Origin of the sequence: Staphylococcus sp. HMSC057A08 (genome assembly GCF_001812925.1) — a bacterium.
Classification (GTDB): Bacteria; Bacillota; Bacilli; order Staphylococcales; family Staphylococcaceae; genus Staphylococcus; species Staphylococcus hominis.
This window is the reverse complement of record NZ_KV810872.1, coordinates 65,753-123,423: the sequence shown is the minus strand read 5'-3', so window position 1 is coordinate 123,423 and position 57,671 is coordinate 65,753. Positions and strand designations below refer to the sequence as shown.

Here is a 57,671-nt window from a genome sequence, read left to right as displayed (position 1 = left end):
TATTACCAAACGTATGCGATGATTTCTCCACCAACGTTACGTTTTCTAGCTTCTTTATCAGTGATGACACCTTCAGAAGTTGAAACTAATGCGATACCTAAACCATTTAATACTTTAGGCACTTCGTTCGCTTTAGCATATACACGTAAACCTGGTTTTGAGATACGTTTTAATCCTGTGATAACACGTTCATTGTTTTGACCATATTTTAAGAATAAACGAATAACACCTTGTTTATCATCTTCAACGTATTCTACGTTTTTAATGAAACCTTCATTTTTTAAGATTTCAGCAATTTGTTTTTTAATATTTGATGCAGGTAATTCTAATTTCTCGTGACGCACCATGTTTGCGTTTCTTACACGAGTAAGCATATCTGCGATTGGATCTGTCATAGTCATTTATTGTTGCCTCCTTTCAAACTCTTTGATTTTACCAGCTAGCTTTACGTACGCCAGGAATTTGGCCTTTATAAGCTAATTCACGGAAACAAATACGGCATAATTTAAATTTACGATATACAGAATGTGGACGACCACAGCGTTCACAACGAGTATATTCACGTACTGCATATTTTTGTTTTTTCTGTTGCTTAGCAACCATAGAAGTTTTAGCCACTTAATTAGCCTCCTTTTAGAGATTATTTACGAAATGGCATACCGAAGTTTGTTAACAATTCACGAGCTTCCTCGTCAGTGTTAGCAGTTGTTACGATAACAATATCCATTCCTCTTACTTTACTTACTTTATCATAATCGATTTCTGGGAAAATTAATTGTTCTTTAATTCCTAAAGTGTAGTTACCACGACCATCGAAAGCTGTTTTAGAAACACCTTGGAAGTCACGTACACGAGGTAATGAAACTGCGATTAATTTATCTAAGAATTCATACATTCTTTCTCCGCGAAGTGTTACTTTTGCACCGATTGGCATACCTTCACGTAAACGGAATGTTGCAACTGATTTTTTAGCTTTAGTGATTAATGGTTTTTGTCCAGTGATTAATTCTAACTCTTCAACAGCATTATCTAACACTTTAGAGTTTTGAACTGCATCACCAACACCCATATTTACAACGATTTTTTCGATTTTTGGTACTTCCATTACTGAACTATAGTTGAATTTTTTAACTAAGTTTTGAGTAACTTCAGTATTGTATCTTTCTTTTAAACGGTTCAAAGTGGATCCTCCTTTCAACTAGTTATTAATTATTAGATTTGATTTCTTCGCCAGATTTTTTAGCGATACGAACTTTTTTACCATCTACAAATTTGTAACCAACACGAGTAGGTTCATTTGTTTTAGGATCTAATAATTGTACGTTAGAAACATGGATTGCTGCCTCTGTTTCTAAGATTCCACCTTCAGGATTTAATTGAGTTGGTTTTTGGTGTTTTTTAATAACGTTAACACCTTCCACAACGACGCGGTCTTTTTTAGGTTCAGTAGCGATTACTTTACCTTCTTTACCTTTATCTTTACCTGCGATAACTTTAACGTTGTCACCTTTTTTGATATGCATGTGGGCACCTCCTTAAATATTATGGTTTTAATAAATTATAGTACTTCTGGTGCTAATGATACGATTTTCATGAAGTTACCTTCACGTAATTCACGAGCAACAGGACCAAAGATACGAGTACCACGTGGGCCTTTGTCATCACGAATAATGACACATGCATTTTCATCAAATTTGATATAAGAACCATCGTTACGACGTACGCCTGATTTAGTTCTAACAACAACAGCTTTCACAACGTCGCCTTTTTTAACAACGCCACCTGGTGTTGCATTTTTAACAGTACATACGATGATATCGCCAATGTTCGCTGTTTTGCGACCAGATCCACCTAATACTTTGATTGTAAGTACTTCACGAGCACCAGAGTTGTCTGCTACTTTTAAACGCGTTTCTTGTTGGATCATTAGTTAAACCTCCCTTATCTCTAATCTTGTATTAAATAATTACTGATTCTTCAACAATTTCTACTAAACGGAAACGTTTCGATGCTGATAAAGGACGAGTTTCTTGAATTCTAACAATATCTCCTAATTTAGCTGAATTGTTTTCATCATGAGTTTTATATTTTTTAGAGTATTTTACTCGTTTACCGTATAATTTGTGTGTTTTGTAAGTTTCAACAAGTACAGTAATTGTTTTGTCCATTTTATCAGAAACAACTTTACCTACATAAACTTTACGATCGTTTCTTTCACTCACTTTTGTAACCTCCTCTTTCTTATACTTTATTGATTAGCTTTACTTTGTTCAATTTCTCTTTCACGAGCAACAGTTTTTAGACGTGCAATTGTTTTTCTAACTGTACGAATACGTGCAGTTTCTTCTAATTGACCTGTAGCTAACTGAAAGCGTAGGTTAAAAAGCTCTTCTTTTGAAGATTTGATTTGTTCTTCGATTTCTGAAGTGGTTAAGTCTCTAATTTCCTTAGCTTTCATTTGTTTCACCACCCAATTCTTCACGTTTTACAAACTTAGTTTTCACTGGAAGTTTGTGACTTGCTAAACGTAATGCTTCACGAGCTACATCTTCAGATACACCAGCGATTTCGAATAAAATACGACCTGGTTTTACAACTGCGATCCAGCCTTCAACAGCACCTTTACCAGCACCCATACGTACTTCTAAAGGTTTTTTAGTGTAAGGCGTATGTGGGAAGATTTTAATCCAAACTTTCCCGCCACGTTTCATGTAACGTGTCATAGCGATACGAGCAGATTCGATTTGACGAGATGTGATCCAAGAAGTTGTTGTAGCTTGTAAACCATACTCACCAAATGTTACAAAGTTACCGCCTTTAGAACGACCAGTTGTTTTTGGACGATGTTGACGACGATATTTAACACGTTTTGGTAGTAACATTATTATTTTCCTCCTTCACTAGTATTCTTAGTAGGAAGAACTTCACCACGATAAATCCATACTTTAACACCTAATTTACCATAAGTAGTGTCTGCTTCAGCATGTGCATAATCAATGTCAGCACGTAAAGTATGAAGTGGAACAGTTCCTTCTGAATATTGTTCAGCACGAGCGATGTCAGCTCCGCCTAAACGACCTGATACTTGAGTTTTGATACCTTTTGCACCAAGTTTCATAGCTCTAGTTATAGCTTGTTTTTGTACACGACGGAATGAAGCACGATTTTCTAATTGACGTGCGATATTTTCTGCTACTAAACGAGCATCTATATCAACTTTTTTAATTTCCACAACGTTGATGTGTACTTTTTTATCAGTTAAGTTATTTAATTTATTACGAAGTTTTTCAATTTCTGAACCGCCTTTACCAATTACCATACCAGGTTTACCAGTGTGGATTGCGATGTTAATACGGTTAGCAGCACGTTCAATGTCAACGTGAGAAACTGACGCTTCTTTTAATTCGTTATCAATGAATTTACGGATTCTTAAATCTTCGTGTAATAAAGAAGCGAAATCTTTTTCAGCGTACCATTTAGCTTCCCAATCACGGATAACTCCAACACGAAGTCCGATAGGATTAATTTTTTGACCCACAGTATTCCCTCCTTAAATAGTTATTAAGCTTCTTTAGCTTCTTCTTTACCGTCACTTACGACGATTGTAATGTGGCTTGTACGTTTGTTGATTGCACTTGCACGACCTTGTGCACGTGGACGGAAACGTTTTAAAGTTGGTCCTTCATTTGCATATGCTTCTTTAACAACTAATTCATCTGTATTCATGTCATAGTTATGTTCAGCATTTGCTAAAGCGGACATTAATACTTTTTCAATTACTGGTGATGAAGCTTTATTAGTTAATTTTAAAATAGCAATAGCTTCTCCAGCATTTTTACCTCTAATTAAGTCAAGAACTAATCTTACTTTACGAGGTGCGATTCTGATTGTTCTAGCAACCGCTTTTGCTTCCATTAGGATATCCTCCTCTACTTATATATATTATTATCTACTAGTTTTCTTATCGTCAGCTGCATGTCCTTTAAATGTACGAGTTGGAGCAAATTCACCTAATTTGTGACCAACCATATCTTCAGTTACATAAACAGGTACATGTTTACGACCATCATATACTGCAAAAGTATGACCGATGAAATTTGGGAAAATTGTAGAACGACGTGACCATGTTTTAATTACTTGTTTCTTTTCACTTCCGTCTTGAGCTTCTACTTTTTTCATTAAATGATCATCAACGAAAGGTCCTTTTTTAATACTACGAGCCATTTGGGCGCCTCCCTTCTTATTGTGTGCGTGCAGCTGTTAAGCCGCACACTCAAATAAGTTGTTATTATTTTCTCTTACGTCCACGAACGATAAGTTTATCAGATGATTTTTTACCGCGACGTGTTTTCTTACCAAGCGTTGGTTTACCCCATGGTGACATTGGAGATGGTCTACCGATAGGAGCACGACCTTCACCACCACCGTGTGGGTGATCGTTAGGGTTCATTACAGAACCACGAACTGTTGGACGGATACCTTTCCATCTTGAACGACCAGCTTTACCAGCGTTAACAAGTTCATGTTGTAAGTTACCAACTTGACCGATTGTAGCACGGCAAGTAGATAAAATCATACGTACCTCACCAGAACGTAATCTGATTAATACATATTTACCTTCTTTACCAAGTACTTGTGAACTTGCACCTGCTGAACGAGCAATTTGTCCGCCTTTACCAGGTTTTAATTCGATATTATGAATTACAGTACCAACTGGAATATTTTGTAATGGTAAAGCATTACCAACTTTGATATCTGCTTCAGCACCACTTTCAACTGTTTGGCCTACTTGTAATCCTTTTGGTGCGATAATGTAACGTTTTTCACCATCAGCATATACTAATAAAGCAATGTTAGCTGAACGGTTTGGATCATATTGAATTGAATCAACTTTAGCAGTGATTCCGTCTTTATTACGTTTGAAGTCAATTACACGATATTGACGTTTATGTCCTCCACCATGGTGACGAACTGTTAATTTACCTTGATTGTTACGACCCGCTTTTTTCGGTAGCGGTTGTAATAATGACTTTTCAGGTGTAGTCTTCGTGATTTCAGCGAAGTCTAACGTAGTCATATTACGACGACCATTTGTAATTGGCTTATATTTTTTAAGAGCCATTGTCGCTTACCTCCTTAATGGTAATATTATTTTATTTTAGTTGAATAAGTCGATTGAACCTTCTTTAAGTTTTACAATCGCTTTTCTTCTTTTATTTGTATAGCCTTGATAACGGCCCATACGTTTTTTCTTTGGTTTGTAGTTGATAATATTTACACTTTCAACTTTAACGTCGAAGATTTCTTCAACTGCAATTTTAACTTGAGTTTTGTTAGCACGAGTATCTACGTCAAAAGTATATTTATCTTCAGCCATTGCTTCAGAAGATTTTTCAGTGATTACGGGGCGCTTAAGAACATCTCTAGCTTCCATTATCCGAGCACCTCCTCAACTTTTTTCGCAGCTGATTCAGTAATGATTACACTGTCAGCGCTAGTGATATCTAATACGTTTAATCCTTGAGCTGTACTTACTTGTACGCCAGGAATATTACGTGCAGATAATTCAACGTTTACATCTTCGTTTTCTGTTACTACTAACACTTTTTTAGGTTGTTCAAGTGTAGTTAAAACATTTTTGAATTCTTTTGTTTTTGGTGCATCAAAGCCAAAAGTATCAACGATTATAAAGTTGTTTTCTTGAACTTTGAAAGATAATGCAGAACGTAATGCTAAACGACGCATTTTCTTAGGCATTTTGTATGAATAGCTTCTTGGAGTTGGTCCGAAAACGATACCACCACCACGCCATTGTGGAGCACGAATTGTACCTTGACGTGCACGTCCTGTACCTTTTTGTCTCCATGGTTTACGTCCACCACCACGAACAGCTGAACGATTTTTCACTGCATGTGTACCTTGGCGTAAAGAAGCACGTTGTAAATTGATTGCTTCGAAAAGAACACTGTTGTTTGGTTCGATTGCGAAAACTGAATCGCTTAATTCAACTGAACCAGATTTTGATCCGTCTACTTTTAATACATCATAATTAGCCATTATGCTTTTTCCTCCTTTCGCTACTTATTATTTATTACCTTTTTTAATTGAAGATTTAATTTCTACAAAACCTTTTTTAGGTCCAGGTACATTACCTTTTACTAAAATAACATTGTTATCAGTATCAACTTGAACAACTTCTAAGTTTTGAACTGTAACTGTGTTACCGCCCATACGTCCAGGCATTTTTTGACCTTTAAATACTCTTGAAGCATCTGAAGCCATACCTACTGAACCTGGAGCTCTATGGAAATGAGAACCGTGAGCCATTGGTCCACGACCTTGACCATGACGTTTAATTGCACCTTGGAAACCTTTACCTTTTGAAGTTCCTGTAACATCAATAATGTCTCCAGCTTCAAAAGTATCTACTGTGACTTCTTGACCTACTTCGTATTCATCAACATTAACGTTTCTGAATTCACGAATGAAGCGCTTAGGTGCTGCGCCAGCTTTTTTAGCGTGACCTTCAGCTGGTTTATTTGCATATTTATTTGATTTAGCATCTTTTTTATATGCTTGTTTGTCTGCAAAACCTACTTGGATAGCATTGTAGCCATCAACTTCTTCAGTTTTCTTTTGTAATACTACGTTTTGATTTGCTTCTACTACTGTAACAGGGATTAATTCACCATTTTCTCCGAATACTTGTGTCATCCCAATTTTTCTTCCTAAGATTCCTTTGGTCATCGAAAGTCCACCTCCTAAATTGATCTATTATAATTTAATTTCGATGTCTACACCAGATGGTAAGTTTAAGCCCATTAAAGCATCAACTGTTTTTGGTGTTGGGTTAACAATGTCGATTAAACGTTTATGTGTACGTTGTTCGAATTGTTCACGAGAATCTTTATACTTGTGCACCGCACGAATAATTGTGTAAACAGATTTTTCTGTTGGTAACGGAATTGGTCCAGATACATCTGCACCAGAACGTTTAGCAGTTTCAACAATCTTTTCTGCTGATTGATCAATTACACGGTGATCATAAGCTTTTAATCTGATTCTGATTTTTTGTTTTGCCATAATTTTCCCTCCTTGTTCGTCTACATTGAAGTGATAGACTTCTCCACGAAAACTATCTCACACAACGCCATGGCAAAGCGGCCGGGTGTGTCAGTAACCTTTCGCTTCATCGCTTTCTTCAAGTCCAACATTAAATATGTTACAAGAAAAACACTAATAAATCAAGGTTTTTCTTTAACTTTTTTATTTACGTCTAACACATACTTAATTATTTTACTGAAAATTTTTATGTAGTTCAACCATTTTGAGTAAATTTTTTCCCTTTTTTCTATAAACCTTTATAATAGATATAGAGAGTAATGAATTTTGAAATTGCAACTATATATTTTTAATGTTAATTATTTTAAAATTCATGAACTTTATCGGAGGTGAATATTATATAAATGAAAAGAAATGTGAAACTTACTTTATCAATCATTAGTATTTTCTTAATAGCTAGCGAATTGTTCTATGGTATTCCTTTTTTAGGAGGCACAGTTATTCTTAGCTTTGGTTGGCAACCTTTGTTATTAAATGCTTTACTTTATCTTATTTTAGGCATCATTCTATTAGTAGATTCTCAAAATACAATTAAGCCTATGGCAATGATCCCATTTATTGGATTAATTGGATCATTTGTTGCTTTTCTACCTATTATTGGTATGTTTACGCATTGGGTACTCTTTTTCTTAATGGTATTCTTTATATTTGTTGTGCTCAACGCACCAACTTACATTCCAAATAAAGATTCTAAAGTTATTTATACTCAATACAAAGATGATAAAAACAATTAATAATTTCAATATTAAAAAGACACATTTAATTTTTGAATTAAATGTGTCTTTTTATGTTTAACCGTGTACAAACACGAAGTATAAAATAAATAATACCATTAATACATACATGATAGGATGAACTTCTTTATGTTTTTTAGTAATTAACATTGTTATTGGATAGAAGATAAACCCACATGCAATACCTGTAGCAATTGAATATGATAAAGGCATCATAATGATTGTAATAAATGCTGGTACTGCTACTTCAAATTTTTTCCAATTAATTTCAGCAAAGTTTGCCGCCATTAAAATACCAACTACAACTAACGCTGGTGTTGTTACTGCACTTGTAACGACTTCAATTAGCGGACTAAAGAATAATGCTAATAAGAAACAAAAACCAGTTATGATACTTGCAAAACCTGTACGTGCTCCTACTGCAACACCAGAAGTAGATTCAATATAAGAGGTTGTTGTAGTTGTACCAAAAATAGCCCCAACAATTGTAGCAAGTGAGTCTGCAAATAATGCTCTTCCAGCTCTTGGTAACTTATTGTCTTTCATTATACCTGCTTGGGTTGCTACTGCTACTAAAGTACCTGCAGTATCAAAGAAATCAATAAAGAAGAACGTTAAAATAACAATAAGAAATTGGATGGTAAATAATTGGCCTGGATCTTTAAATGCTTCAAAAGCTGCTCCAAATGTAGGTGTAATACTTGGAATTTTACCTACAATACCTGATGGTGTATGAATTTGACCTGTAATCATCCCTACAATTGCAGTTATAATCATACCAATAAAGATTGAACCTGGAACCTTTCTAGCATATAAAATGATTGTTATAGCAATCCCAAATATAGCTAAAAGTACTGATGGTTTAGTTAGATGACCTAATGTTACAAGCGTTGAATCATTTTTTACAATAATACCTGCACTTTGTAAACCTACAAAAGTAATAAATAGCCCTATACCTGCCGAAACTGCCATTTTCATTTCATAGGGTATTGCATTAATAATTATTTCCCTCAATCCAGTTGCTGTTAATATCGCAAAGAATATACCAGAAAACAGCACACCTGTTAAACCGATTTGCCAAGGAATTCCCATTGTTAAAACAACTGTAAATGCAAAGAACGCATTTAATCCCATCCCTGGGGCAAGCGCAATCGGATATCTTGCAATTAGTCCCATGAATAAAGATCCTACAAAGGCTGCTAATGCTGTCGCTACAAAAATGGCACCTTGATCCATTTTCATATCCCCAGATATACCTTTAACACCTGCTAAACTTAAGACTTGAGGATTCACGGCTAATATATAAGCCATTGATAAGAAAGTTGTGATACCACCGATGATTTCTCTTTTGTAGTTAGTACCATACTCGTCGAATTGGAAGTATTTTTTCACAGCTTTAAACTCCTTTTTTTAAAATACTTTAATAGTTTAATATTACTTACTTAAAAAAACAATACTAAAAACGAACTTTTATCGATTTATTTCATTATAAGTTCGATTTTATTTAAAGTTTCAAGTTCTTTAATGCATCTTTAAAAGGATTATTATCCAATTCATCGTGATTATTCATATATTTTTTCATATCTTTTTTAGAAACTTTACCATTATTTTTATTTTTCAATCGTTGATCCATTTGTGCTTGTGTTTCAGTATGACCGCATACACATCGGTAGACCGCTTCTTTTCCTCTTCCAAACAATGTCATTTTCTTTTTACAGTTAGGACAACGTGCATTCGTTTTACGTTGAATATTCTTTTTAGTATGACAGGTAGGATCTTGACACACTAGCATTTGTCCGTTTTTAGTTTTTACTTTTATCATAAATTTACCGCAATTTGGACATTCAGTAGAAGTTAAATTATCATGTTTATATTTTTGATCACTATGTTTGATTTCCCCAACAATTTTTTTAGTAAAATCTTTCATCTCATTAATAAATTGTTTAGCATTATATTTACCTTTCTCAATAGAAAGTAATTTTTCTTCCCATTCCGCAGTCATTAAAGGAGAAGTTAGTGCTTTAGGAGAAAGCTCTAATATTTGTTTTCCTTTAGATGTCACTTTTAATTTCCCATCTTTTGATTCTATTGCATTAAGCTTGAATAGTTTTTCAATAATATCTGCACGCGTCGCTACTGTTCCAATTCCTCCCGTCTTATGAAGGGTATTAGCATACTTTTTGTCATTCAATTGAATATAATTTTGTGGATTTTCCATCGCCTTAAGTAAGCTACCTTCATTGAAATATTCAGGTGGTGTGGTTTCATGTTCGCTTACTTTGACTTGTTGTACACGATAGGTTTCATTCTTGCTAAAAGTGATAGTCTTATTAGAAGTAGAATCATTGTTACTAAGTGTTTTAAATCCTAATTTACGTGTGACGTTTTCGGCATGTTTAAATTGATATTCTCCCACTTTTAAAATAACCTGTGTCGCTTCATACTGATAAGGATCCATTAATGTTTCTAAAAATCGTTGTACAACCATTAAATATATTTTTGTTTCTCTGTTAGTTAATGTATCAAAGTTGGGTCTAATTTCAGTTGGAATAATCGCATGATGGTCTGACACTTTTTGATTATTAAAAATATGCATCTTAGTTGTAAATGACTTAGTCATTAACTGACGAGCATGTGATTTATAATCAGTCGCTAATAAGGCTTGGAGACGTTCTTGTATGGTATCTGTCATATCGTTAGATAAGTAGTTAGAATCTGTTCTTGGATATGTTAATAATTTATGACGTTCATAAAGACTCTGTAAAATATTCAAAGTTTCTTTGGGTCCTATTTTAAATCGTTGGTAAGATGCTTGTTGTAAATCAGTTAAATTATATAAAGGTTTTGCGTAAGATTTTTTTTGCTTAATTGAAACATCTTCAATCTGACCTGATTGTCCTTCTATTTTTTCAGATAATTTTTGTATTTCTTCTTTATTAGTAAATCTTTTATTAGTTTGAATATCAAATGTAGCGTCATTTACATTTAAAGAAAGTGTGTAATACTTTTGAGGTTTAAAATGATTAATTTCTTGTTGTCGATGATAAACCAGTTGAATCGTTGGTGTTTGTACCCTTCCTAATGAAAGTTGAGCATCATATTTAGTTGTCAGTGCTCTAGTAGCATTAATACCCACTATCCAGTCCGCTTCACTTCGTGCAAGAGCTGCTTGATACAAGTGATTATATTCATGTCCATCTTTTAAATGTTTAAAGCCTTGTTGTATTGCTTTTTTAGTCACCGAACTAATCCATAAACGTTTAATTGGCTTTTTATTTTTTACTTTATCTAAGATGAGACGTGCTACCAGTTCTCCTTCACGCCCAGCATCTGTAGCAATAATAATGTTTTTCACATCTTTATTTAATATTAAAGATTTTACAATTTTAAATTGTTTACTTGTCTTCCCTATGACCACAGTATGCATTTGCTTAGGTAGTATAGGTAAATCTTCTAATTTCCATTCTTTATATGTTTTGTCATAATGTTCTGGTTGAGCATTTGTTACTAAATGACCTAAAGCCCATGTCACTATATAGCGCTGATTTGCAATATATCCATGATGTTTTTCTTTAATATTTAGTGCTTCTGCAATATCTCTCGCTACCGAGGGTTTTTCCGCTAGAATTAATGATTTCATTCAAATTTCCTTTCACATTCTTACTTTTTATTTTCATACGTTTAATATTGTAACATGTATAGCAATAGTGTTACTTTCCATCTCATCTTATTAATTTAAAGTAAAACCCCTATATTAAATTCAGCTTACTAAAATACTTAGGCTATACATTTTTATAATATTAGTCTTTTATATTTTATAAAAAAATGAGCAATTGCGTTTTATATCAATCACAAATAATATAAAATATTCACCAAGTGTTATGGAAAGGAAAGCACTTATTTTTGAAAAGGAGAGTGAGTAATAAATGCAGATTATTAACATATTAATCGCCTTATTACCTGCATTATTTTGGGGAAGTCTCGTATTAATCAATGTATTTGTAGGAGGAGGTCCATACAATCAAATTAGAGGTACAACGTTAGGTACATTGGTTATTGGTCTAATCTTACTTCTTACAGGTCATGCACAATTTGATAACCCTACTGTCATCATTGTAGGGTTAATTTCTGGTGCAATGTGGGCATTCGGTCAAGGAACTCAATTACAATCTGTTAACCTTGTCGGCGTATCTAAAACAATGCCTATTTCTACTGGTTTACAATTAGTAGGTACAACTTTATTTAGTGCTATCTTTTTAGGTGAATGGAGTACTGGATTACAAGTTACGTTAGGACTTATTGCAATGGTTTTATTAGTAACAGGGATTGCACTTACATCACTAAAAGGAAAAAATGAGCGTTCTACAAAAGATCCTAATTTTAGTAAAGCAATGGTTATTCTAGTGGTAGGTACATTAGGTTATGTAGGTTATGTAGTAATCGGCAATATATTTGGCGTAAATGGTACTGATGCCTTATTCTTCCAATCAGTTGGTATGGCTATTGGTGGATTTTTACTTTCAATGAGACATGAAACAAATATTAAATCTACCGCACTTAATATTATTCCAGGGATTGTTTGGGGAATAGGTAACTTATTTATGTTCTATTCTCAACCTAAAGTTGGTGTAGCAACAAGTTTCTCATTATCACAATTATTAGTTATAGTTTCTACTCTTGGTGGTATATTCTTATTAGGTGAGAAAAAAGATCGACGCCAAATGATTGGGATTTGGTCAGGTATTGCGTTGATTATCATCGCAGCAATTATATTAGGAAACTTAAAATAGGTATATTGAGGAGGTCATACAATGTTTTCTGAATTAGAAAATAAAGTTGTGGTTATTACTGGCTCTGGCAGTGGCATAGGAAAAGCAATGGCGGAAGTTTTTGGTAAAGAAAAAGCGAAAGTAGTCTTAAATTATAGATCAGAAAATCATATGGAAGAACTTGATGCCCTTCAAGAAACAATCAAAAAATCTGGCGGTGACTCAATTACGGTGCAAGCCGATGTTTCAGTCGAAGAAGATGTGAAACGATTAGTAGAAACGGCTGTTAAAGAATTTGGAACAGTTGATATCATGATTAATAATGCTGGTTTTGAAAAAGCCACTCCAAGTCATGAAATGTCTATGGCTGAATGGCAAAAAGTCCTTGATATTAACTTAACAGGTGCATTTATTGGTTCACGTGAAGCGGTAAAACAATTTTTAAAAGAAGATAAGAAAGGTATTATTATTAATACTTCAAGCGTGCATGATACAATTCCTTGGCCAAATTACGTTAACTATGCTGCAAGTAAAGGCGGTCTTAAGTTAATGATGGAAACAATGTCAATGGAATATGCCCAACATGGCATTCGTATTAATAATATCTCTCCAGGTGCCGTTGTGACTGAGCATACAAAAGAAAAATTCTCTGATCCAAAAACACGTGTCGAAACATTAGAAATGATTCCGGCTAGAGAAATCGGTGATGCAAAAGATGTAGCAAACGGTGCATTGTTTTTAGCTTCTAATTTAGCTAGCTATGTTCATGGAACAACATTATATGTTGATGGTGGTATGATGAACTATCCTGCATTTATGGGTGGAAAAGGGTAATCATACTATAAAGTAAAAGAGCAAGCGATGATTAAAAATCGCTTGCTTTTTTCATGTGTATATGTAGTTTTTATACAAAGATAGCTTGATAAATATATATAATAATAATACTTATCACAATAGAAATATTAGTAACCATTCCCACTAACGGTAATGTTTTATATTTAAATTGAATTGAATATGGAATAATTGCCACACCCACAGGAAGTAACCATGTAATTAATAACGTTGTTTTAATCATATCATCTGATGTTGGTAAGAAAAAGTGGACTAATAAACCAGCAATACATCCAAGTCCGTAATGGACAATTAAATATTTCACTGCAATTGGTAAAAATTGTTTTTCAATTCTGAAGCTCAACATAATTCCAAGTAAAATCATTGATAATGGCATGTTCGCTTTAGAAATTATTGTAAAAAAGTCAATTGAAGCTTTTGGTAAATGAATATTAGCCATATTAAGTATAAACATTACAATATAAGTAACGAGTGGTACTGAAGAAATTAACTTTTTCCCTAAAAATTTGAAATTAAATTGATCGCTTCCTTCACTGTAATAACTACCTACAAAGTAAGTGACTCCAAACATAATAATTGCCCCACCGATATCAGCCATACCAAAATAAATCATACCATTTTTAGGCCAAATTGTTTCTACAAGTGGATAAGCAAATAAACCAATGTTTAATGACGCTGCCATCATACCTACTGAACCCTTGACATGATTATCATATTTTCTAAATAATACAACCATAATTACTTTGGCTAATATGCCATAGATGAGCATCATAATTGGTAAAATAGAAAATGATAAATCAAGATTCGCACTATTTAAATTGACAATAACTAAAGAAGGTAATGTGACATTCAATACAAGCGTAGACAATACTTGACTATCTGCAGATTTAATAAAGTTAATACGTTTAAGTAAGTAACCTAATGCAATTAACAAAATAATGATTATAAATTGCTCAGTCACAATTCATCCCTTCTTCCCTAATATTCCATTACAACTAATTACTCTAACACAATTAACAGTATTTTTAGAAGTTACTTGTTTCATGCTATAATCATTACTAATCATATTAATAAATAAGGAGTTCGACTAGACATGGAATTAGAATCACAATTAGCTGAGCTTAAATACGATTATATTCGTTTACAAAATGATTTAGAGAAAAAAGAATCACTAAATCAACAGATTGATCCTTTAGTAAAACAATTAGAAGAAATTGAAAAAGAAATTTCAGACATACGTTCAAAATTACGTCAGAAATAATTTTTCAATATATCTAGGCATTAAAGTTCATGAATGCTATGATATTAGTCGTAATAGAAAGGATGTCATCAAGTGAAAATATACTTAATTTTATTACCCATACTGTATCTTATTGTAAGTTATATCAGTATTTTTAAAATGAAATCAATGTTCGTACATATTTTACGTATTATTATGGGAATATTATTATTATTTGTAGTAGCTATCACTACGATCCAATTTCCTAGTGAAAATTGGTGGGTATTTGTTGTATTGCTTCTTCTTGTAGGAAATGTAGAAGTTACAGCTTTTAAAGCACTTAAAAACGATCATAAAGGTGTTTCGATTTTAAATATTATATCTATCATTATTTTTGTAATATATATTATTTTAACTTTTACTATGTATTAATAAAAAAGCAATTGAACGTATGTGCATACGTCTCAATTGCTTTTTTTGACTTATCCTAAATTTATCTTTATTTACGTGTAAGTTTGTTTTTTAAAGTAAAGAGTATTTCATAGATAACAGGCACTACGATTAAGGTTAGTAGTGTTGATGATACTAATCCACCTATGACTGTAGCAGCCATTCCTTTAGAAATTAGAATTGAACTATTTTGCCCAAATAACAATGGTAATAATGCACCGATTGTTGCAACTGCAGTCATCAAAATAGGTCTAATTCGAGTTCCACCCGCTTCAATTAAAGCTTCTTTCATTAACATACCTTGATGTTCATTTGAAATCACTCTATCAATTAATACAATTGCATTTGTAACAACAATACCAATTAACATCAACATACCAATTAAACTTGGTACTGAAATGGTTTCTCTGGTAATCAATAATGCAAATACTATACCAATAGCTGTAAATGGTAATGAGAATAGAATTGTAAATGGTGCTAAACCACCTTTGAATGTGATAACCAACACAAGATACACAATAACAATAGCAATAAGCATTGCAAAAGCGAGTTGGCTCATTGCTGTATTAATATCATCTGTTGCACCGCCAACATTAAACTTAACGTTATTAGGTTTATCAATTGTATTGATTTCACGCATCACTTTACTAGAGGTTCCACCAACATCAGAAGCGGTAATCTTACCTGAAACTGTTGTAGCATAATCGCCATCTTTTTGAACAAGTTTACTTGGTGTTGTTGTTTTGTTTAGACGTGCGATATCTTTTAATTTAACAGTTTCTCCACTTGGTGCATGTAAGTCAATGTTTTCTAGTTTATTTTGAGACCAATTTGTTTGTTTATTCTGTTTTACTTTTACATCTATATTATTACCATTTTCTTTAACAGTTGTAATTGTTTTTTCTGGTAAGTTCTCATTTAAATTCAATGCTAATTGTGCAGCTGAAATACCTTTATCTGTTGCTTTATTTTGATCTACTTTGATTTCATATTGATCATAGGTCTGTGATAAATCTGAATTGACATCTACTACACCTTTAATGGATTTCATTTTATTTTCAACTTTAGTTACTGTACTTCTAATTGCATCAGTAGAAGGTCCTTTAACAGTTACGTCCACTGAATTGTTTCCAGCTCCTGTACCTAAGTCTTGATTTTTCCATTCACCTGGGTCTTTCATTTTAGAAAGATGTGTAACCACTTTATCTGGTTCTTCCTCAAAGTGAGGTGTATTCGAATCATATTCCACCATAATAGCCATGCTATTCGTGCTTCCTGTTGGATCTGCTGGAGAAGGTCCACCTACAGAAAATTGAACTGTTTTAACTTTATCTTTACTTTGAAGATATTTTTGAGCTTTTTCAGCATGTTTAAGTACTGCTTCTTCAGTTTCTCCTGGTTTAGGTGTATAAGTTAACGCTAAGAACTTATCTTCTCCAGTAGAAATATAACTTGTTCCTAACTTAGTTGCACCAATTCCTATACTCGCAATTAATATAACAATACTAATAATAAGAACAAGCCATTTATGATTAAGTGACCAACCCAGTACTCGTTTATATTCCTTACTAATTCTCCCTAATTTATTTTCTTCATTAACATTGCCATTTATTTTTATTCCATTTTTAAAGAACGTTGAGGCAAGAGCTGGTACAACAGTAATAGAAACAAGAAGCGAAGCCAGTAAACTAAATGTGATAGCTAACGCAAATGGTCGAAACATTTCACCTACTGAGCCTGAAACAAAAGCTAGCGGTAAGAAAACTATAATTGTAACAATCGTAGAAGATAAAATAGGTTTAAATACCTCTCTCGTTGCACTAATAACTAAATTGTTCCCTTTTAATTGTTCACCTGGATCTGATAATCGGCGATAGATATTTTCTACTACAACAATAGAATCATCTATGACCCGACCAATCGCAATAGTCAATGCACCTAAAGTTAAAATATTAAGTGATACATTACTTAATTTCAGTGCAATAAGTGCAATCAAAATAGATAACGGAATTGAAACGATAGATATCGCTGTTGTTTTAATATTTCTTAAGAATAATAAAATAACAATAATTGCGACGATGGTACCTAAGGCCGCTTTTTCAATCATAATATATAATGAATCTTCAATTGGTTTAGCTGTGTCCATTGTTTTTGTGGCTTTGATATCACTGTTATTCTTAACAAACTCGTCTATTTTCTTTTGCGTTGCTCTAGCCACTTGAACTGTATTTGCATCTTGTGCTTTCATTACTTGTACGTTAACTGCATCTTTACCATTTGTTTTTGAAATAGAATCTCGTTCATCGCCCACAGTGATTTTAGCTAAATCTCTAAGTGGCACGCTTGGCATTTGACCACTTGTTCCTTTTAAAGAGCTATTCGCTTGCGATTGACTTGAACTAGATGATTGACTACCCTCTTGGCCAGTACTGCTAATACTATTATCGTTAGAATCGCTTGATTGTCCTTGACCTGCTATAGAAAGAGGGATCTTTAAATCTTTTAATGCACTGACTGATTTAAATTGACCATCCACAACGAGAGATTTTTCATTATTTCCAAATTGAAATAAACCGAGTGGTGTTTCTCTAGTCGCTGTCTTAATGTAATTTTCAACATCATCCGCAGATAACCCTACTTTATCTAATTCTTTTTGTTTAAATTTCAAAGTAACTTGACGTGTAGTTTGTCCATTCAGTTGTGCACTTTGAACACCGTCAACAGTTTGAAGTTTAGGTATTAATTGTTCATTAATTTCCTTTGTAGTCGTTCTTAAGTCATTACTTTCATTTGTAAATGAGTAAGCTACGATAGGAAAGGCGTCGATGGAATTACGTATTAATTCTGGTTCACTTACTCCATCCTTAAAATCGATTTTATCTATTTCTTTTTTCAGTACTTCTTCAGCTTTATCCATGTCAGTTCCGTTGTTATATTCAACTTTCACAATTGAAGCATTAGATATCGATTGTGTTTCTACACTTTTTACATAAGCGAGTGATCTGACTTGTTTATCAATTTTCGAGCTAATTTCACCTTGTGTCGTTTGAGGTGTAGCTCCTGACATCGTCGTTTGGACAGAAATAATTGGATTTTCAACATCAGGTAATAATTCTAATTTAAGTTTAGCACTTGAATATATGCCACCTATAATGACTAAAAGAACCATTAAAAAAATAGCAAACTTATTACCTAATGAAAATTGAAGCATCTTTTTAATCATTTTGTTACTTCTCCTATAATAAGTGATTAATATTGGTAAAAAAATCTGAACGTTTCTTCATAGAATCGTTCAGATTAAATACTGTATCTACAATACTGTAAATTAATTATTTACGTTTTAATTTGCGAGAGAGTTTAATTTTGGCTTTTGTAAGTCTTGGTTTAACTTGTTCGATTAATTGATATAACGGTTGATTTAAGACATAATCAAACTCACCAATTTTTTCACTTAAATAAGTGCCCCATACACGTTTAAAAGCCCATAATCCATAGTGTTCAGAATCTTTTGATGGATTATTATCTGTGCCACCAAAGTCATACGTTGTTGCACCATGGTCTCTTGCGTATTTCATCATTTCATATTGCATATGATGGTTCGGTAAGAAATCACGATAATCATTTGAAGAAGCTCCATATAAGTAATATGATTTTTTACCTGCAAACATAAGTAATGCGCCTGATAAATATACGCCTTCTGGATGTTCTTGATTTAATCTTTCTAAATCTTCTTTTAATTCAGTTGTCTTAGAAATCTTATTTTTTATATCATTTAATTTGTTAGCTGTCTTTTTGTCATTTGGACGTGCTTCTGACTTCGCTTCTAATTTAGCTTTTTCTGCTTCTTGAGCTTCTAAATCTTTATTCGTTTCATCAAGCACTTGTTGTGGCTCTAATTTCACTAAGAATAATTCTGCATCTCCATCTTCATGTAATGAGTCATAAATATTCTCAAAATAGCTAATATCACGTGTTAAGAAGCCATCACGTTCACCCGTAATTTGCATTAATTTCGCAAATGTTTTAAGCCCTTCACGATTTGAGTGTTCAACTTTAGTACCTCGTTTAAGCGCTAATCTAACTTTAGAACGATTACGACGTTCAAAGTTTTGAATAATTTCATCATCGGTTTTATCAATAGGTGTAATCATTGTCATACGAGGTTGAATATAGTCTTTTGATAATCCTTCTTTAAACCCTTTATGTTTAAATCCAAGCATTCTTAAATTTTTAAGTGCTTCTGTGCCATGTTCTACTTCAACATCTGGATCAATCTTAATCGCGTACGCTTTTTCTTCTTTAGCAATTTTTTTTGTTTCATTTAAAAGTGCTCTCAGTACGTCTCTATCATTATAATCGGCTACGAATCCACGTGATACGTAGCATAATGTAAATGGTAACTTCGGTATCTTTTTAAATAATAACTGTCCTACACCTTTAATTTCACCATTTTCACCTACTGCCACACGTTTTGAATACCATCCAGTTAAGCGCTTTGTCTCTGCCCACTTTGTCAGTTGCAATAAATCACCATTCGGATGAGTTTTTACAAATTCGTCATGTTCCTGATTTGTGATATTCATCTTTTCCATGCTATATAAAACTCCTTTATCTTTGCATTACTTATCATTATACATTGTAGATTTGAGAGTGTCGACAAACTCATAATAGAAGTTGTATTTTCTTCAAAAAGCTATTCTTTTTGTTATACTTAATGAATGAAAAACACTACTATTTTTTATTAAAGAGGTTTTTAAAATTGAGAAATATTATTTTACTTATATTTATTGTATGTAATGCTATTGCAATAATTTATACAATGGCTCATCCATTAACTATAAATTTTTTTAGTCTGAGAGTGATGTTTGTCGCTTTATCACTTGTACTTACCATTTTATTTATACTATTAAAAACAAATCGTTTTTCTTTAATACTAAGCTTAATTTCTTTAGTACTAGTTTTTATTCATATTGCTTTTATTGCACATAGTACTTATACCTATCTATTTAATTAGTTCCTTCATTAGGTTCGAAACGATATTTGGCTCCTTTAATAATGATTGAATAAGGAGTCATAGTCTCATTATCTTTAAAAACAATGGTATTGTATCCAGATTGAGCCGCATCTTGAATCCGATAAACAATAGTGTCCCCCTCTAATTTTAAATCAGTGTAGTTCTCATTTTCTTCTATAACATCCATATTAAACCAGCTTTGCCACTTAGTTAAGGTTTTAGAGCGTTTAGAACTATCTATAATAATTTTATCAATTTTAAATTGTTTCTGAAAAAATGAATCCAAATTTTGCATATAATCGACTTTATTTTTATTCCACTCAATAAAAAAAGGAGGCCTTACCATATAGTCGGGATCAGCGATGTAGAGTAACTTCCATCTTATCTTTTCACCCTTTTTATTTTCTCTGTCCATATTTATAGGACCAATCGTATCAATATGACGTTCGTTTAAAGATTGTTTTACTCTCTCTATATCTTCCGTTCTAAATGCCATTGTTTTAAATCTTTGCTTAAAATTATCTTGAACAATTTTCGTTGCAAAAGCGACTCTACCCTTTTCAGTTTTAGCTTCTTTCTTTAACTTTTCGACATTTTCAACATCTAAAAGTTCGATGTAATTTCCATTTATATAAGTTAAACGATTGAAAGTGCCATATTGATGATGCTTGCCTCCAGAATGAATTTTTAATAACTCACCTGGATATTTAAATCCTTTTAATTGATCGACGTAATGAATCATATGATCAAATTTCAATTTCATGTATCAATATCCCCTTTACTAATTTAAACTTAATTGTATTTTAACAAATTTCACTATACTTTACTCTATAACTTATATTTAGTGTTGAAAAACGAATGAAATCAGCGTATAATAATTTTCGGTATTAATTAGTTAGCCTTGCTAACTATTTTCGAGGGAGACAATTTAAAATGCTCACAAATGAATTTTTTAATAGTTTTATTGGTATTTATCGTCCTTATATTAAACGTACTCAACCTATATTAGATCAATTTGGTCTACATACAGGTCAGTGGTTAGTGCTTAAAGATATTGCTACATATGATCAAACAACTTTAGTTCAAATATCTAAACGTCGTTTTATTGAAAAACCGACTGCGCGTAAAATTATTAAAGTCCTATTTGAAAAAGATTTACTTTTGGTTACTCCAGGTACTGACAAACGTGAAAAGCTATTAAGTTTATCTGAAAAAGGACAGCAATTATTTGAGGACATGAATGCTTGTATTACACCTATTCAAGAAGATTTAATCCATCAATCTAATATATCTAATGATGACTTGGATCACGTCATAGCAATCATGAAAAAATTACATACCACATTATCGAAGGGGGATACTCATGAATCAGACTAGTACTATTAAACAACCTATTTTTACTAGAAGTTTTACAATCAATTTTATCATTAACTTCTTTGTTTATTTATGTATGTACTTATTATTAGTTATCATCGCTGATTATTCTAAAACATCCTATCATGTGTCAGACAGTATATCTGGACTTGTTGTAGGACTATTTATTATTGGATCATTAATAGGACGTTTTGGAACAGGAAAGTATGTCAATCGTTTTGGTCCTAAAAAAATTTTAATTGTTGGTTTAATTTTTCTAATCATTACTCAGTTACTTTATTTTATCTCTGGGTCGATAACCATCTTGATGTTTGTACGACTCCTAAATGGAATTGCTACAGCTATCGCAACGACAGCTACAGGTACAATTGCTGCACATGTTACCCCTGTAGAACGTAAAAGTGAGGGTATTAGCTTATTTTCACTGAGCCTTGTTCTTGGATCAGCTATTGGGCCTTTCTTTGGAATTTTATTATTGAAATCATTCTCAATTAATTTACTATTTCTTATCTGTCTCATACTAGGAATCGCAAGTTTAATTGTTTCACTCTTTATTAAAATTGATTTTAATCCTACTAAAAATGCAGTTGATAGAAAAGTAGCTCAAGCTTCTGGTTTCAATATTCATAATTTTATTGCTAAAGAAGCTGTACCAGTAGCAATTGTTATGATGATCATCGGGTTAAATTATGCGTCAATCCTAACATTCTTAAAACCTTTTGCTGAGCAACGTCATTTGTTAGAAGCATCTAGTTATTTCTTTATTTTCTATGCGGTCGCTTCATTAATCACTCGACCTATTGCTGGTAGAATGATTGATGCAAAAAATGAAAACGTTGTGGTTTATCCAGCTTTTCTTGCCTTAATTATCACATTTGTTTTATTAGTATTTAGCTATAATGGTTGGGTATTATTACTTGCTGGCGTGTTCTTAGGTATTGGTTATGGAAACCTCTCTTCTTCAATGCAAGCCATTGCAATTAAAGTCTCCCCTTCAAGTAAATATGGAATTGCAACTTCAACTTACTTTATAGGATTAGATATTGGTATTGGCTTTGGTCCATCGTTGCTTGGATTATTTACAGATTCAATCACGTATACTCAAGTTTATCTCATTATGGCTATTGTAGCTGCTTTATGTACAGTACTTTATTTAATTGTTCATGGTAGAAAAGTACATGGTAATACGTATTAATCTTTCATTTAATATATAAAAAGGAGCACCCCTATTATTCGTTATAGAATATGAGAGGTGCTCTTTTTATTTAATTAATTTGCAATACTAATAGCTTCAATTTCATTTTTCATTTTATCTAATACTTTTTGTTGAGACGCATTAAAGAAATAAAATACTTGTCGTTCATCTGTTTCAGAACGTAATTTAGAAATTAATTCTTTCTTGTAAATTTTGCGAATGATTACGTCAATTTTGCTTGTATCCCATAACATTTCAAAATGTAATGTATCGCGTAACTCTTTTCCGCTAATTTTTTTACCTTCATACACTTTAAATAAAACGACAAATTCCTCAATAGAAATTTTATACGTCATTTTTAACCAATGTTTTAGTTGACTGAGTTCTTTTTCCGCTTCAATAAAGCGATTCACTTTATTATTCATAGTACATGCCTCCAAAGTTGATTCTAAGTTGTATAAATACATAATATAATAAAATTGCTTAATTTAATTATATAACATATGTACAATTTAATCTATTACAAATATTAATTTATATCTGTTTAGTGATTAATATAAATTACTTTGAAATTATTAAAATTAATTAAAGCTACTATCAAATTAAAATACAGAAGTAAGTAATATCACATATGATTATCACTTACTTCTGTATAGATTAACCACCAATATAATTCATATTAATTTTCTTTCGTTGTCGATTTTTTACTGTTTGTTCTGTACGTTCATCTGAATAACGATCATCACGTGCTTGCCATAATGAAATGAACGTGTCTTTTAATTTTTGATGTGTAGCACCACTACGCAATAATGATTTAATATCAAAACCATCAATCACACTAAATAAACATCCATAAAATTTTCCATCAGATGATAGTCTTGCTCTTGTACAAGTAGAACAAAATGAAGCTGAAACACTGGTGATTAGACCAAACTGTGCACCATTATCTTTATGTCTATAATATGTGGCAACTTCACCAAAGTATCTAGGTGGAAGTGGTTCTATATCAAACTCTTCTTCAATAGTAGATAGCATTTCTTCTTTCGTAACAACTTTATTAAAATCCCAACCATTATCATTACCTACATCCATAAATTCAATGAATCTTATTTGAATGTGTTTATCTTTAAAATATTCGATCATAGGTAGGATTTGATCATCATTAATTCCTTTTTGTATAACTACATTTACTTTTACATGAAATCCAATAGAGACCGCATAATCAATTTGTTGCAAGATGGTAGAAGCTTTAATGTTACGGTTATTGATTGCTTGAAATACCTCATCATCAATTGCATCTAAACTTACATTAATTCTACGTAATCCTGCATCATACAACTTTTGACCATGTTTTTTTAAAAGTAAACCATTAGTAGTCATACCAATATCTTCAATACCCTCAATACGATTGAGTTTTTCAATTAATTTATATAAATCACGTCGTAACAAGGGTTCTCCACCAGTGATTCTTAATTTTTTCACGCCTAATTCAGCATAAACTTTGGCAATTGTTGTAATTTCATCAAATGTCAGTAATTCCTCTTTAGGTAAAAAAACAAAATCATCACCAAATATTTCTTTTGGCATACAATAATCACATCTGAAATTACAACGATCTGTTACAGAAATTCGTAGATCTCTTATAGGACGTCCTAATTTGTCTTTAATTTGGATCGTCATTAACGCGTCCCCCTTTAATCATTAATCTGATGAAGTAAAGTATTCAAATCATCTTGATAATTAATATTTTTAGACCAATTTTTTAAAGGCTGAACCTCTTTAGTATCTAGAAAACATGTTATCACATTTTTATATACATGCCGTAAACTATAATCATTAGAATTGAGTGCTTTTTCAATATTCGAAATGACTCCTCGACTATAAAACGCAATGGTCGGTATAGGTTTATCATTGTCTGAATAAGCTATAATATCTGCTTGATGTTCCATACGCTGTGAAATTGTAAATTGATATAGTTGACTTATTGCTTCTTTAGTAATCATAGGAGTATCTACAGAAACCACAAAAAATAATTCTTCATTATTATAATGTTTCATAACTGTGTAGATTCCTGATAACGGGCCTTTATCTGCATGTGTTTCTTCATCTATCATAATCTGTTTATACTCAAATTCATTTTTAAGTTGTTTGTTTGTACTGATAATAATATCGTCAAATAAATTCGTTTCTGTTAATGTATTAATAATTCGTTTATAGAACATTTCACCGTGAATACAAGCAAATGCTTTGGGACTACCAAAACGTTTAGAGTGTCCCCCAGCTAGAATAATTGCTTTCATATTTAACCACCACTAACTGGAGGTATTAACGCAACAATATCATCTTGCTTTACAATATCATTAAGTTGAACAAATTCTTCATTCACAGCTACTTGAAATTTTTTATCACGAATGGATGGGTGACGTTCAAATAATAATTCTTTAAATGTTTCTACTGTAATATCTTCTATTAAATCAATGTCCTCTGAATTCATTTCTAATATTTCTTTTATTTCTGCAAAATATAATACTCTCATTTAAGCCCCTCCTTTAGTTGCTTGACTGTGGTCTCCTCTTTGATGTCCTTGCCATTCTGCACCGTCTTCCCAAATTTCTTTTTTCCAAATCGGCACAATTTCTTTAATTCTTTCAATCGCATATTCATTTGCACGATAGGCGTCTTTACGATGTGGCGAAGAGACAGCAATCAATACTGCAATATCGGAAATGTGTAGAGGACCAATACGATGTACAATCGTTGTTATCGTTCCTGGCCAACGCTGTGTAATTTCTTCTCCAATTTGTTCTAGTTTTTTTTGAGCCATTGGAACATAAGCTTCATACTCAAGATATTCTGTTTTCACCCCTTTAGTCCATTCGCGAACATGACCTGTAAAGACAACAACAGCTCCTTGATGTTCATTTAAAGTAAATGTTCTATATTGTTCGGGCTCAATTGGATTCGTCACGATTTCAAATTGTTTCATTTTTTTATTCATCCTTTTGTTTCATCCATTTTAGTAACCATTGCTCATAGTTGTTTAAAGCATTCTCATTATTATAATTATAAAAATATTGAACATGTGTAAGAAGTCTCAGTTTTTCTAATTCTTCTTGGGTCTGATATACCACTATTTTGTCATAATTCTCATGTTTAAACCCTTCAACTAAAATAACGTCATAACGAATAGTTACACTTTCTTTTATCAGCTTTTCAAGCGACGGCTGATTTCTACGTGTTACCGTTTGTTGATAAGCAGATCCTTGAACAATACTCTGATCTGCACCAGCTTCAAAATGTTTCATATGATCCACATTAGAAGATTGAAGCGTAATATCATCTTTATCATGTCCATGATGTTTAATCGTTACAATATGATAGCCTTGAGATTTTAAAAATGTAATAGATTGTTGTAACAACGTTGTTTTACCCGAATCTTTAAAACCAACTATTTGTAAAATCATAATGATAGTTCCTCTTCGAAAACATTCGATTCAGTTAAAATAACATCTACAGTATGTCCGGCTTTAAATCCCCTTGTCCCCCCTGGCAACATAATCATTGCATTACTATGTGCTATTGCTACTACAGCACCCGATTTATTAAATCCGGATGGAACCACAGTCGCACAATTATGAGTAAAAGATGCAGTTGCTCGAATAAATCTTGTAAATGGATTGGCTTTCGCAAAATCTTCCATTAATGTTGCTTTCACAACTTGAGGGTAAACTGCTTTGGCTTGCATCATATGTTGCACTGCTGGTTTAACAAATAATTCAAAACCAGTAAAACAAGCCGATGGGTTCCCTGATAAACCAAATAAATACTTATTATTTGCAACTGCCACAGTTGTCACACTTCCAGGACGCATCGCAATTTTATTAAATAACACTTCTGCTTGAATTGCTTTGTATATCTTTGGTAAAAAGTCATAATCCCCTACCGAAACACCTCCAGTAGTAATGACAATATCATGATCTTTCATTGCTTTAGTGATGACTTGAATACTACTTTCTAAGTCATCTTGTTGTATACTATAAGGCTCTATCGTTAATCCCATTTTATCAGCTAATGCTTGTATCATCGGACCATTAGAATTTCTAATTTTTCCTGGTTGTAATTCTTCGTCTACATTCAATAATTCGCTTCCAGTAGCAATGACTGCAATACTTGGTTTTAAAAACACAGGCACTTCTGTATAACCATAGGTCGCTAGTACTGCAATAGCTCCAGGATTAATGACTTGTCCTTTTTTTAAAACAATATCTCCTGTTTTCGTTTCTTCTCCTTTTAGCGACACATTTTCATTCTCTTCAAAAGGTTTTCTAATAGTAAATGTATCTCCGTTTTCCACAGTTTGTTCAAACATCACTACTGCATCTGCGCCCTCAGGAATTTGAGCGCCTGTCATAATACGAACTGCTTCATTTTCTCCGACTGTTTTATGAGATACTGTGCCTGCACCAATATGATCTATCACTTTAAATGTTTTACGATTTTTTGAAAAGGTACCAGCCGAATCTTCACTTCTTATAGCAAAACCATCATACGGCGATTTATTGAAACGTGGTATATCATAAGTTGCTACAATGTCTTCAGCTAAGACATATCCTAAACTGTCCTCTAATGATATATTACTTTGTGGAGTATATATATCTTGTTTTACAATACGTTCAATTGCTTCTTTAATAGGTATTGGTTTTCTTTTTTCAACTACCATTTTATCAACTCCAATTACACGATAAATTCATGCTATACTATTTTATAAACTCAGTAAAATAATGATGTACTTATTAAAAATAAATGATTATAACTTTATTTATATGTTATGATTTTTAGATATTTCTATAGGAGGCTATTTATGTCAAATTTCACACATATCAATCATCAAGGTAATGCAAAAATGGTTGATGTTTCGAATAAAAGTATTACAAAACGTATTGCTAAAGCGCATTCAAGCATCACAGTGAATGAAGCGATTTACCATCAAATTATTGACAATACAAATAAAAAAGGTAATGTACTTAATACTGCTCAAATTGCAGGTATAATGGCTGCTAAAAATACTTCGACTATTATTCCGATGTGTCATCCATTGCCCTTAACTGGAATAGATATTGAATTCTCTTGGAATCAAGCGAACACACAACGCCACTATCAATTAAGCATTACTGCTACGGTTTCTACTACAGGTAAGACTGGTGTTGAAATGGAAGCTTTAACAGCTGCTTCAGTTACAGCTCTCACAGTATACGATATGACAAAAGCAGCTGATAAAGGAATGATCATTGGTGACACATACCTTGAATCAAAATCTGGAGGTAAATCTGGAGATTATCACCGGCAATTAGATTAATCTATATGATTGTCTTCTATTATGATAGTCATAAGCAGCATTTTCAATTAGGGAAACCTATGATTTACAATGCTTTTTATGACTATTTTATTTATTGAGTTCATAAACCATATGATTTAATTCCGGAATAATGAGTTTAGTCATTGCTAACTTTACTGCCCCAGTTGATCCCGGCAACGTAAAGATTAATTTACTCATAACAGTTCCCGCTAATGCTCTTGAGAGAAGCGCTTTTGTTCCTACATCTTCCGTATAACTTAAATATCTAAAAAGTTCGCCGAATCCTTCAATTTCTTTATCTAAAAGTGGTTTTACAGCTTCTATAGTCACATCACGTTGTGCTATACCAGTACCTCCAGTCGTTATAATGACATCAATATCTGATGCTAACCATTCATCAATTTGAGATTGGATGTCTTCCTTGTCATCTTTAATGATATTATAGTGTTCTTCTGTCACTTCTATATTCAGTTCTTTCAAACACTTTTGAACTAATTGACCCCCTTTATCTGTTTCTTTATTTCGTGTATCAGAAATTGTTAACACTGCACATTGAATTGTTTTTTTAACTTCTTTATTTTCATGCTCATGCATCATCATTCTCTCCTTATCCAAATAGTTGATTGATTAACTGTATTGCTTCAGATTTCTTAGTTGTACCATGAATCAACATTCGCCCACCTTCAAAATATACAATTCTATGTTTTTTAAATTCAAATACTAACATATATTGGTTTTCATGATAACGAATATCAAGTGCTATAAGAAAATCAACTAATACTTTTTTTGTAATGTCTTTATTTTCATATTGAACTGTATCTCTACCACACAAAGTTGCATATGAAGTCGAATGAGTATATAAATACGGAAAGCTAGCATTTTTGCCACAAGTTGGGCAATCATCACGACGCATTTTACTATAACCAAAAGAAAAATGTGTATTCTCCCAAATATCTCCATATGTCAGCTTCGTGGGAATCTGTTTACCAATCAATATCTTTAAAGCATCCCGTAATTGAAAACTTGTGGTCATCGTTACGGCTGGCTGAATCACACCGGCTGTATCACATGTCAGATTTATCACTGGTAACTGAGGCATTAAACAATTAAAGCAAGGTGTTTGACCTGGAATAAATGCAGTTTCTACATAGGTACTTTGAACTACTCCACCATAAATCCAAGGAATGCGATATCTGTAGGAAAAATCATTGATTAATTGTCTTGTTTCAAAATTATCCGTTGCATCAATAATCAAATCTACACTCGTTGCATATTGCTCTAAAAATTGGGCATCTACATGTTCAATATAAATATTCACTTTTATATCAGAGCGAATATGTTTTAAGTGATCTTGTGCAGCAACCACTTTTGGCAACATACGATCTGCATCACTTTCTGTAAACAATGTCTGTCTTTGTAAATTACTATATTCAATATAGTCTCTATCCACAATAGTCAACTCTCGAATACCAGCACGAACAAGTCCTTCAGCTACATGGGTACCCAAAGCGCCCATTCCAACAATCAATACATGTTTCTGATTAATGGTTTGTTGTCCATGTTCTCCAATATCTTTAAATAAAATTTGTCTTGAATAACGTTCTTGAGTCATTATTTGAAACCTCTCTCAACATTCTCTCTTCTTTTTATTATAACGAAATAGGAGTAGGACAGAAATCTAAAACATTCTAGACTTCGATATCCTACTCCTGTTTATTTAATTTGAATCATTTCATCTGCTAATACTTCTGCTTCATAATTAGAATGCGTTACAAAAATAATAGGTATACACCATTCCTCATGAATTTGCTTAACTAGATGGATGCCTTCATCTCTAGAAATATCATCTAAACTTGAAAAAGGTTCATCAAGTAAAATTAAATTGGGTTTCGTGCTTAAAGTTCGAGCGAGTGCTACACGTTGAGCTTCCCCACCAGACAGTGTCGGCGGAAATTGATTCATTAAATGGCTAATATTTAAACGTTGAATAAGCTCATCAATATGTTTAGACTGTTTAGTCATAAATGTAATATTCTGGAGAACCGTCATGTTAGGAAAAAGTTGATAATCTTGAAATAAATAGCCAATTTGGCGTTGTTGAATCTTTACATTAATATGGTTTTCAGTATCTACTAATAACTGATTATTAACATTAATATAAGCCTCATCTGGTTGTCTTAATCCCGCAATAATATTTAATATTGTCGTTTTTCCAATGCCGGAGGGACCTTGTATTGCATATATTTTAGCTTTTGTATCTTCAATGTTAATATGAATCAATGTTTGTTTTAACTGATGTTGTAATTTAACTTGTAACATCTAGTCTACCTCCTGAGCTTTATCACGATTCGCAAAATTCAACATACTAATCACTGTAATAGAAAAAGCAACGAGTACAAGTACCCATAACCATGCCTGATTTTCTTTTCCTTGCTCTACTAAAAAATAGATTTCAAGTGGCAGGGTATTGGTTGTATTTGGAATATATCCTGCAACCATCAATGTTGCACCAAATTCTCCAATAGCTCTCGCAAAACTCATCATAATACCCGCAATAATTGAACGTTTAGATAATGGTAGAATTAAACGATAGAAGATTTTACGTTCACTTGCTCCCATTGTTCGTGCAGTATTTAACATTTTAGGGTTAATACTTCGAAATCCTTGAATAGTATGTTGGTACATCAGTGGAAAACTAACAATGACAGATGCAATTACTGCACCTGTCATTGTAAATACTACGGGTAAATGAAGTATATTTTGAAAGAATTGTCCCACAAATGTTCTAGGTGAAAAAACAATAATAAGTATAAACCCTAGTACTGTTGGTGGTAAAACAATAGGTAATAATATTAAACTTTCAAGAAATTGAGTTGCATGCCCCTTTCTTTTATATAACGTTCTACAAATAAAAATTCCTAATATAGAGACAATTATCGTACTGATAAATCCTACTTTAATAGAAATCCATAGAGGTGTTAAATCAGGCATATGTCATCCCCCTATACTTTAAAGTGATATTCTTTTAAAATATTTTTCGCTTTTTTAGATTTTAAAAATTCCATCCATTCTTTAGCAAATTTATTATCTGATGTTGCTCCCGCTTCATAAGTGATAGGTTTTTTCAAATCCGCTTTTTTAATCTCATTTACTTTATCTGTTCTTTCATTATTCGTATATAAATCGGTCTCATATACAAATCCCATTTGAGCATTACCTTTTTCAACGTAATTTAATACTTGTTTAACGTCTTTGGCATATACAATTTTATCTTTTACATCACTATATAAATGTTGATCATCTAAATATTGTTTCGCATATTTACCTGCTGGTACAGTTTTCACTTCACCAATAGCTAATTTTTCGTTGTCTTTTAAATCTTTTACTGAAGCTTGATCACTGTTTTTATCACCAATCAATACCAACTGATTATGTGCGTATTTATATGTATTATGAGCTTGATTATGTTTTTTCAACATATCTACATCTTTCGTATTTGCAGACATAAAGACATCAGTTGGTGCACCTTTTTCAATTTGTTGTCTTAAGGCTCCTGATCCACCATAATTAAATGTTACATTTACATTTTTATGTGTTTTTTCAAACTCTTTCTTTAATGCTTTACTTACATCACTTAAACTTGCTGCTGCTGAAACTTTCAATTCAGTTTTAGGATTATCACTATTATTTGACTTTGAAGATTGCTTGCTATTCTCATTATCTTTTGAATTTGAACAACCTGCCATAATGATAATGAAAGTCCCTAACACCGCTAATAATCGTTTTACAGTCATTTATTTTTATGCCCCCTATTCAATCAAATATTATACGCTTTTTATATCTTTTGAAAAGTTTTACCATGTTTTATATTTATTTCTAAATTTTAAAATATAAAGTTTTATATAATCATTCAATATTGAAATACTTTTTGTGAATATAATGATACAGTATAAAGTAGTTATAACCAAAGGGGAGACATTCATGGATAAAGATGCCGTTCAAAATCAACCAATTATTAGGTATGAAGATGAGCAACTCATCGAAACTGAAGACAGCTATGTAACCGAATTTCCATTAACGATTATGGTGAATGGAAAAGAATTTGCTACAGTAATCTGCAGTCCGACACATTTAGAAGAGTTAGTCATAGGATTTTTAGCATCTGAAGGAGCCATTTATAAAAAAGAAGAAATTAAACATTTACAAATTGATGATAGTAAAGGGTTTGCTCATGTAGAATTAACTAAGTCATTAAGTGATCGTTTTGAGTATTCTACAAAGCGCATGGTTGCTTCATGTTGTGGAAAAAGTCGAGAATTTTATTTTCAAAATGATGCGGCAATTGCTAAAACATCGATGTCTAATATCATTCTCACTCCAAGACAAATTTTAAATATGATGACAGGTTTACAAAGTGCAAGCACTTTATTTAAACAAACAGGTGGTTTGCATAATGCAGCGATTAGTGATGGTGAGGCATTTTTTGAACATCGTCAAGATATAGGTAGACATAATGCCTTAGATAAACTTTACGGTTTTTGTCTTACTCATCAAATTCCTGTTAGAAATAAAATGCTTATTTTTAGTGGACGTATATCATCTGAAATTTTACTAAAAGCAGCTAAAATCGGTGTTGGTGTTATATTATCAAAATCTGCACCTACCACATTAGCAGTAACACTGGCACATGACTTAAATATTACTGCTATTGGTTTTATTAGAGGTAATTCTTTTAATATTTATAGTCATCCAGAACGTGTAAAAGGAGTGAAATAGAATTTATTATAAATTCATTTTTCACTCCCTACTTTTATTTATATTGCATCTTCTTTGACTATCTGATATTGAAAGCTTTGAAAAATATAGCCTTGTTTTATATACATGTCTTTTGCTGTATCATCACCATCTGCCACTAATATGACGGGTCGAGAACCAGCTAAATGACCTACATAGGACTGCATCGTAGTACCTATTCCCTTATGACGATAGTCTTCTAAAACGCCGAACCCATCAATTTCAACGGTTTCATCTGTAACTATAACATCCAAAATCCCCACAGGTTTATGAAGATAATATGCAACTATACGAGTGACATCATCTATTTGATTTAATATTGCCTCTCTCGTTCGTTCTTCACTTTCTTTAACAAACGCTTCGCCATACGGTTTTGAAAATTCATTGTAAACACTTAAATAATCTTCCATGTTAAATGAAGTTACAGGTTCAATATCTACCTGAATATTGCTCTCAAATTGTTTTAATGTAACACTATCTATCGCGTACAATTCAAGTAGTCCTAATTGAAATCCTTCATTGCGTATCGCTTCTAACCATGTAGAATGCAGTAATTGGTTTTCTGGAAATGTAAAAGATAAATGAGAAGAATGTTGTTTTTTATGCAAAATTCGTTGTTTCTCCATATCTGAATACCACTGATTAATTGAAGGTAACGTTTTGTACTGCCACTTATTCATGTGATATGTCATTGGATCAGAAGGTGTTAAATATATAATATTCAACTCATCTTCTAAGTATATTTTTCCATTTTCTTTAATCTGCTTCATTGTTATGTATGTCATAGTAACCATCACCCAACTATGTATATTTTGTACTATTATATCAAATTCTTAAAACGTGAATGGTTAAGTAATGTTGTGCCGATTAAACTCGCAATAATCGCTTTAATAATATCTCCTGGAATAAATGTAAATGATAATAAAAATGCTTTACTTATAGGCATATGTATAATGAATCCCATAATGATTGTTCCTACAATATCTAATAATAAAACACCAAATACAAGTATACCAATAAATAATGTCAAGAAATTAATATGATTTTTAAAACGATCTCTTACTAAACCTATAAGATACGCCACTACTGGATATAAGAATAAAAATCCTGCTGAAGGACCTGCAAACACACCTATTCCACCGCGTCCACCTGATAATAATGGCAAACCTGTGGCTGCTAATAATAAGAAGATAATAACACTGAGTGCGCCGTATTTACGTCCTAATATAACTCCTGCTAAAAAGATACCTATATTTTGTAATACAATTGGTACAGGCATAAATGGTAACGGTATTCCGGGTACTAGGCCTAAAATACAAATAACCGCTGTCATTAACGCTGTATATACTAAATTTTTTGTACTCATTTGATTTCCTCCTTTTATGAAGAAAATTATACCACTTATGTAAACTATTTTATATAAAAAGTTTACATTTAAAGTTAATGAGATACTTTTTTAGCTAAAGACGTAATATAGTTGAAGAATTCATCATGATTGACATGATTAACGACATGCACCATACGTCCATCATCGCTCTCATATGTGCGTCCTTGGCTTGGTCCTTTTGTACATACATCTACTTTAAGTTCTATAGAATCTGTTAAGTTTTCTTTACCAATTTGAGCAGTCGTCAATACATCCCATAAAAAGTAAGTAGAGTTGGTGACAAAATGAGTAAGAGGAGGTACAGCTGCATAACTGATGCCTAAAAAATCAACTCCTATAAACTGACGTTGATTTGCCCACATTTGACGAATAGCTGGTGTCAATGGTACTTGATTAGTGCTTTCTAACGCTACCATTTCTATCTTGATAGACGTATCAAATATTGTTTTAACAGCTTCAGGATCCCAAAAAGCATTCCATTCAGCTGTGCCATCATGTTCGGGTTCTTCTACATTTCCCTTTTCTAAAAATGTTCCTCCCATCCAAACTAACTTTTCAATATTGTTTACTATTGCTTTATCATATTTGATTGCTTTGGCTAAATCAGTTAACGGACCAGTAAACAATAAAGTCACCTTTTCTTTACTATTATTTAATACATTAATAATATCCTCATAAGCTTCAAATGTACTCGTTATAGAACGTTTATCAATCCATTCCTCATTTAAAATAGGCAGCGCATCCATAAAAAAGGCATGCATTCTCCAGTCTTTCGGAAAAGGGTTAACTCCTCTTTCATATGAAGGAGCTACATCAATAGATAAATTTGAAAAACGATTTATAATTTTACATGAAGCACTTAGAGAAGGTTCTAAATAACAATCTGCACCGATTGTACTTACACCTACTAATTCAATATTATCCATTTGTAGTAATAAGAATAGCGATATTAAATCATCAACGCCGCCATCATGATTAAAATATATTTTAGTCATTAAATCCCTCCAAAAAATATGTAAAAAAAGCTATGACTACATTATACGTAATCATAGCTTTCTTTAAACATATTATAAATAAAAAATTCATTCTACATTAAATCAAGTATAGATTTTGCAATATTCGTATATGCTGCATCTTCCATAGGAGGATTATGTAGGCCAGCACGCATATTACGATAATAGCGTTGTAATGGACGATCCATTTCTAAACTTTTTGCCCCTACTATTCGCATAGCAAGATCCACTACTTCTAATCCTTGATTCATGACTAAAATTTTACTTGCAGATGTTTCATTCCAAATATTAAGTGTTTCATTATATTGATTGTAACCTCTAGCTGTACTCCATAAAAAATGACGTGCAGATAATAAGAGTGATTCCATTTTCCCAATATTTTGTTGTACAGTAGGTAGCGTAGCAATTGTTCCCTCAATGCTATTAGGGGAATGCGTTTTGGCAAACTCAATAGCATAGTCTCTCGCTGCTTGGGCAATACCTAAATATACACTTGGTATATGTAAAATCCATCCATTGGGCTGAGGTTTATGTTTCGTTTCTACAAAGTTTTCAAACGGAACTATAACATCATTTAATACTAAATCATGACTTTCCGTTGCACGCATTCCTAACATATTCCAATTATCTGCAATTTCTAAACCTTTAGTCTCTCTAGGAATTAAAAAGAAGCCTACTTCTTGAATATCTTCTACAAATGCTGCAACAATATAATGTGTCAATGCTTTACTCATAGAAGTAAACGTTTTCACACCATTTAATTTATAACCGTCTTTAGTTTTTATTGCATGCGTAGCAGGTCTCCCACCACGAGTAGGACTGCCAGTATCCGCTTCACTTACTGCTCTATTTACAAGCGCGCCATTTTTTACTTCTATTGCAAATTGATCAAGCATAGTTTGACTCCACATATGCTGTTGATATAATTGTCCTACAACGCTTAGATGCCAGCCTATAGACAGTGCTGTAGCGCCATCTATAGCTCCAAGATATGATTGTAAAACGACCATATCTTCTATTGTTGCACCTTCTCCACCATATGATTTAGGTAAAGTTAACACACTATAACCTTCCTCTACAAGCCATTTTATATTGTCAAATGGGAATTTAGAGTCAATATCTTCTTCTGCTGCTCTTTGTTTAAATGTATCTTCAATTGTTTTAAATTTTTTAATCCATTTTCTTTGAATATCACTACTTATTAAAAATGAATCTAACATGACTATCACCTATTCGATATTTGATATATTTAATCATAGTTTAACACTCGGTTTTAATAATATAAAGTATCTCATTAACATAGTATATTAGAATTAAAAAAGAGTGGACAGAAATTCTGTCTCACTCATTTACCCCATCATCATTCTATTGTATATATTTCTCTAATTCAGCAATTAAAGCATTAATTCTCTCGCGTTGCTCTTTTGTTACATAAACAATAACTGTTCTTTCATCTTGTATACTACGTTTTTTTGATAATAATTGTAAATCTTTTAATTTTTGTAATGCTTTAGTTAAGTAATAAGGTTTGAATTCTGAATACGTTGCAATTTCTTTTGAAGTAATTTCATCTTTTTTACTTTTAACAATATAATTTAAAATATAAATTTCTTCATAATTCAGATTATATTTTTTCTTAGTGTCTTTAAAAAACTTTTTCACTTGAAATGTTGCGTTAACTAAATCATTGATGTCTTTAATTTGTCCCATATTCTAAACCACTCCTCTGATGTACATCTAGTTGCTACAAGGTTCATGTATACTAACTACTACAACACTAAACATTTCTTATGCTATAAAAATTATTTTATAACATTTAAGTATAATATTTCAATATTTTTATGAAATTAAAATGATATTATATATTAAAATCTCATTTGCCAAATTAAATTATACATAATTATTTCATGTGTTATACACCTAAAATAACTAGTAATGTAAGAGACAAGACTTTCTTACATCACTAGTTATTTTTAGAACAAATTATAATATTAATTCCTTTTTTATCATTTTACTACAATGTCTCAAGATATAATGAATCTCTTCCTTTTTCGACATATTTAACTTTATACACACTCTACGTTCATCTATAACATCTCTTTCTTTCAAAATATAACCACTTTGTTGTAATCGTTTAATTACTAAATTTATATTTATAGACTGACAACGCGAAAAATAGTTTATCGATTTCAACGAGATGTCATTTTGATTCGACCAAATAATGCCTAAAACAAGCAAATCATTTAAACTTAACTGATAGTGCTTAATACTTTTTTCAATCTTATTTAAAACTTTATAAATAGTAATTAAATATGTTAACTTACAATAATTCATATTCTTGATTGATGTTTTAAGATAGTTATTTTCAAGTAATTCTCCAATTTCTAATAATAAATGATTCATTTTTCTTTCATACACTTCTACAGGTAAGATTCTTAATCTTCGTTGATCATTTGCATCATAAGATTTAAAAATCCAATTTTCGTGGTATAAATGACTAACAAGATGGAATAAAGTTCGTTTAGATAAATACGTTTTTTTCATTAATGTTTCAATATCCATACCTTGATGGTTCGTTTTATGATAATCAATAATAGCATATAGTACATTTAGGTGTTCAATATTTAGGTTTTTAGAATATTTTAAAAGTTCATCGACTGCTTTATAAAATAAAAGATAAAATAATAGTACATCCATATCATTTTTCGTCATGATAGTTGCCACCTCGCAATTTATACAACAATTCTAGAAGACAGACTTTAGTATTGCGATACAATTTTAAAGTGTTACCAGTTTATCTTTATATCATACATATACTTACTTCATATTAAGTATGAGTAAAGGTCTAAATACTTTATCTTTTTACTTATTAATGGACTTACTCCTATTTTAGGTATGATAGTTACTTTTGGCCTCAGCTATAAGTAACTGTGCTTCATAATCTAAAGATATTTCAACCGTTTCGGTAGCCTTATATATTGGAGCAAATTGTTTTTTTCGTGCTTGACCTGGAGTCATCCCATATTTCTTACTAAATAATGCAATAAATCTCGGAAAATGATTAAATCCATGTTTATAAGCAATATCTTGAATAAATTCACTACTATCTAAAATATCAAGTAAACATAATTTCAAACGAATATCATTAATATATTGAGCAATATTATGATAAGGTGTATGAAATTTAATCACTTGACTTAACTCTTTGTTAGACATATCAAGTGAATTCGCTAATGCTTGTTTATTAATCTTTTCATGATGATGTTCGATAATATATTCATGAACTTCATCTACAAGTGGATTGTTTAGTTTATAGTTTTGACGATGTTTTCTTTGAATATAACCTAATTCTACACATAAATGTTTAACTAATTTATCCCTTATGTGTGGAAGTCGAGGTTTTCGACTTTCAAATTCAAGAAGATTAATAATAAATGATTCTAATTGTTTTCGTTCAATAGAAGAAAATTTATATCCTTTTTGTCTGATATAATCGTCTGCAAATCTTAAATAATCTGTGAATGAAATTTCAATTATTGCAATAACAGAGTTCGTTTCGCCTTCTATCGAATATAAATCATTTAACATAATAAATACGAGATCTCTTTTTTTCATATTATATGTATCTAAGTCTAAATTTATTTTTCCAGAACCCTTTAACCAATATATAAGTTTGATATTGGATTCTTTTTGTTTTAATATTCTCGTATTTTTTAAAAGCTTTACCGAAAAATTATCTATCATACGTCTTTCCTCTCGTTTGTAATATAAAGACTAGATATAAGCGATGACATTTCTCCCCTTTATTCACCACTTAATTCTATTGAATTATCGCCTCGATACTTATGTATGCGTATCGGAGATCTATCTTCATATACAATTTTATGTTTTATTTCGGTATTAGCAGTAGCAATATTTTGACTTATTTTATCACTTTATTATCTTATAGTATGATTTTATTGTTTTTCAATATAAACTTACTTTATTTATATATAAGGATGACATATAAAATAATTTTTTAGTATTTATTTAATCAAGTAATAATTCAATAGGCTAAATTATTTTGTTATAAATTATTTTTCTATTATTTTACAAAAAGATTACAAGAAAATGAATGTCTTTTTCATATTCTTCTATAAACACTGTCATAATAGCGTTTTTTATATTAAACATTATTACTAAGAATTAAATTTACAAGCTTTTATATTATCGAAAAATTACAAATCGTTAACATTCCCCACAAATTGTAATTTTTTTGATAAAGTATTTCTTGTCGTTAAGTAAAATGATTTAAAGACTAAGTTAACAAATGACTATTAAATATAAAATAATATTAATTTAATTCTCAGGAGGAAATTTATAATGAAAAAAATCGCTACAGCTACAATCGCTACTGCAGGAGTTGCCGCAATTGCTATCGCCGGACAAGGACATGAAGCTCATGCAGCTGAACAAGGATATAATCCAAATGATCCTACTTCATATAGCTACTCTTACACTATCGATCAACAAGGTAACTACCATTACACTTGGAAAGGTAACTGGAGCCCAGATCGTTTAAATCATTCTAACTATAATTACAATTATAACTACAATACATATAATAATTATTCTAATACAAATTCAACTTATAGTTATAACAACTATAATACTAATAACTCAAATCAAGTTGCTAGTAATCCAACACAATCTTACACAACAAGTAATCAACAAACTGGTGGTTTAGGTGCTGCTTCTACTTCTAATAATAATGTAAAAGTAACTACTGTAACTGCACCTTCATCAACAGGTGTTTCAATTTCTAACTCTGTTAGCTCAGGTAGAAACTACTACACTTCTGGCCAATGTACATATTATGTATATGACCGTGTAGGTGGTAAAATCGGTTCGACTTGGGGTAACGCAAATAACTGGGCAAATGCTGCAGCATCTGCTGGTTACACAGTAAATAACCGTCCATCTGCAGGCGCAATTATGCAATCTACTGCTGGTGCTTACGGTCACGTAGCATATGTTGAAAATGTAAATAGTAATGGTTCAATCACAGTGTCTGAAATGAATTATGGTCATGGTGTAGGTGTAGTAACATCTCGTACACTTTCTTCAAGTGAAGCTGCTTCATATAATTTCATTCATTAATTAAATTGATAAAGAAAAAAGATTTAGAATTCAATATGAATTCTAAATCTTTTTTTTATGCATAATACAAAAAGCGTTCGAAACTTTACTTTAATTTAGTGTTTCGAACGCTTTAAGTTATCATATTAATCAAATTCATTATTATGGATTGAATTCTCGCCACAAAAATTAAATCCTCTTTTAATTCATTTTTTAGGATATCTAAAATTAATGTATTTTTTAAATAACATCGCTACTATGTTTCTCATCAATACTTTAATCCTAATTTGTTATTTCCATATTATAGGGGAATTAAACATCAAATTAATCATTTAATTTATTTTTTTACGTATTCCAATGCCAGTAAATCCATAAATAATTGCTAATATAGCACATAAATAACATGGTACTGCCCAAATAAAGAATTGATCAACTGAAACTCCTAATTGTTGCGCATAGTAAATACCTGATGTTCCCCAAGGAATTAATGGTAGGACCATAGTACTGGAATCTTCTAATGTACGAGATAAATTACTTCTATCTAAATTCATATCTTCAAACATGTCTTTCATAAGTACCCCAACCATAATAATAACAATTGACGCCACACCAGCAGCAAATACCAACATTAGAGACGATAGAACAGTAATAAGAACGAGGGTACCAACAGATTTAACACCTTTTGCAACAGTTTGTAACATTACATCTAAACAACCAGATTTCTCTACAATACCTGCAAATGCATAACCACAAAAAATGGTCACAATGATTTGTGTCATACTCATCATTCCACCTTGTTCAATCAATGTTTTTGCATTTTCGGTGACATGAGAATGACCAGTCATAGATGATGTAAAGCCATCAAACGTTGCTTTAAAACCATCTACAAATTTAAATCCATTATTAAACTTACCTATCAAAATAGCACTCAACGCTGAAACAAGCATAGATGGAACAGTTGAAATTTTTAGTATTAAACAAATGATAATCACAATTAAGGGAATCCATACGAAAAAATTAATATTATAAATACTAGCTAGTTCATTTAAAAGTTCTTTTATTTGCTTTGTATTTACATTACCTTGGGAGTTTAATCCAGCAAAAAACCATACGATAAGTCCAATGATTGATGCTGGAATGGTTGTCCACATCATTGCTCTAATATGAGAAAAAATGTTTACTTTTGTTACGAGTGCAGCAAGATTGGTTGTATCTGATAAAGGTGACATTTTATCTCCAAATACTGCACCTGCAATAATTGCACCTGCTGCCATTCCTTGATTTATACCAAGTTGACTTCCAATAGATATTAAGGCAATCCCAGCTGTAGATGCAGATCCCCAAGCTGTCCCGGTTGCTAAACTACATATAGCCGAAATGATAAATGCCGAAATTAGAAAATAACTAGGATTCAAAAACTTAAGTCCATAGTAGATTAATGCAGGTACAGTGCCTGCGTACATCCAGCTACCTACAATGATACCTACAGCCAAAATAATGAAAATAGCAGGCATAGCTGTTGTCAATCGATGTGTAATTCCTTCTTCCAAGTCTTTCCATTTTAAACCGACACGCATAGCAATAAAAGCAGCGTAGGTTGAAGCGATAAGTAACAATACTTGAATAGGGATATTGAATTTAACAAATCCAATTGTAACAACTATTACCATGACAATAATTGTAGATATTGCTTCTAGAAATGTGGGTTTTCTTTTCATATATTTGCTCCTTTTTCTTTTTTCTTAAGACCTCTTTTCTATACCAAACATTATACTTATTTTAATCCTAATTTATCTAAACCAAGTTCTTCTACTGTTAGTCCTTCATTAAAGAAATCACGTTCGAGAATAGTAGAGGCAATGGTAATTATCGCATCAATATTCGGTGTATCTACACCAATTTCACGTCCTAAACTTGACCATAATACAAGTCCATATGCGATATCTTCAGTAAGATAACGATTTTCTACAGAGTTCGGTCCTGGAATTTGTGAAAATACAGGACTTGTATTAAATAAACGATTTAGCGGTTCATCCTCGTCTTTACGTTCTAAATAACCTCGTTGAATACGCGCTTCTTTAGCAGTTAATAATTCAAATCCTAATTTACGCCCTAAAGTTAGACGTTCTAATTCTACAGCATGTAAAAGTCGCACTGTATGTTTTGTGATACCTTCTTTATATAATGCAAATGTATCTGCATAATCTATACGACCTACATTTAATAGTGTAGGAGCTGGATGAACTTCAGGATTTCCATTTTCTAGATTCGTTTTCCACAAACTTTCTTCTTTTACTAATTGTGGATACAATTGGCTCACTTTATCAAAACATTCATTTAACTCTCTCTTATTGTATGTTGAGAAAAAGACTTTTCTTACATTAAGAGATAAATCCACTCGAGCCTCTTCAAAATCTACACGTGTCCCGTAAGTAAGGGTATTAGCTTCTGCATATTTAGGTTGAATATTAATATGACGTTCTTCTAATACATTCATAAATCGAATTGATCCCATAGCTGCTGCGATATTAAAGAAAATAATTTGTTCCGCCGTTATATAATGGGACATCACTTTCGCATAATATTCAATGTAAGATGAAGGAATCACTACTTGTATCACTTCTGCATCTTTTAATACATATTCAATATCATCACTAATATTTGTAAAAGGTACAAACGTTTCATGACCTTCATTATTAAAATCAAATCCACCTTTTTTTAACGCTCTATCAAATTTGTGAATTGATGAATTTCGACAATATAATTTGACTTCATGTCCTTGATTGACCATATCTACTGCAGCTGTAACCGCACCATTTCCTGATCCTACTATTGCAATTTTCATAGTTATCATTCCTCATTTCTCTATTTAGAATTTTTAATAGTCATCTAAAAAATTATTATCAATAAATAAAGATGCAGATATAAATACTGCATCTTCAAAATAGTATTATTTTATTCTATAGCCTAATTTAAATTTTTACAAACACTATTAGTAGTATGATATCAAATAAATCTCCATAAATGTAACCGCTTATCCTTTATGTATATATCTTTATATAAAATAAGTTTATTACAAGGTGCTGTAATATAAATTCTATTAATATTTTCAAAAAATTAGAAAATGTATAGCAAACATGCAGTTTGCAAGAAATATTTCATTAAGAAATATTAAACAGATTTTTATTACATCGTTGTACAAGAATTTTGAATTTCATTTACGGTAAAGTAACAATGCCCTACTACATGTTTTTATCTGATAAAGTATGACTTATCGTTAACAGCGACAAGTTAATGTTAAAACATATTCAACATATCGCTAAAATTATCCTATTGTTGAATAGTATTTGGGAGGACTTTATTTATGAAAAAATTAATTACATTATCAACACTGACAGCAGGAATTGGAGTCTCTGCTTTTGGATTAAATATACATCATGCAGATGCAGCAGAATTAACTCAAAATCAAGCTACTCAACAAGTGAATCAACAAAAACAACATAATAATAGTGAACAACAACAAAATTTAAATCACCAACAAAATCAGAATCAACTTCAAAAGCAAGGCTATAATCATCAACAGACAAGTCAATCTAATATAGCACATCAAGCACGTCAAATTAATCATTCAAATCTAAATAATCAAAGATATCATTTTGGTCAATCAAACTACAACGCACAAAATCAACCTACTCAACATTTGAATCAACAAAAGCAAAATCAAAATGTAATTCACTATAATGAAGCAAAATCTAAAAAAATCGTCACTAACAAGCAAGCACCTTCTCATTTCACTAATACTATTTACTCAAACAATCATACAAATCCTAATCTACATTTAGCCAGTCATACTACAGAAGATGTAGCTAGCGCCACATCTACAATGAATAAATTAAATAGTGTATCTCATACTACGTCATCTAGTAGTTCATCTACTTCAAATTCCTCAAGTGTAACGAGTACATCAACTAAGACAACATCTTCAACTAAGAACAACTTGTACACCGCTGGTCAATGTACATGGTATGTATATGACAAAGTGAATGGTGCTATTGGTTCAACATGGGGTAATGCAAATAACTGGGCAAATGCTGCAAAAGCAGCTGGATACACAGTTAATCATCATGCCAAAGCTGGTTCAATTTTACAAACCACAGCAGGAAGTTTAGGACATGTGGCTTATGTAGAAAGTGTAAATAGTGATGGATCAATTACAATTTCAGAAATGAATTATACAGGTGGCGCCTACGTGACGGATACACGTACAATTTCAGCAAGCGAAGTAAGTTCTTATAATTATATTCATTTATCATAAATATCTAAGATTGATATAACTTGAATATAAATATATTACCGTTTAATATCACCTTTAAGATTATATTTTCATTAATTTAAAAGTGAGAAAATGAATTCACAATGAATTCTTTCTCACTTTTCTATTTTCTAAAATTGCATAACTCATAATTGTCTGAGAAAATGTTTTTACTTATCAAAAATACTATAAGGAGTAATGGATGTAATGCAATGGTTAAAGGTCATTTTATCTGGATTGATAGAAGTTGTTTGGGTTACGTGTTTAAATTACGCTCATAATACGTTTACTTGGCTTATCACTTTATTATTTATTGCTTTAAGTTTTTATTTAATGCTTTCTGCTACAAAACAACTTCCAGTAGGTACTGTTTATGCTGTTTTTGTTGGTATAGGCGCTGCAGGAACAGTCATTGTTGATATGTTATTTATTAATCACGTTATTTCACCTATGAAATTATTATTTATTATTTTATTAATTATAGGTATTATCGGATTAAAGATTTCTACTGATGACCAATCTGAAGGAGGTCTATAAAATGGCGTGGTTATACCTTTTAGTTGCAGGATGCTTTGAGATTTTAGGTGTTGTTTTCTTAAATGAACTGAATCGTACACATAAAAAAATATATATTCTACTAGGTGCGCTTACATTTATATTTAGCTTTAGTACTTTAAAACTATCTATGCAGACGATTTCGATGGGAACTGCCTATGCAATATGGACAGGGATTGGGACTGCTGGAGGTACCATTGTAGGTATGATTTTCTATAATGAATCAAAAAAATTTATTCGTATATTTTGTATTGCTTTAATCTTAATATCCGTAATTGCTTTAAAAATAATACAATAACTTTATTCATATAAATTCTTTGTGTCCCTATCTTTCTTCCATTATACTTAATTTGAAAGATTACAAAGGAGTGAGATGGATGGAAAAAGTATATATAGCTGGTAAAATTCCAGAAGCTGGTTTAAATCTACTTAAAGAACATTTTGAAGTAGACATGTATGAAGGTGAAGATATCATCGATAAAGAAACATTAAAAAAAGGTGTCAAAGATGCTTCTGCTTTGATTAGTATTTTATCTACTAATGTAGATAAAGAAGTGATTGACAGCGGTGAAAATCTTAAAATTATTGCCAATTATGGCGCTGGGTTTAATAATGTAGATGTAGATTATGCACGTGAAAAAAATATTGATGTTACAAATACACCAAAAGCATCTACAGCTGCAACTGCTGAATTAACATTCGGTTTAATATTAGCAATTGCTCGTCGTATCGTTGAAGGTGACAAACTTTCTCGTACAAAAGGATTTGATGGTTGGGCACCATTATTCTTTAGAGGCCGTGAAGTCTCAGGCAAAACACTTGGTATTATCGGATTTGGAGAAATTGGTAGTGCAGTAGCTAAACGTGCAAAAGGATTTGATATGGATATCCTTTATACAGGTCCTCACAAAAAAAAGGAAAAAGAACGTGAAATTGGTGCTAAATACGTTGATTTAGATACATTATTAGAACACTCTGATTTTATTACAATCAACGCTGCTTACAATCCAGATATACACCATATGATTGATTCAGAACAATTTAAAAAAATGAAATCGACTGCTTATTTAGTCAATGCAGGACGTGGACCAATCGTTAATGAACAGGCACTTGTTGATGCATTGAAACATAAAGATATTGAAGGTGCAGCTCTCGATGTGTATGAATTCGAGCCAGATATTACTGAAGGCTTGAAATCTTTAGATAACGTAGTCATTACGCCACACATCGGTAATGCTACGTTTGAAGCTCGTGAAATGATGTCTAAAATTGTAGCTAATGATACAATTAAAAAATTGAATGGTGAAGAACCGCAATTTGTTGTTAATAAAAAATAATATTAAATAAAATAATAAGGAGTGATCATAGAATCCATAGTGAATTCTATGATCACTCCTTATTTATCTTTTGTTTTATATAAAAATTTAGTTTGACCACTAAAAAATCGTTTTGGCATATGTTTCATGATAGAATTGCGCAATGCAACAACTAGTTTATTATCTTTTTGAGCGATATGTCCGATTTTTCGAGAGCGTTTTATTACTTTTTTAGTATGTTTTACACGTAATTTATTATATCGCTGTAATGCTTTTTTTAAGTCATAAGAAGCAATACAATTAGCTAAAACGATAGCATCTTCCATTGCTTGTCCTGCGCCCTGACCCATGTTTGGCGTCATTGCATGGGCAGCATCTCCTAGTAAGACTGTACGATGATGTACAAATGAAGTTAAAGGTTTTAAATCATATAAATCGTTTTTAATAATACCTGTTTCACTTTGTTTATCTAACAATGCTCTCACTTGATTAGGATAATGATTAAAATAAGCCTGCAAATGTGGTTTTTCAAATGATACATATTTAGGATCTTTTTCATTTGCATTAATTGTAATAAACCAATAGGCTTGATTATTGATTAGAGGCACAATACCCACGCGTCCACGTCTTCCCCAATATTCATCTGCTGTATATTGATTCATTATGTCCACTTCATCTATCATTCCTCTAAAGCACGTATAACCTTGATAAATCACTTTAGAGTCTGGGAATAATGCTTTTCTAACAGCTGAATGAATACCATCCGCGCCAATACATAAATCAAACGTCTGACTTGCATGTTTTGAGAAATGAAGCATTGGCAGTTCAGATTGAACATCCACTTTAGTCACTTCATAATCTGTAAATACAGTATTAGGTTTTACATATGAATATATTAACTCTATTAATGACTGACGAGATAACGTCACATTTAATGTTCCCTCTTTCAATTTAGCTGATGTAAGCAAGTCGCCTTTATCGCTATAGATATTTAATGATTTTAAATTTTGTCCGGCATTTTTGATACCTTTAGCTAAATCATGATTACCGAGTTTTTTTAAAACGTTATCACCGATGCCAATACCAGCACCTACTTCTTTAATATCAGTCTTTCTCTCAAAGACTTTGACATCATGCCCTTGTTCTTGTAAAAGGGCTGCAACCGTTAAACCTCCGATACCAGCACCTATCACTGCAACTTTCATTCTATTACACCTCAATATCTCTATTTATTAGATATATAGTAATTCCTACGTATCTTATCTTTTTTTATACCCAAACGTTCATAATCTTTTTTCATATTATCTGCAATTTTATCTGCCCACTCAATATCGCTCGCATATTGATGAGACCCTGGATTTTTAGGATTCCATCTCATTTGATAAAGCGTAATTTGTTCGTTTTCAAAATATTGATGACGAATAAAAGCTGCACCGCCCATAATTGCTTTACTTGGTGTTGTCCAATCATGCTCTTTAGCATAACTATGACCAGTAGCAATGGCATCTTGATCAAATGCACCAATTCCAAAAAAATTATAGTATTTATGATTATTCTCTTTAATACCATTAGCCAGTTCGGATTGACCATTTGCTGTTTCTATTATTGCATGATTCATTAAATATATAATATTAACTTGGTACTTATCTTGGGCCTTTAAAAATGTTTGGGCCTGATCTGTTAAAATACCTTTATTTTTAAGTATATGTTTTACCTCATCTTCATTCATTGGAACCGTTTTAGATAAATCCATATATTTTAAATCATTATCTTTTTTAGAAATACTCATTGCTCTTTTCACTTCATTATTATTCGCTAGAACAAACTGATTATTTTTATCAATGGTATTTAATTGGTTTGATTGGGTTTGCTTTTGAAAGGCCTCTTGAAAACTGTATCTTCGATCATTACGTAGTATATCCTTATGATTGATACAAAGTAATACAATCAATATGATGAGAACAAACATAAAAAGTATAATAGATAAACGTAAATGATTACTATTTCTATATTTCATAAATTGAAATTCCTCTAATTGTCTTATTTAGATAACATACTGTATGCAACTATAATAGCAATAACGACGATGGCAAACGAAATATTAATAATAATTTTCATGCCCGTACGATCTCGAAATAATACATTAAAAATAACAAGACTAATTGCCAATGAAACGGCAAACATTGCTATCGCTAACATTAATTTCATCATAATTAAAAATATAATTCCTAATATAACAAAAATATTAGAAATAATAGTCATTATTTTAATAATATTTGGATGAATAAGTCCTCTCTCCTTACACTTTAATTTATACACTCTACTTTATCATAATAGATGTATACTATATTTTACAAATTCATTTCTAAAAAAACTCCTTAACATAAGTCATCTCATTCTTATATTAAGGAGTCGTATCTATTCAATTTATTTTCTAGACATGCCTTTAAGTAAATTTAGCATGTACGTTAAGCTACGATTCATATCATCATCTTTTAATACACTCATTAAGCTTCGTATCGTCATTTTGGCATTTGGACTTGCTTGATTAGCTACGTGTAAGCCACTATTAAGTTTATTTAAAAATTGACTTAGTTCTTTAACTTCTAGATTTCCAAGCATAAATACCATTGGAGCTAAATTTGTAATCAGTCCAGTATACATATCTTTATTTAATTCCGTAGCGAATTTATTTATAATAACTTGACGACCTTTAATACCACCGTTAATAGCATCTAAGAGTTTTGCATCATCTAAATTTTTAATAATACGAATAGCTTTTAAAATACTATCCTTATTTTCAACAATTGCATCTGTAACTTCATTCAAACTTTCCAATTTAAGTTGTTCCTTTGATTTTTCAAGACGATTAATTTTAGTTATTCTTTCAGCCATATTAATCCACCACATTTCCCGGGAAAATATAATCCTTACGCTTCCATTTTTTCTGAACTTGGACACTATATTGTGGATGACGATGTTTATCTACACGGAAATTCGTTGGATTTAAAGGAGATTTACCTTTTCTAGTTATAACCTCTAAACGACAATGTGTACGTTTATAAGATGGTGTGTGTGTAGCATAATCCGCGTCACTATTAGTTAATTTATTTATAGCACCTATATCACCATTACTCATAGCATCATTATTTAAAGGAATATATATCTCTTTTCCTTTAACTCTATCAGTAATTGTAGCAACTAAAGTAGCTTCTCCTGTATCAGAAATAAGTTTTACTTCTGCACCCTCATGGATATCGCGATCTTTTGCTAATTCAGGTGAAATTTCTACAAATGCATGAGGCATTTTATATTTAATCATTTCTGTTTGATATGTCATATTTCCTTCATGGAAATGTTCTAGTACGCGACCATTATTCACATGTAAATCATATACTTCATCTTCTTTAAAGAAATTATCAAATGTTAATTTAAATAATTTTGCACGTTTATTATCGAAATTAAAGCCATCAAGATATAATGTAGGTTGATCTATACCATCTGGTGCTACAGGCCATTGTAAACTGTTAAAACCTTCTAATCTTTCATAGCTGACACCTGAATAAGAAGGTGTTAAGCGTGCAATTTCGTCCATAATTTCTGAAGGATGACTATAATTCCAATCAAAGCCCATTCTTTTAGCAATCAATTGGAAAATTACCCAGTCAGGTTTTGAGTCACCTAAAGGTGATAATGCTTGATTAATACGTTGAATTCTACGCTCTGTATTTGTATATGTGCCATCTTTTTCTAACGAAGGACTAGCTGGTAACACAACATCCGCATACGTTGCTGTAAATGTTAAAAATTCATCTTGAACTACCAGAAATTCAACTTTTTCTAATGCAGATTGTACATAGTTAATATTTGAATCTACAATTCCTGTATCTTCACCATACAAATATAGTGAATGAATTTGTCCTTCATGAATACCATCCATCATTTGATGATTATCACGACCAGGCGTTGGATTCAATGTGACACCATACTCTTTCTCAAATTTCGCTCTAATTTCATCATTGTGTATCATTTGATAACCTGGAAATTGATCTGGCATACTTCCCATATCACTTGCACCTTGAACATTATTGTGGCCGCGTAATGGATAAGCCCCTGTGCCAGGTCTTCTATAGTTACCTGTTACAAGAAGAAGATTTGAAATTGCTGTACTTGTATCACTACCAATATCTTGTTGTGTGACACCCATTGCCCAACAAATAGCTACAGATTCTGCTTTTGCGCATTCTTCCGCGAAACTAATTAACCGCGCTTTTGAAATTCCTGTAACCTCTTCAGTAAATTCTAATGAAAATGGAGTTAACGACTCATAGTATTCATCAAAATTGTCAACCCACTTTTTAATAAATTCGATATCATGTAAATGATGATCGATAATATATTTTGTCACAGCACTCAACCATACTAAGTCTGTACCAGGTTTAGGTTGATAAAATTCATCTGCACGTTCAGCCATTTCATGTTTACGAATATCAAAGACATGCATTCTTTGTCCAAACAATTTCTGTGCACGTTTAATTCTTGAAGCAATAACTGGATGTGCTTCTGCTGTATTTGTACCAATAAGTACCGTCATAGCTGCTTTTTCCAAGTCATCAATAGAACCTGAGTCCCCGCCATGTCCTACCGTTCTAAATAATCCTTTTGTAGCAGGTGCTTGACAATACCTCGAACAATTATCAATATTATTTGAACCAAATACTTGGCGAGAAAGTTTCTGCATTAAATATGACTCTTCGTTTGTACCTTTTGAAGAGGCGATAAATGCTAGATGATCGCCACCATATTTATTTTTAATGAGCTTAAAGTTCTCTTCTATAACATCAAGGGCTTCTTCCCATTCAACCTCATGAAATTCACCATTTTTACGTACTAAAGGTTTAGTTAAACGTTGATCCGAATTAATGTGTCCCCATGAGAATTTACCTTTTACACAAGTAGAGATTTTATTTGCTGGAGAGTCGTGTGATGGTTGAACTTTTAAGATTTCTCTATCTTTTGTCCATACATCAAATGAACATCCTACACCACAATATGTACATACTGTTTTAGTTTTGTTAATTCTTTCTTTGCGCATCTCTGCTTCAGAATCCGACACAGCAAATAACAATCCATCTCCTGGTTCAGCTTTTTTAGTTAAATCAATCATAGCTGCTAATGAACCCGGTTCTGTATCAGTTAAATATCCTGCATTACCCTCCATATTGACTTCCATCATTGCATTACATGGACATACTGTCGCACATTGACCACATGATACACAAGACGATTCATTTATTGGAACATCATTATCCCAAATCACACGTGGGTGCTCACGATCCCAGTCTATAGAAAGTGTTTCGTTAACTTCCACATCTTGACATGCTTCTACACATCTGCCACATAGGATACATTGGTCTGGGTCATAACGATAGAAAGGACCATAATCTTTTTCATAAGGTTTTGTTTTATATTCATATGATTGTTCTTGTAATCCCCATGCATCCATGGCATTGTGAATCTCACAATCACCGTTATTATAATCACATACCGTACAATACAGCATATGCTTTTCTAAAATTCTATCTAATGCTTCTTTTTGGCTAGCTTTCACTCGTTTATTTTGAGTATTGACTGACATCGGACGGTCAACTACTGTACTACACGCTCGTTCAACTTTACCGTCAATTTCAACCATGCAAGTATCACAGGTTTGAATTGGACCCATGGATTCGTTATAGCAAATTGAAGGCACGAAAGTATCACGAGATTTAATAAATTCGAGTAAATTTGTTCCAGGTTCTACAAGATAATCCACATCATCTAGGGTTAAAACTAAATGTTCTTGCATTGCTTTCCCCACCTTATAATTATATTCCGTAAACAACCAATTTCATTAAGATTCTGTATTGTTTCCCCATATTCAATACAGAATTAATATTATTGTATAACTAAAATCATATAATGTTAAGGCTTTCAATACTATCTATTGACCTTTCTTTATTCTTTTAAATAAAGCATATACTCTTAAATTTTTATATCTTTAAATAAAAAATCCGAGACATATAAATGAGTCTCAGATTTTTTAAATTCTATATCAATCTTTTATTTTTTCAAATTATTATTTAATACCTCTGTCATTTGCCCTTTTGAACTTTCATTAGGAATAAAATACCATAATCCGTCATTTTGAATACTACCTGTACCTTCTAGCTGATGACGATTCACTGTATCATTAGCCTCTTTATAATGACTTCTAATTTCATTTAAGTCTCCTAATGTTAAATCGGTTGTGACGTTCTTTTGAATTTGAGTAATTAATGATGGCAAATGTGTAATCGCTGAAGAACTCACCATTTTATTTGCCATAGCTTGTAAAACTAGTTGTTGACGTTCTTGACGTCCAAAATCGCCACCTGCACCTGTTTCTTTACGACTTCTAATAAATGCCATAGCTGTATCTCCATCAACATGAGTGGATTGCCCTTTAGTAAATGTTGTACCTTGAACTGTAAATGTATCATTACTCGTTATGTTAACACCGCCGACCGAATCAATCATGTCGTGTAATCCATCCATATCAATAGTAGCATAGTGATCTATTGGCACATTCATTAGTTTTTCTAATGATTTAACAGCCATGGTAGGGCCCCCATAAGCATAAGCATGATTAATTTTTTCAGTTGTACCTCTTCCTACGATTTCTGCTTGAGTATCACGTGGAATACTTACAAGCTCAGTCGTTTTTTTCTTTGGATTCACTGATAAAATCATTATTGTATCACTACGTTCACCATCATTTGTACTTTTACGTTGTGCATTAGAGTCAACACCAAATAAGGCAATTGTAAATGGATCTCCATTTCTTAAATTAACATTATGAGAACGCAATTCAGATTGTTGACGATGAAGCGGGTTATGAATTTTATTACCTGTGATCAATATCGTTGCTGCGATAACGGCTACAGCAACGATAGCTAACACAACAAGTATACTAATAACCCATTTCATTATTTTACTAGAGGAATGTTTTTTCTTATCAGGACGTTGCATCTTCCTCCTCCTATTCTATTTATATTAAAATATATCTCCATTATTATATATTAAATGATTTAATTTACTATACAACTTTAGTAGGAAATATATCAAATAACTAAGAATAGAAGTATTAGTGTTCATCATTAATAATAGCTAATATCTCCTCGTAGCACCCTTTATTACTAATAATAAAGGGACCACCTTTAGCGAAATCAAGATGTTGCCCATCCATTTGCGTCATCACTAATCCTAATTCTTTAGCGAATAAAAACTGTGCTGCGATATCCCAAGGTTTAGGATTGGTATTAAAATGTGCTCCAAATTGTCCTTTAATTACTCGCACTGAATCTAATCCGCAAGCTCCTATATATCTCACACTAAAAGACGATTGATACAAAGCTTTACTTAAATTTTCACTCACGTATTCTGAACCAAATGAAACAATAGTATCTTTAAGCGATAATACTTCTGGAGACTCAAGTTTGACATTATTCATGAAAGCTCCCTTACCTTCAATTGCTTTATATATTATTTTATGAGCGTAGTCATAAATATAAGATAATTTAGGTTGTCCATTTTCAAAGTAAGCTAAAATAATACAATAATCTTCTTGTTGTTTCACTAAATTGGCTGTTCCATCAATAGGGTCCATAATCCAAAGGTGTCCCTGATAGGGTTCAATACCATCATTATTTTTTTCTTCAGCTAATAACTGATGTGTAGGAAAATACTTTTCAAGATAGGCTTCGAAATCATTTTGGATTTGTTTATCTACATTTGTAACTAAATCGAATCGATTTTCTTTTGTTTCTGTAACCATATTTTTAATTAAATTAGGAATAATATCATCTAAATGTTGGAACCAATTCGTAATATGCTTATCTATAAATTGAAGTTGTTGATTTTGCATGATGTCACCTCAACGTTTTTATTCATCTTATCATATAACATATTATTTTTTTAAAATAAAAAATCGGCTAGTCATTTGCTAGCCGACAAAATAGAAAGGAAAGTAAGTAATAAATATTGAAGATGTTTCGATGTAACCCGAACGACTCACCTTGAGCTATCTGTTATATAGCCCCTACCCCTTTGTTTGAAATCGTTCTACCCTGTTACAAATATTATATTAGCATAATCACCTAATAATTGTAAGCGTTTTCTAAATAAAAATAGTTTATTTTTACACTTTCAATCAACTTATTATTAGAAATGTCTTGAATACCAGTCTTATGTTATAATTAATGTAATATGTAATGTTCATAGGTGGTGAGTATATTGAATAAAATGGAAAGACAAAATCAAATGATTTCATTCATTCAACAAGGACATAAAATCAATGCGTCTGATTTAGCAAAACAATTTAATGTCTCTACCCGTACAATTACTAGAGATATTGATGACTTAGAATCTAAAGGGGTTCATATATACGCTCATAAAGGAAGACGCGGTGGATATGAAATTCAAAATACTGATCATTACTTTCAACTTAAATTAAATGAATCTGAACTTATTGCACTATTTTTAACTTTGCAAGAAAGTCAATCTCACTCTACATTACCTTACACTCAAGACATTCGTTCAATTATGAATCAATGTTTAAAAACACCTAATACACAAATGCTAAAAATACTGAAACATATCTCCAATAATATTAAATTAGAAGATACACGTTCTCTAACATTACCACATCTATTTTCAGATATTTTAATTTATAGTAACGAAAGACATGTTATGCTTGTTGACTTTTCAGAAAATAATGAAATTACTGCAGAAAATGTGATATTCATCGGTTTACTATGCCGTAACGGTCAATGGTTTGCTATTGTTTATGAAATTGGATTCGGTAGAACTCGTGAATTATCAATATTAAATATTGTTGATATTTCTTATTCATTTGAAAAAAAGATTCAAACATACGATATTACTATTCATAACTATAAGGAATTTCTACAGACTAAAAACAATGAATAATGAATATAGTGAGTATTGAAGAAATTTCGATGTATTCTCACTTTCATTCTTAAATACTAAATGCTTACACACCATATATCCTTAACATTCTCTTTTAAAGGATGAGTGTACCATGCATTATAAAACCTTAATATACGATCAACACATTTTAATTCAATTATTAATTTTACTAGAAAAAGCTAAATATTATTATTTTATGGACATAGCACATTTATCTTTGGGAATTAAAGATTACAATAATTTTATTACTCATTGCCGTGCTCATTTTAAACATAATCAAATAAATAGTATTTCATCTCATTGTTCTGATTCACAAATGTATTGTTTCGAGCAATACAATAAATTGGTGACTCACTTAAAACAGATCCCTCTTCAAAATTTTAAAAATGGAAATTTAATCGTTGATTTGCAAGAACGTCAAAATCATATTTATAAAGTTTATAATCAGATTAATAATTATCAATAACCTTATTTTTTTGATAAGTTTAGTAGGTGAATTGTCATTGTAATTGATAGTATGTATAATAATGCTTGATTAATATTAAGTAAAAATTCATACTGTTTTTTAATTCTCGAAATAATGTCATATTGATGGGAGAATATCACATTATTTCGGTAATCCTGTTACGTAAACCTTTACTTAACTTAATCACTTTACAGTTATTTATCGATATTTGTGGGAATTTAGATGTAATATATGATGTATTCACATGCCTAGATAGAGATGTTTTCATTTTCATCTATCTATTTATGATGAAAGAAAAACTTTTAATAAATTAGGTGATTGGATGACAAATATTTTAAGTAGGATAGATGAAGTCTACGCTTCGTCTTCTAAAAGTGAACAGAAACTTTCACGTTTCATATTAAATTCTCCACATAAATTAGTTTCAATGTCTAATGAAGCAATTGCAGATGAGCTTAATATTAGTATATCTACTATGAATCGTTATAGTCAAAAATTAATTAATCAAAATTTTAAAGCTATACGCGATGAAATTAAGCAATGGTTTCCTAAGCAAGTCACACCGTATAATATCAAGTTAGTAGAAAATGAATCAGTAGAAAGTTTAAAACAAAAATTATATTTTCAAACTAAAACGTCGTTAAAACAAAGTAATCATTTTATAGATCATCAAACTATTGACGCTATTTGTGAAACATTTAAACAGGCACATACCATTTTTTTATATGGTTATGGGAGTTCATATGTGTGTGCGCTTGAATTTTATCAGAAATTATCCCGTATTGGTCTCAATATTCAATTAGTTCAAGATACACATTTACTTACTACAATGTTGTCTACACATAATAAAAATGACTGTGTTGTTTTTATTACAAATAGTGGTGAACAGAGCGAACTACAAGCAATGGTAAAAGTCGTTAAAGATTTTAATCTTTCAATGATTACTATTACAAGTTCTAACAATAATTCAATTGCAAAAGATTCTGATTTAGTTTTAACGTATAATGAAGATTATAAAAACGAACTGTGTATGAGTGCGACGACTGCATTATTTGCACAATTATATACGATTGATATTATCTTTTACCGCTTTATAGCACGTAATTATCACGATTCTTTAGACTATATAACACAGTCAAAGATTTCATTAGATAATTATCACAAATATTTATCAAAAATTGAATTTAAACATTAGTAAAAAAGGAGTGGGATAGAACTCATTGTTCCACTTCATTCCTAACTTACGTTGGTCGTCGACTTTCTTTTTGAATGGCTTTATGTTAGGGTCTCGGTCTACAATTGAAAAACTTGATATTAGTCTATGTTTAACTTAGGGATTTACTATCCAAACGTTAAAAAATCTGAGACGTTTATGCACGTCTCAGATTTTTTAATATATATATTTATCGTTATTTTACTCTTTTTATAGCATCATTTTTGTGGTGACCGCGAATAAAGTAATAAACTGTAACCCCTGCTAAGACAATAATACCTATAACCACTGAAATAACTGTGTCTTTATTAAATAACATACCAATTAAAACAATGAGTAAAAAGATAATGGTAATAACACTAGAAATTGGGCCTCCTGGCATCTTAAATGGATGATTTTCAAC

At 31.6% G+C, this 57,671-nt stretch carries 68 protein-coding genes (1 of these 68 cut by a window edge); 17 read left to right on the top strand and 51 right to left on the bottom strand.

From position 1 onward, the window contains the following. Positions 1-2: 2 nt before the first annotated feature. From rpsH to rpsJ, 16 genes are all read right to left on the bottom strand, one after another. Positions 3-401, bottom strand: a complete 399-nt coding sequence (rpsH, locus tag HMPREF2881_RS11065; protein WP_002448514.1) for a 30S ribosomal protein S8 — start codon at positions 399-401, stop codon at positions 3-5. Positions 402-432: 31 nt separating this feature from the next. Continuing rightward, positions 433-618 (bottom strand): type Z 30S ribosomal protein S14, encoded by a 186-nt coding sequence (locus tag HMPREF2881_RS11060; RefSeq protein ID WP_001140799.1) that lies wholly within the window; start codon positions 616-618, stop codon positions 433-435. Positions 619-640: 22 nt separating this feature from the next. Then, positions 641-1,180, bottom strand: a complete 540-nt coding sequence (gene rplE / locus HMPREF2881_RS11055; RefSeq protein WP_002448593.1) for a 50S ribosomal protein L5 — start codon at positions 1,178-1,180, stop codon at positions 641-643. Between the two features lie 25 nt (positions 1,181-1,205). Continuing rightward, positions 1,206-1,523 (bottom strand): 50S ribosomal protein L24, encoded by a 318-nt coding sequence (rplX, locus tag HMPREF2881_RS11050; protein WP_002448459.1) that lies wholly within the window; start codon positions 1,521-1,523, stop codon positions 1,206-1,208. 35 nt (positions 1,524-1,558) lie between these two features. Further along, on the bottom strand, positions 1,559-1,927 hold the full coding sequence (gene rplN / locus HMPREF2881_RS11045; RefSeq protein WP_002432661.1) for a 50S ribosomal protein L14: 369 nt from the start codon (positions 1,925-1,927) through the stop codon (positions 1,559-1,561). Positions 1,928-1,958: 31 nt separating this feature from the next. Next, positions 1,959-2,222 carry a 30S ribosomal protein S17 gene (gene rpsQ, locus HMPREF2881_RS11040; RefSeq protein ID WP_002448443.1) on the bottom strand — a complete coding sequence of 88 codons (264 nt, stop codon included), beginning with the start codon at positions 2,220-2,222 and terminating at the stop codon, positions 1,959-1,961. Between the two features lie 26 nt (positions 2,223-2,248). Beyond that, positions 2,249-2,458, bottom strand: coding sequence for a 50S ribosomal protein L29 (gene rpmC, locus HMPREF2881_RS11035; RefSeq protein ID WP_000644737.1), 210 nt, complete (start codon positions 2,456-2,458; stop codon positions 2,249-2,251). Beyond that, on the bottom strand, positions 2,448-2,882 hold the full coding sequence (gene rplP, locus HMPREF2881_RS11030) for a 50S ribosomal protein L16 (protein WP_002448374.1): 435 nt from the start codon (positions 2,880-2,882) through the stop codon (positions 2,448-2,450). The genes rpmC and rplP overlap by 11 nt, the downstream gene beginning before the upstream one ends. A gap of 2 nt (positions 2,883-2,884) precedes the next feature. Beyond that, entirely contained in the window at positions 2,885-3,538 is a 654-nt protein-coding gene (rpsC, locus tag HMPREF2881_RS11025) for a 30S ribosomal protein S3 (RefSeq protein WP_002448525.1), read from the bottom strand. Positions 3,539-3,561: 23 nt separating this feature from the next. Continuing rightward, entirely contained in the window at positions 3,562-3,915 is a 354-nt protein-coding gene (gene rplV / locus HMPREF2881_RS11020) for a 50S ribosomal protein L22 (RefSeq protein ID WP_001829734.1), read from the bottom strand. Positions 3,916-3,945: 30 nt separating this feature from the next. Further along, complete coding sequence (gene rpsS / locus HMPREF2881_RS11015; protein WP_002448348.1) at positions 3,946-4,224, bottom strand: 30S ribosomal protein S19; 279 nt, start codon at positions 4,222-4,224, stop codon at positions 3,946-3,948. A gap of 64 nt (positions 4,225-4,288) precedes the next feature. Then, complete coding sequence (gene rplB, locus HMPREF2881_RS11010) at positions 4,289-5,122, bottom strand: 50S ribosomal protein L2 (protein WP_002448473.1); 834 nt, start codon at positions 5,120-5,122, stop codon at positions 4,289-4,291. Positions 5,123-5,158: 36 nt separating this feature from the next. After that, a complete protein-coding gene (gene rplW / locus HMPREF2881_RS11005) occupies positions 5,159-5,434 on the bottom strand; it encodes a 50S ribosomal protein L23 (RefSeq protein ID WP_002448403.1) in 276 nt (91 codons plus the stop codon). Further along, positions 5,434-6,057: a 50S ribosomal protein L4 gene (rplD, locus tag HMPREF2881_RS11000; protein ID WP_002488640.1), complete on the bottom strand. Its 624-nt coding sequence runs from the start codon at positions 6,055-6,057 to the stop codon at positions 5,434-5,436. Before rplD ends, rplW begins: the two co-directional genes overlap by 1 nt. Positions 6,058-6,084: 27 nt before the next feature. Further along, positions 6,085-6,747, bottom strand: coding sequence for a 50S ribosomal protein L3 (rplC, locus tag HMPREF2881_RS10995; RefSeq protein ID WP_002448523.1), 663 nt, complete (start codon positions 6,745-6,747; stop codon positions 6,085-6,087). Between the two features lie 27 nt (positions 6,748-6,774). Further along, the gene (rpsJ, locus tag HMPREF2881_RS10990) at positions 6,775-7,083 is read right to left on the bottom strand and encodes a 30S ribosomal protein S10 (protein ID WP_001118667.1); all 309 of its coding nucleotides are present in this window, start codon (positions 7,081-7,083) and stop codon (positions 6,775-6,777) included. A 383-nt stretch (positions 7,084-7,466) separates the two neighbouring features. Between rpsJ and HMPREF2881_RS10985 the strand changes: the two genes are divergently transcribed. Then, the gene (locus tag HMPREF2881_RS10985; protein WP_002448355.1) at positions 7,467-7,856 is read left to right on the top strand and encodes a hypothetical protein; all 390 of its coding nucleotides are present in this window, start codon (positions 7,467-7,469) and stop codon (positions 7,854-7,856) included. Positions 7,857-7,913: 57 nt separating this feature from the next. On the opposite strand, the gene HMPREF2881_RS10980 is transcribed toward HMPREF2881_RS10985, so the two are convergent. Next, positions 7,914-9,248, bottom strand: coding sequence for an NCS2 family permease (locus HMPREF2881_RS10980; protein WP_002448576.1), 1,335 nt, complete (start codon positions 9,246-9,248; stop codon positions 7,914-7,916). Positions 9,249-9,360: 112 nt separating this feature from the next. Continuing rightward, on the bottom strand, positions 9,361-11,496 hold the full coding sequence (locus tag HMPREF2881_RS10975; protein ID WP_002455007.1) for a DNA topoisomerase III: 2,136 nt from the start codon (positions 11,494-11,496) through the stop codon (positions 9,361-9,363). Between the two features lie 286 nt (positions 11,497-11,782). Between HMPREF2881_RS10975 and HMPREF2881_RS10970 the strand changes: the two genes are divergently transcribed. Both HMPREF2881_RS10970 and HMPREF2881_RS10965 read left to right on the top strand, forming a co-directional pair. Beyond that, positions 11,783-12,646: a GRP family sugar transporter gene (locus HMPREF2881_RS10970; protein ID WP_002448386.1), complete on the top strand. Its 864-nt coding sequence runs from the start codon at positions 11,783-11,785 to the stop codon at positions 12,644-12,646. 21 nt (positions 12,647-12,667) lie between these two features. Next, positions 12,668-13,459, top strand: a complete 792-nt coding sequence (locus tag HMPREF2881_RS10965; protein ID WP_002488621.1) for a glucose 1-dehydrogenase — start codon at positions 12,668-12,670, stop codon at positions 13,457-13,459. Positions 13,460-13,529: 70 nt separating this feature from the next. Here the strand turns inward: HMPREF2881_RS10965 and HMPREF2881_RS10960 are convergent, their stop codons facing one another. Beyond that, a complete protein-coding gene (locus tag HMPREF2881_RS10960; protein ID WP_002488634.1) occupies positions 13,530-14,438 on the bottom strand; it encodes an AEC family transporter in 909 nt (302 codons plus the stop codon). A 132-nt stretch (positions 14,439-14,570) separates the two neighbouring features. On the opposite strand from HMPREF2881_RS10960, the gene HMPREF2881_RS11930 reads away from it, so the two are divergent. Continuing rightward, positions 14,571-14,738 carry an SE1832 family protein gene (locus tag HMPREF2881_RS11930; RefSeq protein ID WP_002448622.1) on the top strand — a complete coding sequence of 56 codons (168 nt, stop codon included), beginning with the start codon at positions 14,571-14,573 and terminating at the stop codon, positions 14,736-14,738. Between the two features lie 72 nt (positions 14,739-14,810). Next, positions 14,811-15,128: a membrane stabilizing protein MspA gene (gene mspA, locus HMPREF2881_RS10955; RefSeq protein ID WP_002448383.1), complete on the top strand. Its 318-nt coding sequence runs from the start codon at positions 14,811-14,813 to the stop codon at positions 15,126-15,128. A gap of 67 nt (positions 15,129-15,195) precedes the next feature. On the opposite strand, the gene HMPREF2881_RS10950 is transcribed toward mspA, so the two are convergent. From HMPREF2881_RS10950 to HMPREF2881_RS10935, 3 genes are all read right to left on the bottom strand, one after another. Continuing rightward, on the bottom strand, positions 15,196-18,369 hold the full coding sequence (locus HMPREF2881_RS10950) for an efflux RND transporter permease subunit (RefSeq protein ID WP_002488637.1): 3,174 nt from the start codon (positions 18,367-18,369) through the stop codon (positions 15,196-15,198). A gap of 106 nt (positions 18,370-18,475) precedes the next feature. Continuing rightward, positions 18,476-19,738: a lipid II:glycine glycyltransferase FemX gene (locus HMPREF2881_RS10945; protein ID WP_002448476.1), complete on the bottom strand. Its 1,263-nt coding sequence runs from the start codon at positions 19,736-19,738 to the stop codon at positions 18,476-18,478. A gap of 414 nt (positions 19,739-20,152) precedes the next feature. Further along, positions 20,153-20,923 carry a VOC family protein gene (locus HMPREF2881_RS10935; RefSeq protein ID WP_002488623.1) on the bottom strand — a complete coding sequence of 257 codons (771 nt, stop codon included), beginning with the start codon at positions 20,921-20,923 and terminating at the stop codon, positions 20,153-20,155. Positions 20,924-21,093: 170 nt separating this feature from the next. Here HMPREF2881_RS10935 and HMPREF2881_RS10930 point away from each other — a divergent pair, with 170 nt between their 5' ends. Together HMPREF2881_RS10930 and HMPREF2881_RS10925 are read left to right on the top strand one after the other, a co-directional pair. Then, positions 21,094-21,537 (top strand): MarR family winged helix-turn-helix transcriptional regulator, encoded by a 444-nt coding sequence (locus HMPREF2881_RS10930; protein WP_002455002.1) that lies wholly within the window; start codon positions 21,094-21,096, stop codon positions 21,535-21,537. Continuing rightward, positions 21,524-22,729, top strand: coding sequence for an MFS transporter (locus tag HMPREF2881_RS10925; RefSeq protein ID WP_002448515.1), 1,206 nt, complete (start codon positions 21,524-21,526; stop codon positions 22,727-22,729). The genes HMPREF2881_RS10930 and HMPREF2881_RS10925 overlap by 14 nt, the downstream gene beginning before the upstream one ends. A 74-nt stretch (positions 22,730-22,803) precedes the next feature. Here HMPREF2881_RS10925 and HMPREF2881_RS10920 read toward each other — a convergent pair whose 3' ends face one another. From HMPREF2881_RS10920 to glp, 7 genes are all read right to left on the bottom strand, one after another. After that, a complete protein-coding gene (locus tag HMPREF2881_RS10920) occupies positions 22,804-23,154 on the bottom strand; it encodes a SarA family transcriptional regulator (protein WP_002448468.1) in 351 nt (116 codons plus the stop codon). A 232-nt stretch (positions 23,155-23,386) separates the two neighbouring features. Continuing rightward, a complete protein-coding gene (gene moaA / locus HMPREF2881_RS10915; RefSeq protein ID WP_002488606.1) occupies positions 23,387-24,409 on the bottom strand; it encodes a GTP 3',8-cyclase MoaA in 1,023 nt (340 codons plus the stop codon). A gap of 14 nt (positions 24,410-24,423) precedes the next feature. Further along, the gene (mobA, locus tag HMPREF2881_RS10910; RefSeq protein ID WP_002448453.1) at positions 24,424-25,029 is read right to left on the bottom strand and encodes a molybdenum cofactor guanylyltransferase MobA; all 606 of its coding nucleotides are present in this window, start codon (positions 25,027-25,029) and stop codon (positions 24,424-24,426) included. Positions 25,030-25,031: 2 nt separating this feature from the next. After that, a complete protein-coding gene (moaD, locus tag HMPREF2881_RS10905) occupies positions 25,032-25,265 on the bottom strand; it encodes a molybdopterin converting factor subunit 1 (RefSeq protein WP_002454999.1) in 234 nt (77 codons plus the stop codon). Next, complete coding sequence (locus tag HMPREF2881_RS10900) at positions 25,266-25,715, bottom strand: molybdenum cofactor biosynthesis protein MoaE (protein WP_002454998.1); 450 nt, start codon at positions 25,713-25,715, stop codon at positions 25,266-25,268. It abuts the gene before it with no gap. A gap of 4 nt (positions 25,716-25,719) precedes the next feature. Further along, positions 25,720-26,193 (bottom strand): molybdopterin-guanine dinucleotide biosynthesis protein B, encoded by a 474-nt coding sequence (gene mobB / locus HMPREF2881_RS10895; RefSeq protein ID WP_002488643.1) that lies wholly within the window; start codon positions 26,191-26,193, stop codon positions 25,720-25,722. Beyond that, positions 26,190-27,449, bottom strand: a complete 1,260-nt coding sequence (gene glp, locus HMPREF2881_RS10890) for a molybdopterin molybdotransferase MoeA (protein WP_002488612.1) — start codon at positions 27,447-27,449, stop codon at positions 26,190-26,192. The genes mobB and glp overlap by 4 nt, the downstream gene beginning before the upstream one ends. A 141-nt stretch (positions 27,450-27,590) precedes the next feature. Between glp and moaC the strand changes: the two genes are divergently transcribed. Next, positions 27,591-28,085, top strand: coding sequence for a cyclic pyranopterin monophosphate synthase MoaC (moaC, locus tag HMPREF2881_RS10885; protein WP_002448592.1), 495 nt, complete (start codon positions 27,591-27,593; stop codon positions 28,083-28,085). A gap of 87 nt (positions 28,086-28,172) precedes the next feature. Here the strand turns inward: moaC and HMPREF2881_RS10880 are convergent, their stop codons facing one another. The 5 genes from HMPREF2881_RS10880 to modA all read right to left on the bottom strand — a co-directional run bounded on the left by HMPREF2881_RS10880 (position 28,173) and on the right by modA (position 31,879). Next, positions 28,173-28,679, bottom strand: a complete 507-nt coding sequence (locus HMPREF2881_RS10880) for a MogA/MoaB family molybdenum cofactor biosynthesis protein (RefSeq protein WP_002454996.1) — start codon at positions 28,677-28,679, stop codon at positions 28,173-28,175. 13 nt (positions 28,680-28,692) lie between these two features. Next, entirely contained in the window at positions 28,693-29,697 is a 1,005-nt protein-coding gene (locus HMPREF2881_RS10875) for a ThiF family adenylyltransferase (RefSeq protein ID WP_002454995.1), read from the bottom strand. A gap of 101 nt (positions 29,698-29,798) precedes the next feature. Next, on the bottom strand, positions 29,799-30,404 hold the full coding sequence (locus HMPREF2881_RS10870; protein ID WP_002448316.1) for an ATP-binding cassette domain-containing protein: 606 nt from the start codon (positions 30,402-30,404) through the stop codon (positions 29,799-29,801). Next, positions 30,405-31,076, bottom strand: coding sequence for a molybdate ABC transporter permease subunit (gene modB, locus HMPREF2881_RS10865; RefSeq protein WP_002448583.1), 672 nt, complete (start codon positions 31,074-31,076; stop codon positions 30,405-30,407). 11 nt (positions 31,077-31,087) lie between these two features. Beyond that, a complete protein-coding gene (gene modA, locus HMPREF2881_RS10860) occupies positions 31,088-31,879 on the bottom strand; it encodes a molybdate ABC transporter substrate-binding protein (protein ID WP_002488611.1) in 792 nt (263 codons plus the stop codon). 187 nt (positions 31,880-32,066) lie between these two features. Here modA and fdhD point away from each other — a divergent pair, with 187 nt between their 5' ends. Further along, on the top strand, positions 32,067-32,861 hold the full coding sequence (fdhD, locus tag HMPREF2881_RS10855) for a formate dehydrogenase accessory sulfurtransferase FdhD (protein WP_002448559.1): 795 nt from the start codon (positions 32,067-32,069) through the stop codon (positions 32,859-32,861). Positions 32,862-32,899: 38 nt separating this feature from the next. Here the strand turns inward: fdhD and HMPREF2881_RS10850 are convergent, their stop codons facing one another. From HMPREF2881_RS10850 to HMPREF2881_RS10820, 7 genes are all read right to left on the bottom strand, one after another. Further along, entirely contained in the window at positions 32,900-33,664 is a 765-nt protein-coding gene (locus tag HMPREF2881_RS10850) for a GNAT family N-acetyltransferase (RefSeq protein ID WP_002448609.1), read from the bottom strand. A gap of 35 nt (positions 33,665-33,699) precedes the next feature. Then, the gene (locus HMPREF2881_RS10845; RefSeq protein ID WP_002448536.1) at positions 33,700-34,245 is read right to left on the bottom strand and encodes a biotin transporter BioY; all 546 of its coding nucleotides are present in this window, start codon (positions 34,243-34,245) and stop codon (positions 33,700-33,702) included. Positions 34,246-34,319: 74 nt separating this feature from the next. Next, entirely contained in the window at positions 34,320-35,261 is a 942-nt protein-coding gene (locus HMPREF2881_RS10840) for a nucleoside hydrolase (protein ID WP_002448362.1), read from the bottom strand. A 92-nt stretch (positions 35,262-35,353) separates the two neighbouring features. After that, the gene (locus tag HMPREF2881_RS10835; protein ID WP_002448597.1) at positions 35,354-36,499 is read right to left on the bottom strand and encodes an acyl-CoA dehydrogenase family protein; all 1,146 of its coding nucleotides are present in this window, start codon (positions 36,497-36,499) and stop codon (positions 35,354-35,356) included. A 145-nt stretch (positions 36,500-36,644) separates the two neighbouring features. After that, positions 36,645-36,989 (bottom strand): transcriptional regulator, SarA/Rot family, encoded by a 345-nt coding sequence (locus HMPREF2881_RS10830; protein ID WP_002448494.1) that lies wholly within the window; start codon positions 36,987-36,989, stop codon positions 36,645-36,647. Between the two features lie 273 nt (positions 36,990-37,262). Further along, positions 37,263-37,991, bottom strand: a complete 729-nt coding sequence (locus tag HMPREF2881_RS10825) for a transcriptional regulator, SarA/Rot family (RefSeq protein ID WP_002448437.1) — start codon at positions 37,989-37,991, stop codon at positions 37,263-37,265. A 177-nt stretch (positions 37,992-38,168) separates the two neighbouring features. Next, the gene (locus HMPREF2881_RS10820) at positions 38,169-39,023 is read right to left on the bottom strand and encodes a helix-turn-helix transcriptional regulator (protein ID WP_002448325.1); all 855 of its coding nucleotides are present in this window, start codon (positions 39,021-39,023) and stop codon (positions 38,169-38,171) included. A gap of 618 nt (positions 39,024-39,641) precedes the next feature. On the opposite strand from HMPREF2881_RS10820, the gene HMPREF2881_RS10815 reads away from it, so the two are divergent. Further along, the gene (locus HMPREF2881_RS10815) at positions 39,642-40,418 is read left to right on the top strand and encodes a CHAP domain-containing protein (protein ID WP_002448555.1); all 777 of its coding nucleotides are present in this window, start codon (positions 39,642-39,644) and stop codon (positions 40,416-40,418) included. 311 nt (positions 40,419-40,729) lie between these two features. Here HMPREF2881_RS10815 and nhaC read toward each other — a convergent pair whose 3' ends face one another. Then, complete coding sequence (nhaC, locus tag HMPREF2881_RS10810) at positions 40,730-42,115, bottom strand: Na+/H+ antiporter NhaC (RefSeq protein ID WP_002448535.1); 1,386 nt, start codon at positions 42,113-42,115, stop codon at positions 40,730-40,732. Between the two features lie 56 nt (positions 42,116-42,171). Continuing rightward, positions 42,172-43,242 (bottom strand): NAD/NADP-dependent octopine/nopaline dehydrogenase family protein, encoded by a 1,071-nt coding sequence (locus HMPREF2881_RS10805; RefSeq protein ID WP_002488631.1) that lies wholly within the window; start codon positions 43,240-43,242, stop codon positions 42,172-42,174. A 519-nt stretch (positions 43,243-43,761) separates the two neighbouring features. Here HMPREF2881_RS10805 and HMPREF2881_RS10800 point away from each other — a divergent pair. From HMPREF2881_RS10800 to HMPREF2881_RS10785, 4 genes are all read left to right on the top strand, one after another. Next, complete coding sequence (locus HMPREF2881_RS10800; protein ID WP_002488609.1) at positions 43,762-44,712, top strand: CHAP domain-containing protein; 951 nt, start codon at positions 43,762-43,764, stop codon at positions 44,710-44,712. Between the two features lie 204 nt (positions 44,713-44,916). Continuing rightward, complete coding sequence (locus HMPREF2881_RS10795; RefSeq protein ID WP_002448391.1) at positions 44,917-45,246, top strand: DMT family transporter; 330 nt, start codon at positions 44,917-44,919, stop codon at positions 45,244-45,246. A gap of 1 nt (position 45,247) precedes the next feature. Beyond that, positions 45,248-45,562, top strand: coding sequence for a DMT family transporter (locus tag HMPREF2881_RS10790; RefSeq protein WP_002454990.1), 315 nt, complete (start codon positions 45,248-45,250; stop codon positions 45,560-45,562). Between the two features lie 79 nt (positions 45,563-45,641). Continuing rightward, complete coding sequence (locus HMPREF2881_RS10785) at positions 45,642-46,601, top strand: 2-hydroxyacid dehydrogenase family protein (protein ID WP_002488614.1); 960 nt, start codon at positions 45,642-45,644, stop codon at positions 46,599-46,601. Positions 46,602-46,660: 59 nt separating this feature from the next. On the opposite strand, the gene HMPREF2881_RS10780 is transcribed toward HMPREF2881_RS10785, so the two are convergent. The 7 genes from HMPREF2881_RS10780 to HMPREF2881_RS10750 form a co-directional block, all read right to left on the bottom strand. Continuing rightward, entirely contained in the window at positions 46,661-47,785 is a 1,125-nt protein-coding gene (locus HMPREF2881_RS10780) for an FAD-dependent monooxygenase (protein WP_002448454.1), read from the bottom strand. A gap of 20 nt (positions 47,786-47,805) precedes the next feature. Next, entirely contained in the window at positions 47,806-48,597 is a 792-nt protein-coding gene (locus HMPREF2881_RS10775; RefSeq protein ID WP_002454989.1) for an N-acetylglucosaminidase, read from the bottom strand. 23 nt (positions 48,598-48,620) lie between these two features. Further along, positions 48,621-48,842, bottom strand: coding sequence for a hypothetical protein (locus HMPREF2881_RS10770; protein WP_002448552.1), 222 nt, complete (start codon positions 48,840-48,842; stop codon positions 48,621-48,623). Positions 48,843-49,007: 165 nt separating this feature from the next. Next, on the bottom strand, positions 49,008-49,475 hold the full coding sequence (locus HMPREF2881_RS10765; RefSeq protein ID WP_002448524.1) for a helical membrane plugin domain-containing protein: 468 nt from the start codon (positions 49,473-49,475) through the stop codon (positions 49,008-49,010). Position 49,476: 1 nt separating this feature from the next. Next, the gene (fdhF, locus tag HMPREF2881_RS10760) at positions 49,477-52,428 is read right to left on the bottom strand and encodes a formate dehydrogenase subunit alpha (RefSeq protein WP_002488607.1); all 2,952 of its coding nucleotides are present in this window, start codon (positions 52,426-52,428) and stop codon (positions 49,477-49,479) included. A gap of 254 nt (positions 52,429-52,682) precedes the next feature. Then, positions 52,683-53,630 (bottom strand): LCP family protein, encoded by a 948-nt coding sequence (locus tag HMPREF2881_RS10755; protein ID WP_002448478.1) that lies wholly within the window; start codon positions 53,628-53,630, stop codon positions 52,683-52,685. Positions 53,631-53,745: 115 nt separating this feature from the next. Beyond that, positions 53,746-54,525: an inositol monophosphatase family protein gene (locus HMPREF2881_RS10750; RefSeq protein ID WP_002448358.1), complete on the bottom strand. Its 780-nt coding sequence runs from the start codon at positions 54,523-54,525 to the stop codon at positions 53,746-53,748. 368 nt (positions 54,526-54,893) lie between these two features. On the opposite strand from HMPREF2881_RS10750, the gene HMPREF2881_RS10745 reads away from it, so the two are divergent. The 3 genes from HMPREF2881_RS10745 to HMPREF2881_RS10735 all read left to right on the top strand — a co-directional run bounded on the left by HMPREF2881_RS10745 (position 54,894) and on the right by HMPREF2881_RS10735 (position 57,250). Next, a complete protein-coding gene (locus HMPREF2881_RS10745) occupies positions 54,894-55,589 on the top strand; it encodes a helix-turn-helix transcriptional regulator (protein WP_002488630.1) in 696 nt (231 codons plus the stop codon). 112 nt (positions 55,590-55,701) lie between these two features. Next, positions 55,702-56,055: a hypothetical protein gene (locus tag HMPREF2881_RS10740; protein ID WP_002448527.1), complete on the top strand. Its 354-nt coding sequence runs from the start codon at positions 55,702-55,704 to the stop codon at positions 56,053-56,055. Positions 56,056-56,377: 322 nt separating this feature from the next. Then, positions 56,378-57,250 carry a MurR/RpiR family transcriptional regulator gene (locus tag HMPREF2881_RS10735; RefSeq protein ID WP_002454983.1) on the top strand — a complete coding sequence of 291 codons (873 nt, stop codon included), beginning with the start codon at positions 56,378-56,380 and terminating at the stop codon, positions 57,248-57,250. Between the two features lie 214 nt (positions 57,251-57,464). Here HMPREF2881_RS10735 and HMPREF2881_RS10730 read toward each other — a convergent pair whose 3' ends face one another. Then, on the bottom strand, positions 57,465-57,671 hold the 3' end of the coding sequence (locus tag HMPREF2881_RS10730) for an amino acid permease (RefSeq protein WP_002488730.1). It continues 1,182 nt past the right edge of the window; 207 of the gene's 1,389 nt are visible here — the last part of the coding sequence; the start codon falls outside the window, past its right edge — the gene reads right to left on this strand; its stop codon occupies positions 57,465-57,467.

Bases quoted from the DNA above. Each gene is read 5' to 3' on its own strand.
- HMPREF2881_RS10775 (WP_002454989.1), bottom strand. From the start codon at position 48,597: ATGAAATATAGAAATAGTAATCATTTACGTTTATCTATTATACTTTTT.
- HMPREF2881_RS10830 (WP_002448494.1), bottom strand. From the start codon at position 36,989: ATGGGACAAATTAAAGACATCAATGATTTAGTTAACGCAACATTTCAA.
- HMPREF2881_RS10750 (WP_002448358.1), bottom strand. From the start codon at position 54,525: ATGCAAAATCAACAACTTCAATTTATAGATAAGCATATTACGAATTGG.
- HMPREF2881_RS10875 (WP_002454995.1), bottom strand. From the start codon at position 29,697: ATGACTCAAGAACGTTATTCAAGACAAATTTTATTTAAAGATATTGGA.
- rplP (WP_002448374.1), bottom strand. From the start codon at position 2,882: ATGTTACTACCAAAACGTGTTAAATATCGTCGTCAACATCGTCCAAAA.
- rpsJ (WP_001118667.1), bottom strand. From the start codon at position 7,083: ATGGCAAAACAAAAAATCAGAATCAGATTAAAAGCTTATGATCACCGT.
- HMPREF2881_RS10815 (WP_002448555.1), top strand. From the start codon at position 39,642: ATGAAAAAAATCGCTACAGCTACAATCGCTACTGCAGGAGTTGCCGCA.
- HMPREF2881_RS10780 (WP_002448454.1), bottom strand. From the start codon at position 47,785: ATGAAAGTTGCAGTGATAGGTGCTGGTATCGGAGGTTTAACGGTTGCA.
- rplX (WP_002448459.1), bottom strand. From the start codon at position 1,523: ATGCATATCAAAAAAGGTGACAACGTTAAAGTTATCGCAGGTAAAGAT.
- nhaC (WP_002448535.1), bottom strand. From the start codon at position 42,115: ATGAAAAGAAAACCCACATTTCTAGAAGCAATATCTACAATTATTGTC.
- mobB (WP_002488643.1), bottom strand. From the start codon at position 26,193: ATGATTTTACAAATAGTTGGTTTTAAAGATTCGGGTAAAACAACGTTG.
- HMPREF2881_RS10840 (WP_002448362.1), bottom strand. From the start codon at position 35,261: ATGACTAAAATATATTTTAATCATGATGGCGGCGTTGATGATTTAATA.
- HMPREF2881_RS10735 (WP_002454983.1), top strand. From the start codon at position 56,378: ATGACAAATATTTTAAGTAGGATAGATGAAGTCTACGCTTCGTCTTCT.
- rplD (WP_002488640.1), bottom strand. From the start codon at position 6,057: ATGGCTAATTATGATGTATTAAAAGTAGACGGATCAAAATCTGGTTCA.
- rplW (WP_002448403.1), bottom strand. From the start codon at position 5,434: ATGGAAGCTAGAGATGTTCTTAAGCGCCCCGTAATCACTGAAAAATCT.
- HMPREF2881_RS10965 (WP_002488621.1), top strand. From the start codon at position 12,668: ATGTTTTCTGAATTAGAAAATAAAGTTGTGGTTATTACTGGCTCTGGC.
- HMPREF2881_RS10945 (WP_002448476.1), bottom strand. From the start codon at position 19,738: ATGGAAAAGATGAATATCACAAATCAGGAACATGACGAATTTGTAAAA.
- modA (WP_002488611.1), bottom strand. From the start codon at position 31,879: ATGACTGTAAAACGATTATTAGCGGTGTTAGGGACTTTCATTATCATT.
- HMPREF2881_RS10985 (WP_002448355.1), top strand. From the start codon at position 7,467: ATGAAAAGAAATGTGAAACTTACTTTATCAATCATTAGTATTTTCTTA.
- mobA (WP_002448453.1), bottom strand. From the start codon at position 25,029: ATGAAAGCAATTATTCTAGCTGGGGGACACTCTAAACGTTTTGGTAGT.
- HMPREF2881_RS10795 (WP_002448391.1), top strand. From the start codon at position 44,917: ATGCAATGGTTAAAGGTCATTTTATCTGGATTGATAGAAGTTGTTTGG.
- moaD (WP_002454999.1), bottom strand. From the start codon at position 25,265: ATGAGAGTATTATATTTTGCAGAAATAAAAGAAATATTAGAAATGAAT.
- HMPREF2881_RS10925 (WP_002448515.1), top strand. From the start codon at position 21,524: ATGAATCAGACTAGTACTATTAAACAACCTATTTTTACTAGAAGTTTT.
- moaA (WP_002488606.1), bottom strand. From the start codon at position 24,409: ATGACGATCCAAATTAAAGACAAATTAGGACGTCCTATAAGAGATCTA.
- rpsH (WP_002448514.1), bottom strand. From the start codon at position 401: ATGACTATGACAGATCCAATCGCAGATATGCTTACTCGTGTAAGAAAC.
- HMPREF2881_RS10970 (WP_002448386.1), top strand. From the start codon at position 11,783: ATGCAGATTATTAACATATTAATCGCCTTATTACCTGCATTATTTTGG.
- HMPREF2881_RS10740 (WP_002448527.1), top strand. From the start codon at position 55,702: ATGCATTATAAAACCTTAATATACGATCAACACATTTTAATTCAATTA.
- modB (WP_002448583.1), bottom strand. From the start codon at position 31,076: ATGCCTGATTTAACACCTCTATGGATTTCTATTAAAGTAGGATTTATC.
- HMPREF2881_RS10900 (WP_002454998.1), bottom strand. From the start codon at position 25,715: ATGAAACAATTTGAAATCGTGACGAATCCAATTGAGCCCGAACAATAT.
- HMPREF2881_RS10850 (WP_002448609.1), bottom strand. From the start codon at position 33,664: ATGACATACATAACAATGAAGCAGATTAAAGAAAATGGAAAAATATAC.
- HMPREF2881_RS10800 (WP_002488609.1), top strand. From the start codon at position 43,762: ATGAAAAAATTAATTACATTATCAACACTGACAGCAGGAATTGGAGTC.
- HMPREF2881_RS10920 (WP_002448468.1), bottom strand. From the start codon at position 23,154: ATGAATAATAAAGTGAATCGCTTTATTGAAGCGGAAAAAGAACTCAGT.
- HMPREF2881_RS10935 (WP_002488623.1), bottom strand. From the start codon at position 20,923: ATGAAATTGAAATTTGATCATATGATTCATTACGTCGATCAATTAAAA.
- HMPREF2881_RS10845 (WP_002448536.1), bottom strand. From the start codon at position 34,245: ATGAGTACAAAAAATTTAGTATATACAGCGTTAATGACAGCGGTTATT.
- HMPREF2881_RS10765 (WP_002448524.1), bottom strand. From the start codon at position 49,475: ATGGCTGAAAGAATAACTAAAATTAATCGTCTTGAAAAATCAAAGGAA.
- rpsS (WP_002448348.1), bottom strand. From the start codon at position 4,224: ATGGCTCGTAGTATTAAAAAAGGACCTTTCGTTGATGATCATTTAATG.
- moaC (WP_002448592.1), top strand. From the start codon at position 27,591: ATGTCAAATTTCACACATATCAATCATCAAGGTAATGCAAAAATGGTT.
- HMPREF2881_RS10790 (WP_002454990.1), top strand. From the start codon at position 45,248: ATGGCGTGGTTATACCTTTTAGTTGCAGGATGCTTTGAGATTTTAGGT.
- HMPREF2881_RS10930 (WP_002455002.1), top strand. From the start codon at position 21,094: ATGCTCACAAATGAATTTTTTAATAGTTTTATTGGTATTTATCGTCCT.
- HMPREF2881_RS10950 (WP_002488637.1), bottom strand. From the start codon at position 18,369: ATGATTAAAAAGATGCTTCAATTTTCATTAGGTAATAAGTTTGCTATT.
- HMPREF2881_RS10825 (WP_002448437.1), bottom strand. From the start codon at position 37,991: ATGACGAAAAATGATATGGATGTACTATTATTTTATCTTTTATTTTAT.
- HMPREF2881_RS10820 (WP_002448325.1), bottom strand. From the start codon at position 39,023: ATGATAGATAATTTTTCGGTAAAGCTTTTAAAAAATACGAGAATATTA.
- fdhF (WP_002488607.1), bottom strand. From the start codon at position 52,428: ATGCAAGAACATTTAGTTTTAACCCTAGATGATGTGGATTATCTTGTA.
- HMPREF2881_RS10755 (WP_002448478.1), bottom strand. From the start codon at position 53,630: ATGCAACGTCCTGATAAGAAAAAACATTCCTCTAGTAAAATAATGAAA.
- HMPREF2881_RS11930 (WP_002448622.1), top strand. From the start codon at position 14,571: ATGGAATTAGAATCACAATTAGCTGAGCTTAAATACGATTATATTCGT.
- glp (WP_002488612.1), bottom strand. From the start codon at position 27,449: ATGGTAGTTGAAAAAAGAAAACCAATACCTATTAAAGAAGCAATTGAA.
- HMPREF2881_RS10880 (WP_002454996.1), bottom strand. From the start codon at position 28,679: ATGCATGAGCATGAAAATAAAGAAGTTAAAAAAACAATTCAATGTGCA.
- rpmC (WP_000644737.1), bottom strand. From the start codon at position 2,458: ATGAAAGCTAAGGAAATTAGAGACTTAACCACTTCAGAAATCGAAGAA.
- HMPREF2881_RS10835 (WP_002448597.1), bottom strand. From the start codon at position 36,499: ATGTTAGATTCATTTTTAATAAGTAGTGATATTCAAAGAAAATGGATT.
- rplB (WP_002448473.1), bottom strand. From the start codon at position 5,122: ATGGCTCTTAAAAAATATAAGCCAATTACAAATGGTCGTCGTAATATG.
- fdhD (WP_002448559.1), top strand. From the start codon at position 32,067: ATGGATAAAGATGCCGTTCAAAATCAACCAATTATTAGGTATGAAGAT.
- HMPREF2881_RS10770 (WP_002448552.1), bottom strand. From the start codon at position 48,842: ATGACTATTATTTCTAATATTTTTGTTATATTAGGAATTATATTTTTA.
- rplC (WP_002448523.1), bottom strand. From the start codon at position 6,747: ATGACCAAAGGAATCTTAGGAAGAAAAATTGGGATGACACAAGTATTC.
- rplN (WP_002432661.1), bottom strand. From the start codon at position 1,927: ATGATCCAACAAGAAACGCGTTTAAAAGTAGCAGACAACTCTGGTGCT.
- HMPREF2881_RS10975 (WP_002455007.1), bottom strand. From the start codon at position 11,496: ATGAAATCATTAATTCTAGCGGAAAAACCCTCGGTAGCGAGAGATATT.
- HMPREF2881_RS10805 (WP_002488631.1), bottom strand. From the start codon at position 43,242: ATGAAAATTGCAATAGTAGGATCAGGAAATGGTGCGGTTACAGCTGCA.
- rplV (WP_001829734.1), bottom strand. From the start codon at position 3,915: ATGGAAGCAAAAGCGGTTGCTAGAACAATCAGAATCGCACCTCGTAAA.
- HMPREF2881_RS10785 (WP_002488614.1), top strand. From the start codon at position 45,642: ATGGAAAAAGTATATATAGCTGGTAAAATTCCAGAAGCTGGTTTAAAT.
- HMPREF2881_RS10870 (WP_002448316.1), bottom strand. From the start codon at position 30,404: ATGTTACAAGTTAAATTACAACATCAGTTAAAACAAACATTGATTCAT.